A 55,649-nucleotide genomic window follows, 5' to 3' on the forward strand; every position below is an offset into this window, starting at 1 on the left:
GGGCTGAAACCTACGGCTCTCCAGCGGTTCAGCATCGACATGACCGGCTTCTCACCCGAAATCGCCGAGGAAATCGGCGACCGCGACTATCTGGATCCGAACCGGGTCAACCGGCGCTTCATCATCCTGACACCGGCGCAGGCGGAGCTGCCGGTCGTGCATACGAGCTTCTCCAACACTGCGGCACTGATGCACGAATTCTTCAACGCCAATGGCCGCGCGATCAACGCGATCACCATCAAGGATGCGCTCTACGGCGAGATCGAGGATTCGGTCTCGGTCGTCGAGGACATTGACGATCTGCTTTCCATCAACGAAGTCCGCTTCCGGGTGCTTTCGGCCGAGGACATGCTCGGCAAGGCGACCGAACTGCGCGAGCTCGTGGACCGGCTGAAAAAGGTGCCGAACGCCTGGGCGGACGACGCGATGCTCGATCGGATGGTCGAACTCGCCAGGACGACCGGCGACATAAGGCAGAACGTGCTCGTGCCGGACGAACTCGTCTTCCGCCATGAGGCCTTCTGGGCCAATCACTTCGGCGGCGTCTACGTCTTCCTCGACGAGAAGACGACGACTGTCATCTGCGACCCCTCGGTGCCCGGTTTCCGCCGGTCGCGGCCCTGGCAGGTCAGCTACATGGCCATAACCGACCACGCCCGCATCTATGACTTTCTGGCGACGACCAACCGGCTGCAATTGCCGCAGGCATCCTGGGTGCAGGAGTCCGGCCTCTTCCAGCATCGCGCGGACATGGTGATCCGCGGGCTCGTCGACGCCGCCGACCCGAATGCGGACCTGATGAATGTCGACCGGATCTGGCTGCAGACCTGGATCCACCGCAATGCGGCGCTCGTGGCGCGCGACGGGATTTACCCCTTCCTTCAGGAAATGGCGCGGGCGATCGCTGCGACGGGCACGGTCAGGATGCAGGACGTCGCCCCGGAGAACCGGTTCCTGCTCGTCCGGGCCGCCCCGCAGCATCCGGATCAATGGCTCGTCAACCGCCTGATCTCCGAACTCGTCCCGCGCGATTTCGTCTCGCGCTTCGTGTTCGACAAGCAAGGCTTCTACAAAGCCTATGAGGGCTACAGCGAAAAGTTCCGCGAATATGTTGTTGCGACACTGACCGGCACATATCTCAAGGACAAGGCCGCCTTCCGTCACAAGCTTTACGGTCTCAAAGAGGAATAAAACATGTTCGATCCGATCGTTGCGTTCTTCCAGCGTGTATTCACCGCGATCGGCCGTGGCATCGGATTGGCGGTGGCGTGGCTTCTCTGGCCGTTCGTCGCGCTCGGCAACTGGTATCGGGGACGAAGCTGGATCATCAAGGGGCCGATCGGCCTGATCCTCCTCTGCCTCGTGCTCTTCTACGCCTACTTTGTCTGGCAGACGCAAGCCTGGACGAATTTCGACCCGGACTATGTCGACCGATACAAGCTCGCCGACCGCAGGACGCCGGCCGGTTCACCCGTCAGCGGTCCGGGGGCAACAACGGGACAGTCAGGCTCGGCGGCTGACGCAAACCAGGCCGCCGCGGTCGCTCCTTCCGGTGCGGACAGTACGACCGAAGCCCTTGCCGTGGCCCAGCTTCCGGCCGGGACGGTCTGCCAGACTTCGGCCATCGTCGACGTGGCGGCCGACCTCATCGACCTCAATGTCAATCAGAATGCCTGGATATCGTCGATGCTCGGCTACAAGCTCGGCTTTTTCGGGATTGACTGGGACGACACGCCCTGGCTCGACAACAAGGCGTCCTTCCAGCGCGGCGTCAACCAGGCGGTGCGCCGCACGTCGGTGGAACTCGTCGATTCGCTTGGGCGCGTCCGTGGCACGTCGGGGGTCAACAACGAGCTCCAGAACGCGCGCGGAAGCATCCAGTTCGACGAGGAAACCTGGTATTTCGGCCTGAACCCCTTCGGCCCCAAAACCCCGACCCCGAGCTTCTACCGCTCGGCTATGCGCGATCTCAGGAAGTTCAACGTCTCGCTCGGCAAGTGCGAAGCGATCTTCGACGGCCGATCCGACAACATGGTCGAGTTCCTCGACCGGGTCGCGAACGATCTCGGCAATACCTCGGCGATCATCCGCGAACGTTCGGAGTTCCACAATGGCGGCTGGTTCGACACGCGGGCGGACGACCGCTTCTGGTTCGCCTTCGGCCAGCTCTACGGCTATTACGGCATTCTCTCGGCCGCCGGCGCCGATTTCGAGAATGTCGTCACCCAACGTGGCCTGGCGCCGATCTATACCGAAACGATGAAGCAGCTTCGCGCGGCACTCAGGATCCAGCCGCTCATCATCTCGAACGGGCGCGAGGACGGCTGGATCATGCCGACGCACCTCGCGACGATGGGCTTCTACATCCTCCGGGTTCGATCGAACCTCGTGGAGATGCGCGATATTCTTGCCCGTTGACGGGCGGCATGTCAGCGTAAGCGATAGGAAACGGAACTTGCGCATTTTCGCGGAGGAGGCGGGATGCGCGAGGCAAACTGGGGGGAAGCCGTGGGAGAGGTAAAGTCCGACATCGAGATCGCGCGCGCCGCGCGCAAGCAGCCGATCATGGAGGTCGGCGCGAAGCTCGGCATTCCGCCGGAGCATCTGCTTCCCTACGGCCATGACAAGGCCAAGGTCAGCGCCGAATTCATCGCGGCGCAAAACGAGAAAAGGAACGGCCGGCTCATTCTGGTGACGGCGATCAACCCGACGCCGGCGGGCGAGGGCAAGACGACGACGACCGTCGGCCTCGGCGACGGCTTGAACCGCATCGGCAAGAAGGCGATCGTCTGCATCCGCGAGGCGTCGCTCGGTCCCTGCTTCGGTATCAAGGGCGGGGCGGCGGGCGGCGGTTACGCCCAGGTTGTGCCGATGGAGGACATCAATCTCCATTTCACCGGCGATTTCCATGCGATCACGTCGGCGCATAATCTGCTCTCCGCCTTGATCGACAACCATATCTATTGGGGCAACGAGCAGGCGATCGACATTCGCCGCATCGCCTGGCGGCGGGTCATGGACATGAACGACCGGGCGCTTCGCCAGATCGTCGGCTCCCTCGGCGGCGTCGCCAACGGCTATCCAAGAGAGACCGGCTTCGACATCACCGTCGCCTCGGAAGTCATGGCGATCCTGTGCCTGGCTATGGACATCAAGGATCTCGAAAAGCGGCTCGGCAACATCATTATCGGGTACCGTCGTGACAAGAGCCCGGTCTTCGCCCGGGACATCAAGGCGGATGGGGCAATGGCGGTACTGCTCAAGGACGCGATGCAGCCGAACCTGGTGCAGACGCTCGAGAACAACCCCGCCTTCGTCCATGGCGGCCCCTTCGCCAATATCGCGCATGGCTGCAATTCGGTCGTGGCCACCACGACGGCGTTGAAGCTTGCCGACTATGTGGTAACCGAGGCCGGCTTCGGTGCCGATCTCGGCGCCGAGAAATTCTTCGACATCAAGTGCCGCAAGGCAGGGCTCACGCCCGATGCCGCCGTAATCGTCGCGACTGTCCGCGCGATCAAGATGAACGGCGGAGTGAAGAGGGAAGACCTCGGGAGAGAGAGCGTCGAGGCGGTCAGGAAGGGGTGCGCCAATCTCGGCCGCCACATCCAGAACGTCAAGAAGTTCGGCGTACCGGTGCTCGTCGCGATCAACCATTTCACCTCCGATACCGAGGCCGAGGTCCGGGCGATCAAGGATTATGTCAGAACGCTCGGTTCCGAAGCGGTTCTCTGCAAGCACTGGGCCGAGGGTTCGGCGGGCATCGAGGAGCTCGCTTACAAGGTCGTGGACCTCGCCAATGCCGGCCATTCGCAATTTTCGCCGCTCTACCCCGACGAGATGCCGCTCTTCCAGAAGATCGAGACGATCGCAAAGGACATCTATCACGCAAGCGAGGTGATTGCCGACAAGCTGGTGCGCGAACAACTCCGGACCTGGGAAGACCAGGGCTATGGCGATCTGCCGATCTGCATGGCGAAGACCCAATATTCCTTCTCCACCGACCCGAACCTGCGCGGAGCACCGACGGGCCACGCCGTGCCGATACGCGAGGTTCGGCTGGCCGCCGGGGCCGGCTTCATCGTCGTGATAACCGGCGAGATCATGACGATGCCCGGCCTGCCGAAGGTGCCTTCTTCGGAGCGGATCCGGCTGAACGAGCAGGGGTACATTGAAGGGTTGTTCTGAGGTGATTAGAGCTGGGCTGCCCCTCACCCAGGCTGCCCCTCACCCTAGCCCTCTCCCCGCAGGCGGGGAGAGGGGACGAAGGAGGCGCCGCTTGTGTCCTTCTCCCCATGAAAACGGGGAGAAGATGGCCGGCAGGCCGGATGAGGGGCGGCCGTACCCCTCAACGGCAATAGCGGTACCCGTTTTTCCGCTCGATGACATCCAGATGCAAGTGGTCTTCATGCGCCGCATCGCTCCCCGGATCGAGCACGGTCGTGAAATAAAGGCAGGCCGACGCCGTGACCGCCCGCTGGAATGCGCCGGTAAGGGTTCCGTCCTCGTCGCGGGGCTGGATCTCGACGGTCTTGCCGTCGCTGAGAGTGAACGAGGCGATATCGACCGCGTTGCCGCGCGCATGTTCGGAGATCTTGCCGGCGTCTGCATTGTTCCTCAGGCGGCAGACATAGGTCGAGGCCTGGTTCAAGGCGGTAATGCGGGTCTCGGGGCTGAAGGCGCTGCTCGTGGCCGGGGCCGCCGTCTCCTTGGTCCAGCGGGCCAGCGCCAGCGCGGCTTCGCAGCGCATCACTCCCTCGGGCTTCAGGGTCACGCCCGGCAGGATCGCGCGGACCTCAATCGGCTTGTCGATGCCGCACCCCTTGCCGTCGTCGATGCGGTCTACTTCGGAAAAGCTGCTCCCGAGCGATTTGAGTTCGGAGAGACAGGACGCATATTCCTGCGGGTTTTCCTTTTCGATCACCAGGACCGGCACGGCGTCGAGGGCGTCGTCCTTCCAGCCCGGGGGTAGATCCCTGTCGGCGCGAGCATCATTCCCCGCCCTACCATTGGACTTTTCCTCTGCATCGGCACCATTCGCCCGCGGCGTGGCGGGCTTGGGCGTCGGCGTCGGCCGATCATCGCCGCTCGAGGGTCGCGCCAAAGGCATCGGACCCCGTTCGGGCAGCGTTGCTCCCGAAACGAGAAACGCGACGATCAAAATTATCCCGGCGTGGCGCATGCAGGTCCTCTCCATCTCTCTGCGGCCCCAGTCGGCGAAACGCACGAAGGAACGATCCTGTTTCAAATTGTGCTGAAACTGAGGACGAGGGCGGTTCGCAGGCGATGGAGATGGAGATCGGACCCCTAGATTTATATTGACAATCACACTCATGTTTTCTTATGTGACGAAAATAAGGCGCAAATAGATCGCCTTGCCCAATTCCGCACTGCCCAGCCAGCCCTTGAGTTCGCCGCTCAACAGCAAGCCCGGCCAACACTTTCAAAGGACTGGTCCATGCTCAACCGGCATCATCGCCTGGCGCTTTTGGCTTGCACGGCAGCAATATTCGCGCTCCCGATCCCCCCGGTTCTGGCGCAGAGCGCGCCAACCGAAACGGCGGCGGAAGGAAATGCCAACACGACCGTGCTGAAGAAGATCGTCGCGAAAGGCGACCGCCTGGCAGGTGCGCAGCGTGGCGGCATCGCGGATACGCCGCTTGCGACCGAGATCGACGCAAAGACCCTGGAGGAGAAGCAGGTCACGGATCTCGACGATCTCGGCCGCAGCGTCGACGCAGGGATAAATGCATCGCGTGCCGACTTCGGTATCAATCTTCGCGGTCTTTCCGGTCCTCGTATCGTGACCACGATCGACGGCGTTCCGATCCCCTATATCTCGAACAGCGCCCGTCAGGGTGCCTTTGCCTCGATCAATGCGAACGGCGGCGGGGACATGTTCGATTTCAATTCGCTCTCCGTGGTCGACATAGTGCGCGGGGCGGATTCGAGCCGTGGCGGTTCCGGCATGCTCGGGGGCGCCGTGGTGCTGCGCACGCTCGAGCCCGAGGATGTCATATCCGACGGAAAGGATTGGGGCGCGATCTTCAGGTCCATCTATGACAGCGAAGACGACAGCATTGCGGGCTCGGTTGCTGGAGCCCACAGATTCGGCCAGACCTCCGTTCTCTTTCAGGGCAGCTACCGCAAGGGGAATGAACGGGATAACGAGGGGACGGTCGGTGGCTACGGATCCGCCCGCACGGAGCCCAACCCTACCGATTTCGACCAGAACAACTTGCTCTTCAAGTTTCGGCATGAACTCGAAGGCGGTCACAGAATCGGCCTGACGGCGGAAAGCTTCCGCCGCGACGCCGACAATGATCTCAGAGCGGAACAGGGGCGCCGGTACAAGATCGGCGACTATACCGGTTTTGAAGACCGCGACCGCAAGCGCGTCTCGCTGGACTATGATTTCGAGGCCGCCTCGTCGGACGACTTCTTCAGCTTCGCCAGGGCATCGCTCTACTGGCAGGATCTGGAACGCTCCTCCGGCTCGAATGGCCGGACGATCGCCGATGTGCCCTACGGGCGCGACAATTCGATCAGCAACGAGAGCGTGGGTTTCAACGGACGCGCAGGCAAGGATTTCGAAACCGGCGGTTTCGATCATTCGCTAACCTTCGGCCTCGATGTCGCCCGTTCCGAGTGGAGCCAGTATACCTCGGCGGTTTGCCCGACGCCGGCGACATGCCCGGCGCTCAACAACCAGTCCGAAGTCCCCGACGTGAGGAGCATGACGGTCGGCGCCATATTGGAAGACCGCATTTCGGTCGGCGACAGCGCGTTTGCGCTCACGCCGGGGTTGCGCTTCGACTGGTTCCAATATGACCCTCAGCTCAATGCAGGCTTCGAGTCGAATACAGGATCGGGAATCTTCGGGGATCTGAAGGCCAGGGATGGGGTTCGCCTGTCGCCGAAGCTCCTCGCGACCTATGACGTTACGCCGGATGTCGAGCTGTTCGCACAATGGTCGATGGCCTTCCGGGCGCCGACCGTGGACGAGCTTTATAGCCGCTTCTACAACCCGTTCGGAAACTATGCCCAGCTCGGCAATCCGGATCTCAAGCCGGAAACCGGCAAAGGATTCGAGATCGGTGCCAATTTCGACACCGGTGAGCTGAGCGGCCGGGTCGCGGCGTTCCACAATATCTATGACAATTTCATTGAAACCGGCGATTCCATCAACAGCGACACCGGGATCAGGGAATTCAAATATGCCAACGTCAACAAGGCCCGAATCTCGGGTATCGAGTTGAGTGCGTTGAAAACCTTCGACAACGGCTTCAACCTCCATGCGTCGCTTGCCTACTCCTATGGCAAGAACGAGGACGAGGGCACGCGGCTGCGGACGGTCGCGCCATTCAAGGCGATCATCGGCGGCGGCTACAGCCAGGAAACCTTCGGTGTCGATGTCTCGACGACGGTCTCGGCAGCCATGCCGGACGATAACGACAGCGAAACCTTCGATGCCCCCGGCTACGGTCTCGTGGATATGACCGGGTGGTGGACGCCCGAAAGCTTCAAGGGATTGAGGGTAGAGGCCGGGGTCTATAACATCTTCGACAAGAAGTATTTCAACGCGCTCGGCGTACGTGGCGTCGACCTCGCCTCATCGTCCGCTCAGCCGCGCGACTTCTATTCCGAACCGGGACGCACGTTCAAAGTCTCGTTGACGCAACGCTTCTGATCATTCAGCAAGTTCCGACGGTCTAAAGGCGGCTCGTGTTAGCCGCCTTTTCTCACTCTCTTCCTCTTTTTTCCCGCTTGCGCGCCATCGCAAGCCGCGCTAACACTTCCGCCCATGGCAAACACGCAGAACATTTCGATCTGGTGGTGGGCTCGCTGAGGCGGCCTTGACCAGTCATGCGTGATTGAGAGATGGAGCCGCCCGGAGATTTCGAGGCGGCTTTTTTCGTATTCGGGCCGCGTGGAAAGACCGGGCTTTTACGGAGCGAGACGAATGGCAGCGGTAATTCTGGAAGACGGCGCGGAGAGTTATACCACGAAGGGTGGCATCGTCGTCACCCGCAGGCGGCGTGAGGCATCCTACAGCGACGCGATCGCCGGTTATGTCGACCGGCTGGACGAACGCCGCGGCGCGGTCTTTTCCTCGAACTACGAATATCCCGGCCGCTATACCCGCTGGGACACTGCGGTGGTCGACCCGCCGCTTGCCATCTCCTCCTTCGGTCGCTCGCTCTGGATCGAAGCCTATAACGAACGCGGCGAAGTGCTGCTGGCGCTGATCGCCGAGGATCTGAAGTCCGTTGCCGACATCACGCTCGGCTCACTTGCCGCCCGCCGCCTCGACCTCACCATCAACGAGCCCGATCGTGTCTTCACCGAGGAAGAGCGGTCGAAGATGCCGACGGTCTTTACGGTTCTTCGCGCGGTGACGAACCTCTTCCACTCGGAGGAGGACTCGAACCTCGGCCTCTATGGCGCCTTCGGCTACGACCTCGCCTTCCAGTTCGATGCGATCGAACTGAAGCTTTCGCGTCCGGACGACCAGCGCGACATGGTTCTCTTTCTGCCGGACGAGATCCTTGTGGTCGATCACTATGCGGCCAAGGCCTGGATCGACCGCTACGATTTCGCCAGGGAGAACCTTTCGACCGAGGGCAAGGCAGCGGACATTGCTCCCGAGCCGTTCCGCAGCGTCGACAGCATCCCGCCGCACGGGGATCACCGCCCGGGCGAATATGCCGAGCTCGTCGTCAAGGCGAAGGAAAGCTTCCGTCGCGGCGATCTTTTCGAAGTGGTGCCGGGGCAGAAATTCTACGAGCGCTGCGAAAGCCGCCCGTCCGAGATTTCCAACCGGCTGAAGGCGATCAATCCGTCGCCCTATTCCTTCTTCATCAATCTCGGCAACCAGGAATATCTCGTCGGTGCTTCGCCGGAGATGTTCGTGCGCGTTTCCGGCCGGCGCATCGAGACCTGCCCGATCTCCGGTACGATCAAGCGCGGCGACGATCCGATCGCCGACAGCGAGCAGATCCTGAAGCTCTTGAACTCGAAGAAGGACGAGTCCGAGCTCACCATGTGCTCGGACGTCGACCGCAACGACAAGAGCCGGGTCTGCGTGCCGGGCTCGGTCAAGGTGATCGGCCGGCGTCAGATCGAGATGTATTCGCGGCTGATCCACACGGTCGATCACATCGAGGGGCGCCTGCGCGACGATATGGACGCCTTCGACGGGTTCCTCAGCCACGCCTGGGCGGTGACCGTTACCGGCGCGCCAAAGCTCTGGGCCATGCGCTTCATCGAGAGCCACGAGAAGAGCCCGCGTGCCTGGTATGGCGGCGCGATCGGCATGGTCGGCTTCAACGGCGACATGAATACCGGGCTGACCTTGCGTACCATCCGCATCAAGGACGGGATCGCCGAGGTGAGGGCGGGTGCGACGCTCCTCTATGATTCCAATCCGGAAGAAGAAGAAGCCGAAACCGAACTGAAGGCCTCTGCCATGATTGCAGCCATCCGCGACGCGAAATCCGCAAACAGCGCCAAATCCGCGCGCGATGTCGCCGCCGTCGGCGCCGGAGTCAGCATCCTGCTCGTCGATCACGAGGACAGCTTCGTCCATACCCTCGCGAACTACTTCCGCCAGACCGGCGCGTCCGTCACCACCGTGCGCACGCCGGTGGCCGAGGAAATCTTCGACCGGGTCAAGCCGGACCTCGTCGTGCTTTCGCCCGGTCCCGGCACCCCGAAGGACTTCGACTGCAAGGCGACGATCAAGAAGGCGCGGGCGCGGGACCTGCCGATCTTCGGCGTCTGCCTGGGGCTGCAGGCGCTCGCGGAGGCCTATGGCGGCGACCTTCGTCAACTGGCGATCCCGATGCATGGGAAGCCCTCGCGCATCCGCGTGCTCGAACCCGGCATCGTCTTCTCCGGCCTCGGCAAGGAGGTGACGGTCGGGCGCTATCATTCGATTTTCGCCGATCCGTCCAACCTGCCGCGCGAATTCGTGATCACGGCCGAAAGCGAAGATGGTACGATCATGGGCATCGAACACAGCAAGGAGCCGGTGGCGGCCGTGCAGTTCCATCCGGAATCGATCATGACGCTGGGCGGCGACGCCGGCATGCGGATGATCGAGAACGTGGTTGCCCATCTCGCCAAGCGGGCGAAGACCAAGGCAGCCTGACCTCCTGCGCGTCGGCTGGACCGGCTCGAGGCATTCGACCGTTTGACAAGCGGCCCGTGATCGCCCATATGGCGCCCATGATCCGCCTGCGCGAAAACCCGCGCGGGCGGTTTTGCATTTGAATGGCCTTGCATCTGCAACTCGTTTGCATCTGCAGGAGGAATGAAGATGACCGGAACCGACAATAGAACCATCCTGCGACTCGCCTTCTGGGGCATCCCCCTGTCGCTGGGCGTGATGGGCCTTAAGATGCTCGCCTGGTGGGTGACGGGCTCGGTGGCGCTCCTGTCCGACGGGCTGGAATCTTCCGTCAACGTGGTCGCCGCGGTGATCGCCTATGCGATGATCGGCTATGCGGCAAAGCCGGCCGATGCCGACCACCCCTTCGGGCATCACAAGGCGGAATACTTCTCCGCAGTCATCGAAGGCGTGCTGATCGTCCTGGCGGCGTTGCTGATCATCTGGGAGGCCATTCCCGAAATGATGGCACCGGTACTTCTGAATGCACCGACGCTCGGCCTCGCCATCAATTTTGCTGCCGGCGTCGTCAATGCGATCTGGGCCTATGTGCTCATCCGCGCGGGCAGCCGCCATCGCTCGCCGGCACTGAGTGCGGACGGCCAACACATTCTCTCGGATGTCGTGACCTCCGCGGGCGTGCTCGTCGGCCTTCTTCTTGCCATCGCCACGGGCTACGCGATCCTCGATCCGCTGCTCGCCGTAATTGTCGCGGGCAATATCCTGTTCCAGGGCTGGAAAGTGATTTCGCGCTCCGTCGACGGGCTGATGGACAAGGCGGTGCCGGCGGACGAGGAGGAGGCGATCAAGGCGGCGATCGCGGCCAATGCCGGCGGCTCTCTCGGCGTCCATGACCTGAAGACGCGTCAGGCGGGCCCGGCGATCTTCGTGGATTTTCACATGGTCGTGCCGGAGGCGATGGCGGTCGGTGACGCGCACGACATCTGCGACCGGATCGAGGATGCGATTCGCGTCGTGCATCCGGGTGCGGGGATCGCCATTCACGTCGAACCGGAAGGCGAAAAGGCGCACGGGGTGCGCGTCAAAGTTAGTGGAGCATCACGGAAATGACCAAGACTGATGTATCGGGACTTTCACAACTGGGGGCAAAGGTCGATCTGCCCCAAAGCCCGGAAGAGGCGGTGCTCGAAAGAGTGCCGAGCGGGCATGGCGGCACGGATTTCGTCGTCCGCTTTACGGCGCCCGAGTTCACCTCGCTTTGCCCGATGACCGGGCAGCCCGACTTCGCGCATATCGTCATCGACTATGTGCCTGACGGCTGGCTGGTGGAGTCGAAATCGCTCAAGCTGTTCCTGCATTCGTTCCGCAACCACGGCGCTTTCCACGAGGATTGCACGATCGAGATCGCCAAGCGCCTGGTTTCGCTGCTTTCTCCGAAGTGGCTCCGGATCGGGGCCTACTGGTATCCCCGCGGCGGCATCCCGATCGACGTTTTCTGGCAGACGGGAAACCCGCCGGAGGGCGTCTGGCTGCCGGATCAGGGCGTGCCGACCTATCGCGGACGGGGATGATGGCGTCTGCGCATTTGCAATGGCGGGCTTCATGAGCAGGCGCCACGCCGGTGACGAAATTCTGCTTCCGAAACTGCCCACGGGTCGGGAATGGACGCCGGTTCGTCACGGCGAATCCGGTGACCGCGTCTATCGTCGCAGCGACGGCGGCGCCTATGCGAAGATTGCGAGCGGCAAGGCCGCAGCACTGCTCGAGGGGGAGCGCGATCGTGTCGCTTGGCTGGCGCCGTTCCGCCTGGGCTCGCCCTCCGTCTGCGAGTGGATCGCGGCAGATGAAGCATGCCTCGTCATCAGCGCGCTGCCGGGTGTGCCGGCAAGCGAGCTCTCCGCCGTCGACCTCAAGAAAGCCTGGCCGTCGATCCTGCGGCAATTGAAGCTGCTGCATGAATTGCCGACGGAAGCCTGCCCTTTCGGGCGGCGGCTCGCGTCGATGTTCGACCGGGCCGCGGATGTCGTCCGGCGCGATGCCGTCAATCCGGATTTCCTGGCCCCGGAGGATCAGAACACTCCGCCGGGCGAACTGCTCGACGCTCTGCGGGCCGAACTGCCGAGGCACCTGATCGACGAGCCTTCCGATCTCGTAATCTGTCATGGCGACGCATGCCTGCCGAACTTCATGGTCGATCCGGATACACACCGCTGCACGGGCGTGATCGACCTGGGCCGGCTCGGAACGGCGGAACCTGGCGTTCGTGTAGGTGTAGGCAAGCGTTACCGGAACCTCGAAGCCGTTACTATCGATACTGCCAAATGTGCGGCCAACGGTCAATTCGATGCCTTTGACGCTGACCTCGCCGCCCTCGAACTGATCACCAATGGTGCAATTGCCTCCGGTGGATGCGGTGCAGGTTCCAAGCAGGTTCGAATAGCTGTTGATGAAGCCTATGGCACCGGCGCGCCAGCCGTCGGAATCATACTTCACGCCGGATTCGTAGTTCCATGAAGTCTCGGGATCCACGTCCGATCCCGGAGCGGGGCTGGCAAAGCCGCGATGGACACCGGCCACCAGCAGAACCTCGTCGGTGGCGCTCCAGGTTGCCGACAGGCCGGGGATGAACACATCGACATAGGACTGTTTTGCAGTGGTCGGCCCGTTGCGGCCGGGGTCGGCGCTCCCCCAGTTCGTCTGGTCCAGATTGATCGATTCATAGCGCAGGCCGGGAACGAAGGTGAACGGTCCGGCTTCGATCGTGTCGCGCGCGAAGAAAGCCCATGCCTTGGCTTCATTCAGGCGGTTGGACTGGCTGCCCGGCGCGCCCGCGGAGGTCAGGATCATGCGCCCATTGACCATCTGGTAGCGATCGTCCTGCTGGAAGCGGTCTTCCTCGTCCTGATGATAGCGCGCGGACAATTCGAGTTCGTGGCTGAGTTCGCCGGTATCGAAATTCGTGGTCAGCACGCTTTGAATGCCGGTCGCCTGATAGGCGCGGGCGTTGTTGCGCACACGCAATGCCCCCGCTCGGCCGGTATATCCGTCCGCACCGACGATATCGGCCATCTGCGTCGAATACGTATCGGGGTCCGCCAGGATGTTGCTGAGGGATACCCAGCCAGTATCGGAGTCGTTACGGACATCGTTGAGCTTGTACCAGGCCCGCGTGGTATCGGTACGGTAGACGGTCGTCGTCAGGTTGATGTCGGGTGTGATCTCGTAACTGTGGCTGAATTGATAGATATTATGCGCGGCGTCGATCACGTCCTTCTGACTGGCGTTATAGCGCCTGAAAGGCGTGTCCTTGAAATCGTCCAGGGTCAGGCCGAGATAGGTCTCATTGCTGGTTTCATCGTAGTTTTGATACTTGAACTCGAAATTCTGCGTTCCATCGGCCGTGCGAAAGCCCAGCTTGCCGCCCCAATCGGTGAGATCGAATCCGGTATCGCCGCCGCGATCGATATCCTTGAAGCCATCCGATTTATCGTAAAGCCCTTCGATAAGTCCGCCGATCTCGAACGCGTCGCCCAGCGGCGCCCAACCTCCGGTCCAGGCGTGGACACGTCGGCCGCCATAGCTGCCACCGAGAATGTCCGCCTTTCCGGTCAGCGTTCCGATATCGGAATCGGGAATAGGGGTCGAGAAAAGATTGATCGCGCCGCCAACGGTCATCGGACCGTATTTTATTGCTGCCGGTCCCTTGGCCACCTCTACCCCCGACATGCGCGCCATCTTGGGAAAATAATAGGCCGCAGGCGCCGCATAGGGGGCCGGCGCGATCAGGATGCCGTCTTCCATGACCGTTATGCGGGCATTGCGGTCTGTACCCGAACCACGGATGCCTATGTTGGGCCTAAGGCCGAACCCCTCTTCCTCTTGAAGATAAACACCCGGAATCTGCCGCAATACCCGATTGGGGTCGCTATAGGAAAAGCGCTCCATATCCGTCAGGTCCAGCCGCTGGACCGAACCGCCGATCGCGAATGCGTCGGATTTGTCCGCGGTGACGACAATAGGAGCGAGCAAAGTTCTGTTTTCTTTGGGAGCTTCTTGCGCCTGAACAAGTATAGGCATGCTCCAAAAGCCGGCACCAACTACAATTGCGAGGCGACTCGCGCTTGATCTCCATAGAATCATTCTAAATGTCCCCTCTGCCCCAGAGTTGCCAGTTCCGAAACTTCTAATATGAAATTATTCTATACCTAACAAGTCAAGATTTTACGTAGATCGTGCGAATTATCGCGTGACAAAACCAAAATGATATGCGTTAGTGATTCTAGATAGAAGGTTATGTCCATATAAGTTCACAATAGTACTGATAAAATTCTAAACAACTACTGTATAATACTATAAACATTACTAAATATTGGAATATAATTTCAAATATAAATTATAATAATTCCATCTAAAGATGCGAATTCCTGGATTCGGGTTGTTGGAGATCAGGCGAGCCGTTGCAACGTATCGTCACGGCGCGGCGGTGGTTCGCATTGTTTTCGCCGTCGAGTCGCATTATCTGGTTGGAAGACATTTCATGAGGAGTCCGAAGAATGCGGAACGACGACGACCAGGAAGAAAAGAAGACCGAATTGCCGCTCGGCAAGGAGACGGAGGCGAACCTTTTCAAGTCGCGTTCGATTTTCATTTACGGAACGATCACCCAGGAATTGGCGCAGAAGGTCTGCTCGCAGCTCGTGGCGCTCGCCGCGGCCAGCGACGACGATATCCGCCTATTCGTCAACTCGCCGGGCGGCCATGTCGAATCCGGCGACAGCATCCACGACATGATCAAGTTCGTGAAGCCGAAGGTCTGGACCATCGGCACAGGCTGGGTCGCGTCCGCCGGCGCGCTCATCTATGTCGCCGCGCCGAAGGAGCAGCGCCTGTGCCTGCCGAACACCCGCTTCCTGTTGCACCAACCCTCGGGCGGCACGCGCGGCATGGCTTCCGACATCGAGATCCAGGCGCGCGAGATCATCAAGATGAACGAGCGTCTGAACCGGATCTTCTCCGAAGCGACCGGACAGCCGGTCGACAAGATCGCCAAGGACACGGATCGCGATTACTGGCTCGGTGCGGAAGAGGCGAAGGCCTACGGTCTCGTTTCGCGCATCGTCACCTCCATCGCGGAGATTTAGTCCGGGCGGCAAGGGGCGGCCGCTCATCCGCCTGCCTGCACCTTCTCCCCGCAAGCGGGGCGAGGGGAGCGGCGGCGCCGCCTCAGTCCCCTTTCCCCGCGCGGGGAAAGGGGCTAGTCCTCGGTTCAAACCCGAGGAGAGGGCACTCTTGCTCCGCTTTACCAAGCCGTGTATAGGCTTTTCCATGACTCAGGCTGACGCACACAAGATCGCAGCGATCTCTTCCGGACACGATGCCAATCGTGCTCCTGCGCGCGCCACCGCATCCCTTCTTCTTCTCGGCCTTATCCGCGGTTGCCGGGTTCGCTGAGGAGCGCCCGGCGGCCGAAAAGCCTTGCCGGCACCTGCTCCTCGAAATCCAGAAAAGCTGAACCAAATCGCGCGGCCCCCGCGGCATCGCCATCGCAATGTCCCGAATGATCGGCTATTGCATGCGGCAGGCTACGCTCAAGTGACGAAGAGAAGCTGCACATGATTTTGAAATCACATTCCATCAAGACCGGCATGCCCGAGGCGGCTGTGAAATATCAGCCCTATCCGCAGATCGTGCTGCCGGATCGCACGTGGCCGTCAAAGGCGATCACCGAGGCGCCTATCTGGTGTTCCGTGGATCTGCGCGACGGCAACCAGGCGCTCGTCGATCCGATGGGTCACGACCGGAAGGCGCGCATGTTCCACCTCCTCCTGGACATGGGCTTCAAGGAGATCGAGATCGGCTTCCCGTCCGCGTCGCAGACGGATTACGATTTCGCCCGCTGGTGCGTCGAGGAAGGCAACGTTTCCGAAGACGTGTCCCTGCAGGTGCTGGTCCAGTGCCGGCCGGAATTGATCGCGCGGACCTTCGAGGCGCTTGAAGGTGCGCACCGGCCGATCGTACATTTCTACAATTCGACGAGCGAGCTGCAGCGCCGCGTCGTCTTCGGCAAGGACGTGGCCGGCATCAAGCAGATCGCGACTGACGCCGCCAAGATGATCACCGACATGGCCGCGAAAGCGGGCGGCGGTTATCGCTTCGAATACTCGCCGGAAAGCTTCACCGGCACCGAACTCGAAGTGGCATTGGAGATTTGCAACGCCGTGATCGAGATCGTACGGCCGACGGCGGACAACAAGCTCATCATCAACCTGCCCTCGACCGTGGAGATGGCGACGCCGAACATCTATGCCGACCAGATCGAATGGATGTGCCGCAATCTCGATAATCGCGAGAACCTGATCGTCTCGCTGCATCCGCACAACGATCGCGGCACCGGCATTGCCGCCACCGAGCTGGGGCTGATGGCGGGCGCCGACCGTGTCGAGGGGACGCTCTTCGGCAATGGCGAGCGCACCGGCAACGTCGATGTGGTGACGCTGGCGCTCAACATGTTCACGCAGGGCGTCGATCCCAAGCTCGACTGCTCGGACATCGAGCGGATCAAGGAAGTCTACGAATATTCCAACCAGATGGTCATTCCGGAACGCCACCCCTATGTAGGCGAACTGGTCTACACGGCCTTCTCCGGCTCGCATCAGGATGCCATCAACAAGGGCATGAAGGCGATCAAACAGGCGAACAAGCCGACCTGGGAGGTACCCTATCTGCCGATCGATCCGCGCGATGTCGGACGCAGCTACGAAGCGATCATCCGCATCAACTCGCAATCGGGCAAGGGCGGCATCGCCTATATCCTGCAGGAGGACTACGGTATCAATCTGCCGCGCAATCTGCAGATCGAGTTCCGTGAGGAAGTCCAGCGCATTACCGACGAGGAAGGCAAGGAGCTGCCCTCGAAGCGCATCCATCAGCGCTTCATCGAAAGCTATGTCGAGCAGCCGGGCGCGCGCATCAAGTTCGTCGACCATCACACCTACCCGGCAGGCGAGCACAAGGGCCTGCGCGTCGTTGCCGCCGAAATCACGGATGGCGGCGAGACCAGGCAGATCGAGGGCAAGGGCACGGGCCCGATCGACGGCTTCATCAATGCGCTGTCGATCTATCTCGGCATCGAACTCTCGGTGGCGGATTACTCCGAGCATTCGCTGCAGCATGGTTCGAACGCCGCTGCGATCGCCTATGTCGAGGTCGAGTATCCGGGCGGCAAGCTCTTCGGCGTCGGTATCAACACCAATATCGTGGCCGCCTCACTGGAGGCGATCGTCTCGGCTGCCAACCGCGTGCTGGACGTGGTGGGGAAGTGACGCACTTGTCCTCGTGATGGCCCCTTGCCCTGACCCTCTCTCCGCGTGCGGGGAGAGGGGGAACGCCCATTGAACTTGATTTCTATAGGTGGGCTATCCGTTTCGGTATATAAGGATATCCGCGAAAGGATATCCTTATGGCTCTCTACATCAAAGATCCCACCGTGGACCGAATGGCGGAAAAACTTCAAGAACGCCTAGGTGTCCGCACCAAGACAGATGCTGTCCGCATTGCTCTGCAACACGAACTGGATCGTGTGGAAGACGAAATTCCGCTGCGCGAAAAGCTGGCCGCCTTGCGGCAACAGGCGCGCGACCGGCTAGGCCCGCCTGTTCACGGGATCGATATGAAAAAGCTTATGGATGAGCTTTGGGAGGAGGGCGAGTGAGCTTCGTCGACGCCTCCGTCATCGTTGCGATATTGAACGAGGAACCCGGCTTTGAGGAATTGGAAAAGCGCCTGAGCGACGCGGACGGGAAGCTCTGCGTTTCGCCGCTCGTGCGTTTCGAGGCGGTCGCCGCACTCACGAGACTGCGCATCATCGCCACGAAGGGCAAAGCAGATCGCAGCGATTTGATTGGCGAAGCCCGTGAGTTGGTCGACAGCTTCATTCAGGCACTCAGTGCGAGCGAGGTCACGATCGATTCCCACACGGGCGTTCGCGCCCTCGATGCGATGGCCCGCTACGGGAAAGTCGCGGGCCACCCGGCGGCCCTAAATCTCGGTGATTGTTTCGCCTATGCGGCCGCGAAGGAGTCTGGGCTGACCCTGATCTACAAGGGGAATGATTTCTCGCAAACCGACCTGGGTTAGAGCACTTGCGCCTTTCTCCGAAAAGCGGAAATGCTTCCAACATTGACTCATATGCGATAGCCCTGCCTCCTATGGGCAGAAGGTCGCGGCGGCTCGGGGCAGTTCCTCGGTGTTGATCAGTCTCAAATATTCGCCGCCACCGTTTCGGCAAGGTCCTGCAGAGCGGGATCGGATGACGGTCCGATCATCACGAATGAGACGCCTTCCCGTTCCCAGGAGACCAAGCCGAGGTCGCCGCGGATGGTCTCGCTGAATTCGTCGGATTGCTGTCCATCGCCTTGCTTGAGAAAGCAGATGGTGAAAACTTCTGCCTCGCGGTCACGATAGACGAGCTGGGCGACCGGTCTTCCGTTGGCGGCGAGGAGCCTCGCGCCTTCGAAGGACAATCCCTTGCGGTCGAGGTTGGGGACAGTGAAGCTCACGCCGACGCTTGCGGCAAGCCAGGTCTCGATCTCTGCCGCCTGCGTTCCCGGCACCTCGACCAGATACTCCTTCTGGCGCGAAAAGATGCGGTGAGATCCGACGATATCGTCGATCCAGGGGCGGTCATCGGCCTGGTTCATCGGCTCGGCGAAATCCGTGGCGCTGCCGAGAATGAAGCCGGCGGCTCCGCCGAGCAGGAAAAGGGCGGTGGAAGCGGCGAGGATGCGCGGCCAGATGCGGGCGCTTCGCCTTGGAAGACTGGCCGTCGTTACCCGCTCCGACTTCGGGTTGATGCCGGGGCCTTGCTTTATCTGGCGTACCAGCGCCAGCGGCACCGGATCATGGAGGAAGTTTTCGAAAGCCCCGTTGCCGAAGGCGCTGCCCGACTTGAGCTTTTCGAGCAATGCCCTTGCCTCGTCGTCGCGTGCGAGAAGAGCGTCAAGTTCGGATTTTTCGCTTTCTGCGAGTTCGCCGTCGATATAGGCGGACAACCGCACCTCGAGCGCTAGCCCCTTCGTTTGCAGCAACGGTCAGGCCCTCCTTTCCGTATTTTCGGACAACATGGCTGCGAGCCTGAGCCGCGCCGTCGACAGTCTGCTCATGACCGTACCGACCGGGATGCCGAGGATCTCCGCCGTTTCCCGATAGCTGTGGCCTTCGACATTGACGAGGAGGAAGACGCTTGCCAGTCCCTCCGACATGGACAGGATCATCTTCTGCACCTGATTGGCATAGGCGGCCTTTTCGGCCGTTGCTTCGACGTGCGGTTCGTCCCGCTCGAAAACGTCGACCGCACCGGCGCTGCGCACCTTGCGCTTGCGGATTTCGTCCACCCAGAGATTGCGGGTCATCGCATAGACCCAGCTTTCCAGCCGGCCCTCGCCGTTCCAAAGGTGACTGCGCGCGATTGCCCGCTCGCAAACTTCCTGGACAAGATCGTCGGCGTCATTGGCATTGCGGGCCAGCGTGATCGCGAAGCGGCGCAGTTTGGGCAGCAGGCTGACCAAATCCCGTCTGAAATCCTTCATTTCTGCCGCTGGGCGCATTGCTCTTCCAGTGAAACGTGCCGGATCGCGCGTCCATTCGCCATCCGGACGCACCATCAATGATATGGAACATTTGGTCCTAAGTCTGCAAGGGAAGAGCCGGAACGGAAAGAGGTTTTTGCGCCCCGGCAACGGTTTTCCCCACGGCGCCGCGCGTCCTTGAATCGGCCGGGATCGAAAGGCTTCCGGCGCTTCAGAAATACGTCGTTTCGGCGAGCACCACGCCGGTCGCGTCCGGGTTGATCGCGTAGCGCTCCCGGGTCAACCGCCAGTCTCCGGGCTCGCCGTCGACGGAAAAGAGATTATAGGCGGCGACGGGCTTGCTGCCGCCGGGACCCTGCGAGGCGGATGCGATGCCGACGACCGGCACCGGCCCCGTATGCCCCTTGAGCCAGTGGAGCGTATTGAGATGCGTGTGGCCGTGCAGAACCAGCTCGGCCCCGCCCGCGGAGATGGTGGCAGCGAAACGGCGGATGCCGATCATGCGCTTGTGCATCGAGGTCGCGCCGCGGATCGGCGGGTGATGGATCATGACGATGCGGAACAATCCGGCTTCGCCGGCCTGGCGAAGGAGGTTGACCGTCGCGCGTGCCTGTCGCGGCCCGAAATAGCCGCTGGCGGCGAAAGGGGGAGTGGCCACAGCCGTCGAGCAGCCGATCAGCGCCACCTTGCCGCGCACCCGCATATAGGGAAAGCAGGCATGCTTCTTCATCCAGCCGCTGGGGCCGTCATCGCCACGCATGAAGGGATACCATGCATGCGTGATCTTCTCGTATGCGCCGGGCACATAGGCGTCGTGGTTGCCCGGCACGACCGAGATTTCATTGGGGTCGCCCGCTTCCGCAAGCCATTCGGTAACCGCCTCGATCTCCAGGGAAGAGGCGAGATTGACGAGATCTCCGGTAATCGCCAGGTGATCCGGATTGCGCACCTCGATGTCCTTCATCAGGCAGTCGAGCGTCCCGGGAAAGAGGTGGCGCACCCTGTTCCTGTGCCAGTTGACGAATCCGGTGATCCGCTTGGAGGCGAGTTCGCGGAGGGAGAGATCGGGCAACGGCCCCAGGTGGACATCGGATATATGCGCAAGTTTGAACATTGATCCCGTCTAGCGCATATTCCCGTGAAGGGGAATCAGTAATGGACTATTCCCGGACACCGCGAATGTGAGGAGAAGGCGTATGGACGAGAGCCGCGGGCCGGAGATGCCCTCCTGGCGGCTCCGCTTTCTGACGCGGTTTGCCCATGTTTATTTCGCCCTGGCGCGCGGCATGACGCTCGGCGTGCGGGCTGCCTGTTTCGACGATGAGGGGCGGGTCTTTCTCGTAAGGCATTCCTATCTGCCGGGCTGGCATCTTCCCGGCGGCGGACTCGACCGCAACGAGACGGCGGTGGAGGGCCTTGCCCGCGAGCTGAGGGAGGAGGGCAACCTCGTGCTGACGACGGCACCGCTGCTCTTTCAGGTCTACTACAACCGGCGCACCAGCAAACGCGATCACGTCATCTTCTTCCGCTGCGATAATGTCCGCCAGGAGCGGCCGAAGCGTGCGGATCTCGAAATCGCCGCGGCGGGCTTCTTTCCGCTCGAGGACCTTCCGGCGGACACGACCCCTGCGACCCGGCGCCGGCTGGCGGAGCTTGCAGGAGACGTAGTGCCGGACAGGTTCTGGTAACGGCCGCATATCCCCTGACGAGGAATGTCGCCGGCTTCAGCGCAAGCTTGAGCAGGCGGCGGGTGTGGAAACCGCCGGCTGTTGGAGTGACTTCCGGTTTGTAAATGGATTACCGCAGATGCCATCAGCGTTCGGCGTTTGGGAAGTCCGACCGAGCAGTGACCGTGATCTTCTCGTCGTGTGGCAATCTTTCGGGCAGGTCCGCGCGATCGGCCACGACGATCCCGTGATCGGTCAGGAGACTGGCAAAGCGATCGTCCTGGCGGAGAACCCGGCCAGTGATGTCTTCGCCGGCGCGGGCAGTGCGGACATGATGGTGTAGAGGCTCTTCGCCGCTCTCCCGCAAGTCGTCGAATGCGGATCGGATGGCCTCACGGCGGCCCGGCTTCATCGCGTCCTCGATCGCGTGCTTCATCAGGGGACTGGACGGGTCGTTCGTGGTTTCGATCGACGCCTCGATCATGCGCGGCATGGTGATGAGGGAAAAATCGATCGCGTGCCCGTAGTGGCGGCCCAACTCGGAAATAAAAGCCTCTTGAGCACGGCCGTTGCCCTCTCTGAATGGATGCACGTAGTTCGGTTCCGAAAGGACCTTTGCGGCCCGCTCGGCAAATTGCTCCGGCGTTGCCTTGCTAAGGGCCGGCGGATCTGCGATCGGCCTCAGCGCCTCGTTCAGACCCATTTCTATGCGTGAGCCGGGCAGGAAGGATGTGCCGCCCTGGAAGAGTCCGCCGACAGGCTCGACCCTCTGGCCGTCGACAACGGGACTCTCGTTGCGCGTATGCCCGGCCCATTCGTAAACGTCCTGAAAAATGTACCTGTGAATCGCCTTCAGGTGGGCCGTGTCGAAATTGCCGCTCGGTCCACTTCCCTGGTTTATCTCGACCAGCCGGATGTTGGTCAGTGCATACTCGGCCGGTCGAAGTTCGGAATGTGCCGTCAGGTTCAGTTTGTTGCGCAAGACGCCCGTGCGATCTGGATCATCGGTAACGGCAGGGTAGGTGTAAGAGCCCTTCGGCTGTCCGCTTGCCATCGATTCCTCATGAAAAAGCCGCCCGGGAATGCAGGCGGCTTGTACAACTCATCGATCGACGATTAGGCGCGCTTGAAGCGCGTCAGCATCTCTTCGCGAAACTCTTCCGTGGTAATGTCGCCGGCGATAAAGCGGGCGTTGGCCGCCTCGAGCACCGGATCGTGAACATAACCCTGCCGGATATTGGCAGCCCGCGCCTGCTCGGTGGCCTTGCGGCGCTTCTCGATGGCTTCCGGAGAACGGTCCCGACGGCGGGAATGAACGTTCATCGGCAAATCTCCAGTTGCATGCTACCTTAACAGGGAAAATGCTGCAAATCCAGCATTTCGCCCCATTTTCCGATGTTTCGAAGGCGGGTTCGACCGTAACGAAACGGCGATGGAAGGCCGTGTCCGAATTCGGTGGGGAGGACGGACGCGTGCTGACCGCGCCGCCTACAGCCGGTCCCGCCCGTGCGGCGCTTCAAGGTCGAGCGCCGGCCCCACCGGCACGATGCCCGTGGGATTGATCGTCGTATGGCTGCGGTAATAATGCGCCTTGATGTGGTGCATATTCACCGTCTCGGCGACGCCCGGCACCTGGTAGAGCTCGCGCAGATAGCCGTATAGGTTCGGATAGTCCGCAATGCGGCGGATGTTGCATTTGAAATGGCCGACATAGACCGGATCGAAACGGACGAGAGTCGTGAACAGCCGCCAATCGGCTTCGGTCAGGCGGTCTCCCGTGAGATAGCGCTTGGACGCGAGGCGGTTCTCCAGTTCGTCCAGCATGGCGAAGAGGGCGGTGACGCTCTCCTCATATGCCGCCTGGCTGGTTGCGAAGCCGGCCTTGTAGACCCCGTTGTTGACCGCGTCGTAGATGCGCGCGTTGAGCGCGTCGATTTCCGGCCGCAGTTCCTGCGGGCAGAAGTCTTCCGTCGAGCCTGTCAGACGATCGAAGGCCGAGTTGAACATGCGGATGATTTCGGCGGACTCGTTCGAGACGATCGTGTTCTTCCGCTTGTCCCAGAGGACCGGCACCGTCACCCGGCCGGAATAGACCGGGTCGGCGCGCAGATAGACTTCCCAGAGCATGCGCGAGCCGAAGAGGTGATCGGCGGTGCCGCCGTTCTCGCCCTCACCGTCCTCTCCCTTGAATTCCCAGCCGTTGGCCAGCATCAGCGGGTCGACGACGGAAAGCGAGACGAGGTCTTCGAGCTTCTTGAGCTTGCGGAAGATCAGCGTGCGGTGCGCCCAGGGGCAGGCAAGGGACACATAGAGATGATAGCGGCCCGCTTCGGCCTCGAAGCCGCCTTCGCCGGAAGGGCCGGGCGATCCATCTGCCGTGATCCAGTTGCGGAACTGCGATTCGCTGCGCTTGAAGTGACCGTTCGTTGCACGCGTGTCGTACCAGACATCCTGCCAGACGCCATTCACCAGCCTACCCATGGGCCAACTCCTTTCGATCGTTTGCTGACGCCATAATTAGTGCTGAGAACCGCGGCCGATAGATGTGAAATTCCGAACAGTGCGTTTTACCCTTTGACTGGCGGCGTTTTTCTGCTATCGGCGAAAAGGTAGCTCTTTCATCTGGGAAACGATCACCACCATGATCCTGTCGGGAAGCCTGCGACGACGCTGATGCTGCAAACGCCCATTCGGGGCGAGCCATCCTCCATGTCCGTTCGCATGCCGGTTCTCGACACATGAAAAAGCACGATCTCGTCTATCTGACCGAAGACGCATCCCACGACGCAGCCATCGAAATCATCAATGAAGAGGCCTTCGGGCCGGGTCGCTTCACCCGCGCCGCTGCGCGGATTCGCGAGCAGGGACCCCATGACCGGGCGCTCTCCTTCATCTGCGCCGATAATGGCGAAACGATCGCATCGGTCCGGATGACGCCGGTGACCGCCGGCTCGGTGAAAGGACATCTGCTCGGCCCACTTGCCGTCCGGCCCTCGCACAAGAACCAGGGCATCGGCCGGGAACTCGTCCGCATTGCAGTCGAAGCGGCGCGCCGGAAGGGCTCCGAAGCGGTTATCCTCGTCGGCGATCCGCCCTATTACCAGCCGCTCGGCTTCGAGAAGGTGCGCCATGGCGCGCTCCAATTCCCGGGTCCCGTCGATCCGGCGAGGGTTCTCGTCGTGCCGGTCGCGCTGGACGTTCACGCGCGGCTTGAAGGCATGATCGCTTGGCGGGATGACGGCGCCACCTGCCTCACCGCGCGCGCGGAGGCGCAAGGGGCGGCTGCCTGATACCTCGCCGGCGTTTACCGGCCCTCGCGGTACCAGGTAGCCGAGATGAGGAAGAGCAGTGCCGCCAGGCCGAAGAGCCCCGCGAAAAGCGAAAGAGAATCGATGCCTTTCAGCACCGTCTCGTCGGTCATGCGCAGCGACAGGCGTTGATCGTCGGCGACGCGGACGGCGCCGCGAACGGGGAGGATAGACGGGAGGTCGACCGGTCCGTCGGCGCTCGCCAGACGGCGGACCAGGCCCTTCGTCTTCTCCGCCCAGGGTTCGATCTTCTCTTCCGTGGAAATCGCCGCCTTGAATTCGGGCGCGTCGACATTGCCGACATGGACGAGCGTCGTCAGTTCGTCGTTGGCAACTTCGAAGAGGCCGATTTCATTGGTCTCGACCTCAGCCTTGTAGAGCCCCGGCTCGCCTTCCGTGAGCGTGACTTCCTGGGTCCGGCCGGAAGGATAGGTGAGGGTCGCCTGGCCGGGATCTCCTTCGATCGTCTGGCGCGTGATCTCGAGCGTCCGGCCCATCGCGCGAGCGGTAAGCGCCTCCTCTTCGAGCGCCGGTTCCTGCATCAGCCAATGCGCCGTGCGGCGATAGAGCGAGACATGCGGCCCACCCCCTTCGAAGCCGCGCGCCCACAGCCAACCCTGGTCGGAGAGCAGCATGGCGACACGCCCCTTGCCGACGCGGTTGAGGACCAGCAGCGGCTTGCCGTCTGCCGCTTCCATCACCGTCTGGCCGAGCGGCCTGTCCACATCGACGGTACGGAACCAGCGGCCCCAGGCCGGCGGTTCGTCCGCTGCCCCTTCGAGCCCGCGGGTGACCGGATGCTTCTTTCCTTCCTCCGAGAGCCGGGGGAAGAACGCCTTCTCGTTCATGACGCCGGTCGGCGTTGCCGGCAGCACCGCCGCAAGCGGGGTCGCAGCGATCGAATCGTCGCCGGCGTGCTCCGGCCCGGCGGCGATCAGCAACGCTCCACCGTTCTGCACGTATTGGGCGATGTTGTCGTAATAGAGGATCGGCAGCACGCCACGATGCTGGTAGCGATCGAAGATGATGAGGTCGAATTCGCTTATCTTGTCGACGAAAAGCTCCCGCGTCGGGAAGGCGATGAGCGAGAGTTCGTTGATCGGCGTGCCGTCCTGTTTCTCCGGCGGCCGCAGAATGGTGAAATGGACGAGATCGACCGCGGCATCGGATTTTAGGAGGTTGCGCCAGGCGCGCTCGCCCGCATGCGGCTCTCCGGAAACGAGGAGCACGCGAAGATTTTCGCGGATGCCGTCGAGCACATGGACGGCGCGGTTGTTCGTCTCCGTCACTTCGCCGGCAACCGGATTGACGGCGAATTCCAGGATGTTGTTGCCGCCGCGCGGTACGGTAAAGGTGAACGGAACGTCCGTGCCGGGCTCCGCCTGCTCCGTGGCGATCTCGTTGCCGTTCAGGCGGATCGTCACCTCGGCGCTGCCGCCGGGAGCCGCGCCGTCGTCCACGACCCGAAAGGTCATTCTCTGCTGTTCGCCGACGATGCCGAAGCGGGGCGCGCTGACGATTTCGATGCGCCGGTCGAACTCGTCCGGCTTGCCGCTGATCAGGGCGTGGACGGGCGCATCGAAGCCGAGCTTCTGGTTGACATCCGGCACGTCGTGGATCTGGCCGTCGGTAATGAAGATGGCGCCGCCGACACGGGCGGGCGGCACGTCTGCAAGCGCCGTTGTCAGGGCGCCGAAGAGCCTGGTCGAGGGCGCCTCGGTTTCCTCGCCGTCGGCGGCTTCGACGATGCGCGCCTCGATCTGGGGGAAACGGGAAAGGCGTTCCTTGAGACCTTCGAGCGCCTGGTCCGTCTGCGCGCGGCGGTCACCGTTCTCCTGGCTCTGGCTGCGGTCGACAACGACGGCGACAATGGTAAAGAGGGGTTCGCGCTCCTCCTGGAAGAGGACGGGATTTGCAAGCGCAAGGCAGAATGCAGCAAGCGCCGCCGCCCTGATCCAGGCTCCGCGAACGCCGCGCCAGATGCCGAGTGCCGCCAGAACGGCTGCGACAAGCGTCAGTGCCGCGAGATAGGGCCAGGCGAGAAGCGGCGAGAAATCGATTGTCATCGCCGGGTCCTCATTGTCCGAGCCGCTCGAGCAGGGCGGGCACGTGCACCTGGTCGGCCTTGTAGTTGCCGGTCAGCATGTACATCATGATGTTGACACCGGAGCGAAAGGCGTATTCGCGCTGCATTTCGTCCGGCGGCACGGTCGGCAGCAGTGCGACTCCGTTCGAATCCACTGCCCATGCACCGGCAAAGTCGTTGCCGGTGATGATGATCGGCGTCACCCCGTCGCCCGGTCGCGCCGGCCGGTTGCTCGGTTCCTCGCGACTATCGAGCTGGGATTCGATCCAGAGGGGGCTGCCGGTATAGCGGCCGGGAAAATTCGTCAGCAGATAGAAGGCCTTGGTCAGGACATGGTCGGCCGGAACCGGCTCCAGCGGCGGTATGTCGAGATTGCCGAGGATCGCCTGGAGACGTTCGGTGTTCGCGCTCGTTCCGGTCGATGAAGAGCCGAGCGAGGAAAACTGATCACGCGTGTCGAACAGCACCGTGCCGCCCGCTCGCATATAGGCATCGATTCGGCTGACGGCTTGCGGGCTCGGCATGGGCGCGCTGGCGGAAATCGGCCAGTAGATGATGGGGTAGAGGCTCAATTCGTCCTTGGAGATGTCGAGACCGACGGGCGCGCCGGGCTCGAGCGTGGTGCGATAGGTCAGGAAGTCGGTGAGGCCTCTCAGCCCGTCTTCGGAAAGGCGGTCCACCTCTTCCTCGCCGGTGACCACATAGGCGAGGTGCGTGGTGTCCAGCCGCTCGAGGATGCGCTGGTCGTCCGGGCGCGCGTCGTCGGCAAAGGCCTGCGGCGGGGCGAGGAAGAAGGTTCCGGCGAGGACCATGATGATTGCCGAAGTGGCCCTTGCCATCCGAGCGCGTGAAAAGACGCCACCCATGAAGAGAACGATCAGGGCGTCCGCGAGCAGCAGCAGGAGGGCGAGCGTCATCAGCGCCGGCTTCAGCGACCAGCTTTCCGCACCGGCCAGCCGCTCGGAGGTATGGGGGCCGGCGGTGGTCATGTCGATCCGCTTGAGCTCGGCGTCGCGCGGTAAGAGATTGAGCGCCGTGAAGCCGTCCTCGGAGCCGTAGAGCCCCGGAGGATTGTCGGCTGTCGCGACCGGTGCCTTGCCGGGCACGATGTCGAGGGGACGGGCATTGCCCGTTTCGGCGACGAGCACGCCATCGGCGTTCAGAAGCCGGTAGGGCGGCAAGGTCTGCGCCTTCACGGCCTTGCCGTCGCTGGCGATACCGCCGCCGCGCGAAAGCTGGACACTGCGGCGGAGCATCTCAACGAAATGGCCCGAGATCGGCAGGTTCGACCATGTGGCCTCGGCGCTGACGTGAAAGAGCACGATGCGGCCGGCCCCGCGTGTCGCAGTCGTGACCAGCGGTGTGCCGTCGGCGAGGTTTGCCCATGTGCGCTCCGCCAGATCGGCTGTCGGTTCGGCCAGAACCTGCCGCTTGACGAGAATGTCAGTGGGGCGGGCCATGCCGGCGAAGGGGCTGTTGCCGGGATAATCGGCGAGCGGCTGCGGTTCGGACCAGGAGAGCGCGCCGCCGAGCGCCCGTTCGCCCTGGCGAAGGGTGACCGGGACGAGCGGATCGTCGGCAGGTGCGGCTGCCAGCCGGGGGCCGGCGAAGCGGATCAGCGTGCCGCCGTTGTCGATCCATTTCGCAAGCAGGGGATAGGTCTCCTCCGGCAGCCGGCCGATGTCGGCCATGATCAGAACCGAGGGACGCTGCTCCAGAAGCTCCGGAATCGCAACGGCAAGATCGCTCTGGCGGGGCTCGACGAGATCGGCATAGGGGGCGAGCGCCCGATTGATATAGTAGAGCGGCGAGAGCAGCGGCTGCGACAGGTCACGTGCCTCGCCGCTCAACAGAGCCACGCGACGGCGGCGGAAGCCGTCGTCGAGGAGATGCTGGGCGCCGGCAGTCGCGGCTCCTTCGATGCCGATGCGGGCGAAGTCGTTGCGCAGTTCGAACGGGGCCTCAATCATCCCCTTGGCGGTCGCTGCGCCGGGTGCGAAATCGATCGTACCACTGGCGATCGCACGGCCGCGGGTATCGAAGGCAACGATGGGCAAGGAACGGCCGTCGTCGGTCTTCAGCCGGCTCGCCGTCACCGACATGCCGCCGGACTCGTTGCTCGTCGCAGTGAGTGCCACGGCCTCGCTGCCGTCCGCTTCGATCACCTTGAGACCGGCCGCGCCGATCCCGGCCAGTGCCTCCATCGTCTTGCCGTCGCCCCCTTCGATGCCGTCGGTGAGGAAGGCGACCGTTCCGGGAGGCGCGTCTTCGAAGGCCGCCTGCAAGGCCGCGATTGCGGAACCACGGTCGGCAGGCAGCGGTTCGGGCCTCGCTGCCGCCAGCCGGTTGCGCGCAGTGCTCGCCGAGCCTGGCGTCGCGTCGTGCTGGCGCTCTCCGGTGAAGACGATCGAAACCGCAACATCCTTCGCCTCGGCGTCGTCGATCAGCGCCGAGGCGGCTTCGACACGCCGCTCCCAGTCGGGCGCCGTTGCCCAACTGTTGTCGATCAGCAGCGCCAGCGGCCCGGAGGTCGCGAGCGTATTGCTGCGCGGGTTGAAGACGGGGTCGGCGATCGCGAAGATGACGGCGGCGGCCATCAGCATCCTGAGAAGGGTCAGCCACCAGGGGCTTTTCGAGGGTGTCTCCTCGCGCTTCATCACCGAGGCCAGGATGCGCAGCGGCGGGAAGATTTCGGCCGCAGGTCTCGGGGGCGTCATGCGCAGCAGCCACCAGATCACCGGCAGTGCCACGAGTGCTGCCAGAATGGCGGGGTTGGCAAAAATGAAGGAGAGGCCGCCGATCATGAGAGCCCCCCATGGGCGGCTCGGCCCGGCATGCCTGAAAGATGCATATGCACCGCGACCAGGGCTTCCGAGGCCGCCCGGTCGGTTCTGTGCGGAATGAAGGTCCAGCCGAGATGGCGCAGGCTCGTGCCGAGGCTGTCGCGGCGGGCGCGATAGGCACGCTGGTAATCCTCACGCAGGATCTCGGCGCGCCCCGCGGTCAGCTTCTCGCCGGTTTCGGGGTCGGTGAACTCGGTTCTGCCGGCATAGGGGAAGACTTCCTCCGCCGGATCGGCGATCTCCACGACATGGCCTCGCAGGCCCCGGCGGGCGAGCGGTCCAAGTCGTTCCATCACCCGGTCGGCCGGGTCGAGAAAATCGCCGATCAGAACCAGGTCGCTGGCGCCGCGTATCATCCCGGTATCGGGCAGGCCCTCCGAAAGCGGACTATGCATGATTGCGGTTGCCAGCCGCTCGGCGGCATTGCGTGCCGAAACCGGCTCCATCACGCCGGGGCAGCCGATCCGCTCGCCGGAACGGGCGAGAATTTCGGCAAGCGCCAGCATCAGCACCAGAGCGCGGCTTTCCTTCGAAACGGCGCCGAGCGTCGATTTGTACATCATCGAGGGCGAGAGATCGGCCCAGAGCCAGATCGTGTGCGCTGCCTCCCATTCGCGGTCGCGAACATAGGTGTGGTCGTCCTTGGCGGAGCGGCGCCAGTCGATGCGCGAAAGGCTCTCGCCGTCGCTGTAAGGGCGGAACTGCCAGAAGTTCTCGCCGATGCCGCGCTTGCGCCGGCCGTGCCAGCCGGTGATTACCGTGTTGGCGATCCTGCGCGCTTCGACGAGACAGTCTGGCACGAGCATCGCGCGCTGCTGCGCGCGCGACAGGACCTCACCGGACGGGGTACGCGCGACAATGTGCCCGATCGAGGCCATGCGTCAGCCCTTGGCCCGCTTCACCAGGTCGGCGATGACGTCGCGCACCGACATGCCCTCGGCGCGGGCGGCGAAGGTCAGCGCCATGCGGTGCTGGAGAACCGGCTCGGCGAGCGCAAGGACGTCGTCGATCGAAGGGGCAAGCCGCCCGTCGTAGAGCGCGCGGGCGCGGGCGCAGAGCATGAGCGCCTGTCCGGCGCGCGGACCCGGTCCCCAGGCAACATTCTTGTCGGTGTCGGCATTGCCGTTGCCGGGGCGTGCGGAACGTACCAGCGCCAGAATGGCGTCGACCACCTTCTCGCCGACAGGCATCTGACGGATCAGCCCCTGGACCTGCTGCAGGCGGCCTGCGTCGATCACCGGCCGCGCCTCGGTTTCTGCGAGGCCGGTCGTCTCCAGCAGGATCTGTCTTTCGGCAGCAAGCTCGGGGTAGCCGACATCGACCTGCATCAGGAAACGGTCGAGCTGGGCTTCGGGCAGCGGATAGGTGCCCTCCTGCTCCAGCGGGTTCTGGGTTGCGAGCACGTGGAACGGCTGTGGCAGGTCCTTGCGGTCGCCCGCGATGGTGATGTGATACTCCTGCATCGCCTGCAGCAGGGCCGACTGCGTGCGCGGCGAGGCGCGGTTGATCTCGTCGGCCATCAGGAGCTGCGTGAAGATCGGGCCAGGAATGAAGCGGAAGGAGCGATGACCGGCCGCGTCCTGGTCCATCACCTCCGAACCCAGGATATCGGAAGGCATAAGGTCGGGCGTGAACTGAATGCGGCTGTTGTCGAGCCCGAGAACGGTGCCGAGCGTGGCGACGAGCTTGGTCTTGGCGAGCCCCGGAACGCCGACAAGCAGCGCGTGTCCGCCGGAAAGTACCGCGAGCAGCGTCTGTTCCACGACGCTCTCCTGACCGAAAATGACCTTGCCGATCTCGGCGCGGACCAGCGCGATCTCTCCGAGCGCCGCCTCGGCTGCGGCGACGATCGCCTTTTCGTCGGCCAGTTCGGTCGCGCCTCTCATTACACTCATTGCAAGTCTCCCGGTCGTCCGCTTCTGGATCGATCGCCGATGCCGGCTGTCCAGTTCCTGTTTTTCAATTTAGACCCCGCGGGGCGGCTGACAAGCCGCCGCCGTCGCACTATCTCGTGAGCTTGACACCAAAGCCTGAAACATTGCGTTCCAGGCGCGAATGCGGACATATGCGCCGAAGCGAGCTTGTGGTGCATACCCGACGCTACAGCGCCGCGTCTTATCAGACGCGCAAGGCTTGCTGTAGCATTTTTAACTGCTGCATGCTTTGTCCTCGATCGGCTGTGATCAAGGGAACATGCAGCAGGCAACGGCGTCATGCTTCGGACGCAAGATCGAGACCAAACGGGACGGAACGATGGCAGAAGCCAAGATTCAGCAAACGGGCGATGCGGCCGGCCTGGCGGCGCTGATCGCACGCGCTGCCGGGCAGACGGGCGGCGAGGCGAGAGGGTTGCCGCCGGTCGACCGCTGGAATCCGCCGTTCTGCGGCGACATCGACATGGAAATCCGGGGCGATGGAACCTGGTTCTACATGGGCACGCCGATCGGCCGCCAGCCGCTGGTGAGGCTGTTCTCGACCGTGCTTCGCAAGGACGACGACGGCAAGACCTACCTCGTCACGCCTGTGGAAAAGGTCGGCATCCGGGTCGCCGACGCGCCGTTCATCGCCGTCGAGATGAGCGTGACCGAGAAGGACGGCGACAGGGTGCTGACCTTCCGCACGAATGTCGGCGACGTGGTGGAGGCGGGGCCGGAGCATCCCTTGCGCTTCGTCATCCACGGCGACAATCGCGAACTCAAACCCTATCTCCATGTGCGCGGGCGGCTGGAAGCGCTCGTCTCGCGACCGGTGATGTACGACATCGTCGAGCTCGGCGAGACCATCGCGGTGGAAGGGGTGGAGATGTTCTGCGTCAGATCGGCCGGAGCGATCTTCCCGATCATGCCCGCGGCCGAGCTGGAAGCTTTGTCCCGATGAGCAGTCACCCATACTCCGCCGACGAATTCCGTCGCCGCGCGCTGCAGCAGGCGGGGGGGCCGATCGAGACTTCCTGGCGCGATCACGGCGACTTCCTGCTGAACCCGGGCATCGTATCCTATCTCGAGTCCCTGCATCTGAAGGACGCCGCAGTCCTCGTCCCCGTCGTCGACGACGGCGAAGACGCCAGCGTCATCTTCACCCAGCGCACCTCGAATTTGCGCAAGCATTCCGGTCAGGTCGCCTTTCCGGGCGGTGCGGTGGATCCGGAAGACCACTCCATCGAAGTCGCAGCACTCCGCGAGGCCGAGGAGGAGATCGGGCTCGATCCGCGTTTCGTCGAGACGGTCGCGCGGCTGCCGCATTACATGGCCATGTCCGGCTTCCGCATCACGCCGGTGCTTGCGGTGGTTCAGCCCGGCTTCGTGCTCGAGCCCAATCCGGAGGAAGTGGAGAGCGTGTTCGAGGTGCCGTTGTCGTTCCTGATGAATCCGCGAAATCATGGACGAGGAAGCAGTCACTGGCAGGGCGCCGAGCGCCATTTCTATCGCATGCCCTATGGCGAAAGGAACATCTGGGGGATCACCGCGGGGATCGTCCGCATGCTCTATGAAAGGCTCTATGCATGACTTCCATTGTCGCCGAGCGCTGGTTTCAGGCTCCTCATCTGCGCCGCATCTTCGACCTGTTGAACGCCGATGGCGGTGAGGTTCGGGTCGTCGGAGGCGCGATCCGCAACAGCCTCATGGGTTTACCGGCCGGTGATGTCGACCTGGCAACCACCTGGCGTCCCGAGGAGGTGACCGAGCGGGCGGGGGGCGCCGGCATCAAGGCGGTGCCGACGGGAATCGACCATGGCACCGTGACGCTCGTCATCGAAGGTGTTCCCTATGAGATAACGACCCTGCGCCGCGACGTCGCGACCGACGGGCGTCGCGCCGAAGTGGCTTTCGGGACCGACTGGAAAGCGGATGCGGAACGCCGCGACTTCACCATCAACGCACTCTATGCCGGTGTGGACGGCGAGATCATCGACCATGTCGGGGGCCTCGGGGACATCGAGACGCGGACGGTGCGTTTCATCGGCAGCGCGGCCGAACGCGTGGCGGAGGATTATCTCCGTATTCTTCGCTTCTTCCGTTTCTTTGCGCATTACGGCAGCGGCCGTCCGGACGCCGAGGGCCTGAGGGCCTGCGCCCAGGCCCGCGCGAAGCTCGCCACGCTTTCCGCCGAACGCGTGTGGACGGAGACGAAGAAGCTGCTTTCGGCCGACGACCCGGGCCGCGCGCTCCTGTGGATGCGGCAGGCGGGTGTCCTGAGCGAGATCCTGCCCGAGACCGAGAAATGGGGCATCGACGCCATCCCGGCGCTGATCGCGGCGGAGAAGAGTTTCTCCTGGAGGGCGGACCCGCTCCTGAGGCTTGCGGCGATCGTCCCGCCGGACGCCGCCCGGCTCGAGGCCATGACCAAACGTCTGCGGCTGTCGAAGGCGGAGAGCGCTTACCTCGACCGGTTCGCCGAAGCGCCGGAAATCGCCGCTACTCTTGCGGATGCGGCGCTCGAACGCCAGCTCTATCGCCATGGCACAGAAGGCATCGTCGTCCGGCTGAGGCTTGCACTTGCCTCGGCGCGCCGCAAGGCCGAAACCGATCCGGCATTCCTTGCCGACAGCGCGTCCTTTCATCGGCTCCTTGCACGGGCGGAGAAATGGCAGCGGCCCGTCTTCCCGTTGAACGGTGCCGATGTCCTCAAACTGGGGATTCCCGCCGGTCCTAAGGTGGGGGAGGTGCTGGCAGAGCTCGAAGCCTTCTGGGTCGAGCGCAACTTCAGCGTCGAGCGGGCGACCCTCGTCGCCCGGCTCGAGTCGATGGTGCGGTCGGGTTGAAACCGGTTCGGGCCGCGGTCAGGCGACCTTGGTTTCGTCGACGATGCGGGCCTTGATGTTGTCGACCATGTTTTCGCGGATGACCGTCTCGCCATGAGTCTCGCGCATGTGCTCGACGACCCGGCGCACGATCTCCGCATCATTGTCAGCGCGGGTGTGCCAAGCGCAACCCGGGACGAGCGAACCGCATTCGAATAGGCGCATGGTGTTCCTCCTTCCTACAATCGGCAAAGCCTCCCCTAGAAAAGCCTAGCATCAACCCGCGCTCTCGCCAAATTGTTCCGGCCCGGACCCCGAGCGAAGAAAATCCTGTAAACGGGCACTTTGTTGGTGCTATGCCTGTGGCAATAGAGGATCCAGCAAAGGCCGCATTCACACATGACCGCTGTTCAATCGGAACTGATTTCCGCTATCAGAAGCATTCCGGACTATCCGAAGCCCGGCGTCATGTTCCGTGACATCACGACCCTGCTCGGCAACCCGCGGGCATTCCGCCGGGCGATAGACGAGCTCGTCCATCCCTATGCCGGTACCAAGGTCGACAAGGTCGCCGGCATCGAGGCGCGCGGCTTTATCCTGGGCGGCGCGATCGCGCACCAGCTTTCGGCCGGCTTCATACCCATTCGCAAGAAGGGAAAGTTGCCGCACGACACGGTGCGGATCGCCTACAGTCTGGAATACGGCGTGGACGAGATGGAAATGCACAGGGACGCGGTCGCTCCCGGCGACAAGGTGATCCTCGTCGACGACCTGATCGCCACCGGCGGCACCGCCGAAGGCGCCGCCAAGCTCCTGAAGCAGATGGGTGCGGACATCGTCGCAGCCTGCTTCATCATCGATCTGCCTGAGCTCGGCGGACGCAAGAAGCTCGAAGCGCTCGGCGTCAATGTGCGCACGCTCATCGAATTCGAGGGGCATTGAGCCCTCCGGTTCATAGGCTAGGACCAAACAGCTGGCCCCGGCCCTTCAAGCGAATTCGATGACCTTGCTCTCGAAGCGGATGACCGGCTCGCCGTGCTGGTTCTCGCCCTCGCAGAGGATCGTGTTGATCCGCCAGCCGGGTCGCGAGGCGACGATCCGGGCCTCCAGTAGAGTGACCGCATAGGTGATCGTGTCGCCGGCATAGACCGGCTTCAACCACCTGAGTTCCTTGAACCCGGGCGAGGGGCCGAGCTTCGGCGCGTGCAATCCCTCGGCTGCAAGGCGGCGGATCTCCTCCTTCCAGAACCGCAGGAAGCACTGCATCCAGCCGGCGCTGGTATGCCAGCCGGAGGCGCAAAGGCCGCCGAAAAGCGACTGTCTCGCCTGCTCCTCATCGACGTGGAAGGGTTGCGGGTCGAAATCGCGGGCGAAGCGGACGATGTCCTCCGCGGTGAATGTCAGGCTGCCGGTGACGACCTTGCGCCCGGCCTGGTAGAGCTCCTCCAGCGTCATCATGCGCGCGCCTCCCCATTGCGGCGCCTGAACATGACGGAGCATTCCGAAACCGCCACGGCTTCGCCGCTCTGGTTCTCGATCTCGTTGCGAAACTTGACGAGGCCGATCGCGGGCTTGGTTTTCGACGGGCGCGCCTCCAGGACCAGGCTGAAGCCTGAAAGGATATCTCCGGCAAGGACCGGCTTCTTCCACTCCATGAAGTCGATGCCCGGTGACCCTTGCGAGGATGAATTGCCGAGAAAAGCCTCGATCATCATCCGCATGCCGACCGCGCTCGTGTGCCAACCGGAAGCGGCGAGGCCGCCGAGAATGCTGCTCTTGCCGACCTCTTCGTCCAGATGCATAGGCTGCGGATCGAACTCACTGGCGAAGGCGATCATGTCGTTGGCCTGCATCAGGACCGGGCTGTAGTCGAAACGCCGGCCCTGAGTGAAATCCTCGAAATACAGCATGCCTCATTCTCTCCTTCACGCCGCCGCGCGTCCTGACACCCTAACAAAGGCCCGCCCTTACGTGGCTTCAGCCTGGCCGATTTTCCAGGTTGCGCATGTCGATTGTTCATTGGATCACCTCACTGAAAGTCGTGCGTGGCAACTTTTCCGGCAAGGATCCGCCCATGACAGATTTGAACAAGGCCCTGGCGGCAGCCGCCGAAAAGGGACTCATATCAGCCGATCGTGTCAATGATCTTGATGCTTTTATTTCGGCGCGGGAGTGATTGCCGGATCGGCAAAGGCCGTAGCAAGGCGGCCATGACGAGACACTTTGGGCATGCCGTCCGGCGTTCGCCGCCCATGCAGATTCTGCAGCTGGATCACGATGATTTTAGGCCGGGCCGACCTGGAATCATGAACGTGATCGGTTCTGACAAGTTGAGACGCGGGACGCGGGAGGAAAACCGCACACAGGTTTTCCTCATCCGCTCTACGTATTGAACCGGAAATGGATGACGTCGCCGTCCTGGACGACGTATTCCTTGCCTTCGTCGCGAGCCTTGCCGGCCTCCTTCGCGCCGTTTTCGCCGCCATAGCCGATATAGTCGTCATAGGCGATCGTGTTGGCGCGGATGAAGCCGCGTTCGAAATCCGAGTGGATGACGCCGGCGGCCTGCGGCGCCTTGGTGCCGCGCGGGATCGTCCAGGCGCGCGTCTCCTTCGGTCCAACCGTGAAATAGGTGATGAGATCGAGGAGCTTGTAGCCGGCGCGGATCAGCCGGTCGAGGCCGGCTTCCTCGAGACCGAGCGCCGCGAGGAATTCCTTCGCTTCCTCTTCCGGCAGCTGCGCCACTTCGGACTCGATCGCCGCCGAAATGACGACCGTTTCGGCGCCCTGCTCCCTGGCCATCTTCTCGACGGCGCGGGTGTGCTCGTTGCCGGTCGCGGCGTCGCTTTCGGCGACGTTGCAGACGTAGAGAACCGGGTGCGAGGTGAGCAGGTTGAGGCTCTGGAGAATGCGCAGCTCATCGGCGTCGAGCTTGGAAAGCAGGGTGCGCACGGGCTTGCCTTCCTGCAGCAGCTTCAACGATGCTTCCATGATGGGAAGCTGCGCCATCGACTCCTTGTCCTTGCCGGTCGCACGCTTGCGCGTCTGTTCGGCACGCCGTTCGAGGCTGTCGAGATCCGCGAGCATCAGCTCGGTCTCGATGGTGTCGGCGTCTTCGACCGGATGGATACGGCCTTCGACATGGGTGATGTCGTCGTCCTCGAAACAGCGCAACACGTGCACAACGGCATCCACCTCGCGGATGTTGGCGAGGAACTGGTTGCCGAGGCCCTCGCCCTTGGACGCGCCGCGCACCAGCCCGGCGATGTCTACGAAGGAGATGCGCGTCGGGATGATCTCCTTCGACTTGGCGATGTCGGCGAGCTTGCGCATGCGCGGATCGGGCACGGCGACTTCGCCGGTGTTGGGCTCGATCGTGCAGAACGGATAGTTCGCCGCCTGCGCCGCCGCCGTCTTTGTCAGCGCGTTGAAGAGTGTGGACTTGCCGACATTCGGCAGCCCGACGATACCGCATTTGAAGCCCATGGCTGAAACCCGTCGTTCCTGATTGCTTGGCCGTGGCTATGGGATAAAGGAGAGGGACGGTCAAGCTTTTCGCGCATTTCCGATTGCCTCCGGAGGCGAGTTTCACTTGAATGCGCGGGATCGGAGGGCGATATTGGCAATACTGGACGCGGAAAACGCAGCGCGGTTTGCCACCCCGCAGCCGGCGCGGCCGCCAACGCTTTTCTCATGTCATCGACGGCGGATTATCGATGAGCGACAATGATGTAGCCGCAAAGCGCCTGACCAAGCCGAAGCTCGAGCGGCCGAAGCTCTACAAGGTCCTGCTCGTCAATGACGACTTCACGCCGCGGGAATTCGTGGTCATGGTGCTCAAGGCCGTTTTCCGCATGAGCGAGGAGGCGGGCTACCGCGTGATGATGACGGCCCACAAGATGGGCACTTCGGTCGTGGTGGTGTGCGCGAAGGATGTCGCGGAGACCAAGGCCAAGGAGGCAACCGACCTCGGCAAGGAGGCGGGCTTTCCGCTGTTGTTCACGGCAGAGCCGGAGGAGTGAGGCAGCGGCCTGCGCGGTTGGAGCGGGTGCGGGCGGAAAACCGCTCCCACTTTTCCTAATCCCCTTTCGGCCCGAACATCTTCTTCAGCATGTCGGCCATAGGGCCCGTCACCGGCAGCTTTTTCGGCTGGGCGGTGGCACGCGCCTGATGGATATGGGATTGCGCCGCCTGCTTCTTCACAGCGACGGGCTTCTCCGTCTCGGGCTTGCCCCCGGTCGCCAGCGCGATCTTGTTCATGAGCTGCGAGTCCTCGCCCTTCACCAGCATCGCGGCATTGTCGGCGATGGCCTCGAGCAGGAGCGAAAGCCAGGCCTGGTCGGCCTTGGCGAAATCGCCGAGCACATGCGCGTGGACCAGATCCTTGACCCCCGGATGGCCGATACCGAGCCGCAAACGGCGGTATTCCTTGCCGCAATGGGCGTCGATGGACTTGATGCCGTTGTGCCCGCCGTGGCCGCCGCCGGTCTTGATCCGGGCCTTGCCGGCGGGAAGGTCCAGTTCGTCATAGATGACGACGATGTCCTTTGGCGCGAGCTTGTAGAAGCGCATCGCGTCGCCGAGGGCTTCGCCGGAGAGGTTCATGAAGGTCTGCGGCTTCATCAGCAGGACGCGTTCGCCGTCGATCTCGCCTTCGGAGACCTCCGACTTGAATTTCCTCGACCAGGCGGAAAAGCCCTGGCGCCGCTGAATGGCGTCGACGGCCATGAAGCCGATATTGTGGCGGTTGCCGGCATATTTCGGGCCGGGATTGCCAAGTCCCGCGATGATCAGCATGCGGCTAAACTCCTGATGCTCCGCCTCTGGGCAGTGGCGATGCAGAGCGGTTGCGGGCACGCCTGCCCCTCATCCCGCTGCCGCGACCTTCTCCCCGTTCTGACGGGGAGAAGGGGTATGCCGCGCCCTCTCAGGTCCCCTCTCCCCGCAGGCGGGGAGAGGGTTAGGGTGAGGGGCGAACCTTGCCCCGTCAAGTCATGCAGCCACCCCAAATCACCGACATCGAGGCGAGTCAATGCCAATCTCGCCGCCAGCTGAGGGTGCACCGTTTCAAAAGAAAACCCGCCCCACGAAAATGGGACGGGATTCTTTCACTCGGGGCGCGGCACGGCCCGGATCGGGCGACCGCTTGAAGCAGAGATCAAGCCTCTTCTTCGCCGCCCTCGGCTTCTTCAGTCGGTTCGGCTTCCTGCGTGCGGCCGGTGATCGTGGCGACCGTGAAGTCGCGATCGGCGATGACCGGGGTCGCGCCTGCGGGGAGCTTGACGTTCGAAATGTGGACGGTGTCGCCGATCTTAAGGCCGGTGAGGTCGACCGTCAGGGATTCCGGAATGTTGTCCGCGGAAACGTTCAGCTCGACTTCGTGACGAACGATATTCAGTGCGCCGCCCTGCTTGAGGCCCGGGGACTTCTCTTCGTTTTCGAAGTGAACAGGAACCTGAACGGAGACCTGGCTGCCCTTCGAAACGCGAAGGAAATCGACGTGCATGGTGAAGTCGCGGACCGGATCGAGCTGATAGTCCTTCGGCAGGACGCGGATCTTCTCGCCGTTGACGTCGATCGTCGCAACGGTGGTCATGAAACCGCCGGCATGGATCTTCATCGTCACGTCCTTGGTGGACAGCGCGATGGAAAGCGGGGGCTGCTTGTCACCATAGATGACAGCCGGAATAAGACCGTTGCGGCGAAGTTCACGGGAGGACCCCTTACCAACCCGATCGCGCGTCTCGGCCTTGAGCTCGTAAGTTTCGCTCATAGGTAGACCTTTCTGTGTTATTTGGAGAGTTCGTCCGTCAAAGGCGGAAAAACCTGAAGCCGCCGGGCGGCTTCATCCGCGTTGCCTCCAAGGGTGTCTGCGCGGACGCGGGGTCCATAGCCGAGAACGGGCTTAAATGCAAGGCGCGGCGTTAGGCCGAGCACACATCACCCCTTACCCTTGGCGAAGCGCGCCAGAGCCAGCATCAGGCCGCCCGCGACAAGGCCCCAAAAGGCCCCGGACACGCCGGCGAAGCCCACGCCCGAGGCAGTGACGAGAAAAGTGATGGCGGCTGCTTCGCGCGTCTCGGCATTCGTGAAGGCGGCAACTGCGGAGCTCGAGAAGGCGCCGATCAGCGCGAGGCCGGCAACCGCCTCGATCAGCACCGATGGCGCGAGGCTGACGAAGGTCGTGACGGCTCCGGCCAGGAGGCCGAAGACGACGTAGGCGATGCCGGCATTGATCGACGACCAGTAGCGGCGGGCGCGGTCGGGATGGGAATCGGAGCCGGCGCACATCGCCGCGGTGATCGCCGCAAGATTGACCGCATGTCCGCCGAAAGGTGCGCTCAGCAGCGTGAAGAGCCCGGTCGTGGCGAAGAGGGGACCCGGATCGGGGTGGTAGTCATTCACCTTCAGGACCGCGATGCCGGGAATGTTCTGCGAGGCCATCGTGACGATGAAAAGCGGAAGAGCGATGCTGATCAGGGCGGAGGCGCTGAAGGAAGGCGAAACGAACTCGGCCTGCGGTACGAGCGCGGCGGAGAGCCCGGCCAAGGCGCCCTCCGGCATGTCTATCCCAAGCGCGACGACAAGAACGAAGGCGATGAGCGCGGCCGGAACGGCATAGAGCCTGCTGACGCTGCCGACGACCGCCCAGGCAAGAACGATCGGCAGGCCGAAGAGGGGATTGAAGGCGATCGCCTTCACCGGCGCGAAGCAGAGACTGAGGAGCACGCCCGCAAGCATCGCATTCGCCAGCGCCGGCGGAATGGCGGACACGATCCTGCCGAGCGGCTTCCACAGGCCGGCGATGATGATCAGCAATCCGCAGACGAGAAAGGCGCCCACGGCGGCGTTGAATCCGCCCTCCACCACGCCGGAACTCGCGAGCAGGGCCGCGCCCGGCGTCGACCAGGCGATGCTGACGGGAAGCCGCGTGACGGTGCTGACGAGGATGGCGCAGACACCCATCGAGATCGACAAGGCCATCAGGCCGGAGGCCGCCTGCGCCTCGTTCGCGCCGACGCCGGTAAGGCCGTGCAGAACGACCGCAAAGGAGCTGGCAAAGCCCACGAATGCAATCAGCACGCCCATGAACAGGCTTTGGACGGAGAAATCACGAAGCATGGCTGACAACCGGATGTTGCGACGAGTCGGGAATATCGTTTCGAGTAGCACATCATCCGGCCTGTCGATACCGCCTGTCGGTACAGCCCTGCCGAGTGCCCTTGGTGCGGGGAGAAAGACTTTAGTCAGGGTGGACCTGCCGCTGGATCGATGTCTATAGTTAGAAAGGGGGAATATGCCGTTGCAGAGTTCGGCGCCCGTTTGCGCCGCAGAACGCTGTCCAAGCGGAGGAGGAAGCGTGGATTCTTTCCGCGCGCTTCGCTTGTGAGCGTCGATCAGCCACGGGTCGGTTGGCCCGGTCGCCGCGATCCAGGGAGGGAGCGAATGCCTTCAATCAGGGACCACTCCGAGCGGGTCTACCGCATCGCACATCAGTCTTCCGCTGCGGTGACTTCGCCGGTCGCTGCATCGTGGCGCCGTTGCATGACGCTGCACGGCCTGGCGCCGGAGGATGCGCGTTCGCCCTGGCGTCTTTCGGAGATCGAGTTCCGGCAGGCGCGCGAAAGCTCCGGCGCCCTCATCGCAGAGGCGGCCGGCGAGCTCGACCGGCTGTTCGCCACTGTCGGCAAGGCCGGGTGCTGCCTGCTGCTTACCGACGGAAAGGGCGTTGCACTGGAACGACGCGGGGCCGGCGGCGACGATGCGGACTTTCGCGGGATCGGGTTGTGGTCGGGAACCGTGTGGAGCGAGGCGAGCGTCGGGACCAATGGCATCGGTACGGCGATCGCGGACGAGCGTCCGGTCCTCATCCAGCGCGACCAGCACTTCCTCAGCCGCAATATCGGCCTGAGCTGCGCCACGGCGCCGATCCGTGACGAGAGCGGCAAGCTCGCCGCGGCGATAGACATCTCCACCTGCCGTGACGACGCATCCGAGGCGACGCTTTCGATCCTCTCGCAGGCGGTGCGCGATGCCGCAGCGCGAATCGAGGCCAATCTTTTCCGCCGCGCTTTCGTCGGCGCCCGCATCGTTCTCGTACCCGTCGACCGGGCGGGACCTGCACTGCTTGCGGTCGACCGTGACGATCTCGTTCTCGGCGCGACGCGGGCTGCCCGGCTGTGGCTCGGGCTCGACGACGAGCGTATCGCCGCCGGCGTCCCGGCTTCCGACCTGCTTCAGGAAGACCTCCCGGGCGAGGGCGGCGAATTGCCGGACGCGGAACGTGCGGCGCTGCGCCGCGCGCTCTCCCGGGCGAAGGGCAACGTATCCATGGCGGCCGATCTCCTCGGCATCAGCCGCGCGACCCTCTACCGCAAGATGAAGCGATTGGCCCTGAACTGACAGCATCGCGATGGGCGAGGGGACTTCGCGGGGTGCGGCTTGTCCCTTCGCCCCGCTTGCGGGAAGAAGGTGCCGGCAGGCGGATGAACGGCAGGTCCCAGCGGACGATGCTGCGGCGCAGCAGCGCAGCAGGCGCCCACCTGTCGCAATTCTGAAACAGTCGGTGCCATCAACCGCGGCGCCGCCCTACCGGAAATGCGCATTCGGCCTCACTCTTCCTTCCACAGCAACCGCACCGCTGTCTATTCCAAGGGAGGAAGTCCATGCTGCATCAGAAGATCGTCGAGAACCCCTACAAGCAGAAATACGGGAACTTCATCGGCGGCGAATGGCGCGAACCCGTTGCAGGCCGCTATTTCGACAACACGACGCCGATCACCGGCGGCACGCTTTGCGAGGTCGCGCGTTCGGACGCCGCCGACATCGAGATCGCCCTCGACGCGGCGCACGCCGCAAGGGAGAAATGGGGCCGGACCTCGACGACGGAGCGGTCGAACATTCTGATGAAGATCGCCGCCCGCATGGAGGACAATCTGGAGCTTCTGGCACGGGCGGAAACCTGGGACAACGGCAAGCCGATCCGCGAGACGATGGCCGCCGACATTCCGCTGGCGATCGATCATTTCCGCTATTTCGCGGCCTGCATCCGTGCACAGGAAGGCTCGATCGGCGAGATCGACCACGACACCGTCGCCTACCATTTCCACGAGCCGCTCGGCGTCGTCGGCCAGATCATTCCCTGGAACTTCCCGATCCTGATGGCCGCCTGGAAGCTTGCGCCGGCGCTTGCCGCCGGAAACTGCGTCGTGCTGAAGCCGGCCGAGCAGACGCCGGGCTCGATCCTCGTCTGGGCGGAACTCATCGGTGACCTCCTGCCGCCGGGTGTCCTCAACATCGTCAACGGCTTCGGCCTCGAAGCGGGCAAGCCGCTCGCCACCAGCCCGCGCATCGCCAAGATCGCTTTTACCGGCGAGACGACGACCGGGCGGCTGATCATGCAATATGCCAGCCAGAACCTCATCCCGGTCACGCTGGAGCTCGGCGGAAAGTCGCCGAACATCTTCTTCGCGGACGTCGCCAGCGAGGACGACGACTTCTTCGACAAGGCGCTGGAAGGCTTCGCCATGTTCGCGCTGAACCAGGGCGAGGTCTGCACCTGCCCGAGCCGGGCACTGGTACAGGAGAGCATCTACGACCGCTTCATGGAGCGGGCGGTAAAGAGGGTCGAGGCGATCCGGCAGGGCAATCCGCTCGATGAAGCAACCATGATCGGCGCCCAGGCTTCGAGCGAACAGCTCGAGAAAATCCTCGCCTATATCGAAATCGGCAAGGAGGAAGGTGCCGAGGTGCTGACCGGCGGCGGGCGCAACGTGCTCGAAGGCGATCTTTCCGGCGGCTACTACGTCAAGCCGACCGTATTCCACGGCCACAACAGGATGCGCATCTTTCAGGAGGAGATTTTCGGGCCGGTCGTGTCGGTCACGACCTTCAAGACGGAAGCCGAGGCGCTGGAAATCGCCAACGACACGCTCTACGGGCTTGGCGCCGGCGTGTGGAGCCGCGATGCCAACCGCTGCTACCGCTTCGGCCGCGCGATCGAAGCCGGCCGGGTCTGGACCAATTGCTACCACGCCTATCCGGCGCACGCCGCCTTCGGCGGTTACAAGCAGTCCGGCATCGGGCGCGAGACGCACAAGATGATGCTGGATCACTATCAGCAGACGAAGAACATGCTGGTCAGCTACAGCCCGAAGGCTCTCGGCTTCTTCTGATCCGGCCGCTGTATCTTCCCTGTATGCGGGCGGGGCCGTGCAATCGTCCTCGTCCCGCGCCAGCCTGATCCCTCCCGGCGGGCTCCCGATGCTTCATCGGGGGCCTTCCGGCTTCTGCGAATGAGGAGATGCAAATTGAGCGACGGTGCAACGGAGCCGCGCGTGCTTGCGACGGATGCGGCGATCGACCTCATCCGCGAAATCCGGCGCGATCATCCGGATATACTCTTTCATCAGTCGGGCGGCTGCTGCGACGGCTCCTCGCCCATGTGCTACCCGGCGGACGATTACATCGTCGGCGACAACGACGTGAAGCTCGGCGAGATCGACGGCGTGCCCGTCTATATCAGCTCGAGCCAGTACGAGGTCTGGAAACACACGCAGCTGATCATCGACGTCGTGCCCGGCAGGGGCGGCATGTTTTCGCTGGATAACGGCCGGGAGAAGCGCTTCCTCACCCGCTCGCGCCTGTTCGGTGGCGGCGAGGTTTGCCTGGTGCAGCCCCGCGGCTGACCACGGGAAATTTGTTCGCTTTTTGTTCGTTTCATGTTATCGCTGGTCATCTTCAAACGGCGGATGACGGGGCATGGAAAAGCAGCAAGACAAGCATCTGAAATTCCGCGCCTTGCACGATCGCGAGGGCGCTTTCGTAATTCCCAATCCCTGGGATGCAGGTTCTGCGCGCATTCTCGCGGCGGTCGGCTTCGAGGCGCTGGCGACGACGAGCGCCGGGCTTGCCTTTTCCATCGGCCGGAGGGATTCGGCGGCGGCTCTTGCGCGCGACGTCATATTGCAGAATGCCCGCGATATCGTCGAGGCGACCGAACTGCCTGTGTCCGCGGATCTGGAGGACGGCTTCGGTAAGGATCCCCTGTGCTGCGCCGAAACGATTTCGCTGGCGGCAGGCGTCGGGCTCGTCGGTGGCTCGATCGAAGACGCAACCGGTGATGCCGCCGATCCGGTTTTCGAGTTCGGCCTGGCCGTGGAACGTGTTGCCGCCGCCGCGGAGGAAGCCCGCAAGCACCCCTTTATCCTGACCGCGCGGGCCGAGAACTTCCTGTGCGGGCGGGCCGATCTCGACGATACGATCCGGCGCCTCGTCGCATTCGAGGAGGCCGGTGCGGATGTCCTCTATGCGCCGGGGCTTCCTGACATCGAAGCGATTCGCACGGTCTGCTCTGCCGTCAAACGCCCGGTCAATGTGGTCATGGGGCTCGCCGGGCAGGTCTACACAGTGGAACAACTGCAGGAGGCGGGCGTGAAGCGCATCAGTGTCGGCGGCTCTTTTGCAAGGGCGGCCCTTGCGGCACTCATGAGCGCGGCACGAGAGGTCAAGGAGCACGGCACTTTCACCTATGCGAAAAGTGCCATGCCCGCCCGTGAGGCAGCATCATATATGCTGGACGTCAAAAGGTGATGCCGGCCGCGTCTTGACGAGACGCTCGGCGTCGTAAACGTCAATCGAACAGGCTCGATACCGATTCTTCCTGGCTCGTGCGGCTGATCGCCTCGCCGAGCAGTGCGGCGGTCGAGATCACACGGATATTGTGCGCCGACTGCACTGCCGTCGTCGGCTGGATCGAATCGGTGATCACCAGTTCTTTCAGCATCGAGGACGTGACGCGCGCGACGGCGCCGCCGGAGAGGACGCCGTGGGTGATATAGGCGGTGACGCTGGTCGCACCGTTCTTCAGCAGTGCCTCGGCGGCGTTGCAGAGCGTACCGCCGGAATCGACGATATCGTCGATGAGGAGGCAGTCCTTGCCGTTGACTTCGCCGATGACGTTCATGACTTCCGATTCACCGGGGCGGTCGCGACGCTTGTCGACGATCGCCAGCAGACAGTCCAGCCGCTTGGCGAGGGCCCGGGCACGCACGACGCCGCCGACATCCGGCGAAACGACCATGACGTTCTTGAGATTGTAGTTCTCCTTGACGTCTCGCGCCAGGATCGGAATGGCGTAGAGGTTGTCGGTCGGGATATCGAAGAAGCCCTGGATCTGGCCGGCGTGCAGGTCGAGGGTCAGAACGCGGTCGGCACCGGCTTCGGTAATGAGATTGGCGACCAGCTTGGCGGAGATCGGCGTGCGAGGACCGGGTTTTCGGTCCTGCCGGGCATAGCCGAAATAGGGGAGCACGGCGGTGATGCGGCGAGCTGAGGAGCGACGAACCGCGTCGATCATGATGAGAAGTTCCATCAGATGATCGTTCGTGGGGAAGGATGTCGACTGGACGATGAAGACGTCCTCGCCGCGCACGTTCTCGCCGATCTCGACGAAGATTTCCTGATCGGCGAAGCGCCTTACTGTGGCTTTGCCGAGCGGCAGGTTGAGATAGTTGCAGATCGCTTCGGCCAGCAGCCGGTTCGAATTGCCTGCGAAAACCTTCATTGACGGTCCGCCTTGAGCTGGCGCGGCCACGTCCGGTCGTCCGGGGGGTGGGTTCTCCGCGCAGATTCCGTGAGCCATTCCGATTGCGGGCAATCACTGCGGACGGCCGCTGTCAGAGCTGATCGGCCGCTTTTTAGCGTCCTTGAAGGTGAATGCAAGGGGATTGCTGCGGCGCAGCGCTCAATATCCGAAAAACTTTGCGTCAGCCGGCTAGGATGACGGCGATTCCGGGCCGGTTGGCCGAAAATCGGAGAACGCGGGCAAGCGGAGCCCGAGCGGAGGCGCTATCCCGCGGTCGACCGACGCCATTCGACATAGGCGTCGATCGTCTGGCTGGCGATCGCCTCCATCGTTTCTGCCGGGACGGCGCTCCAGGGGTCGGCCGCGGTCTTTGCAACGGAGTCCTGTCCCTGGATGCGGTGCAGGCGATTGCCGCTGCCGTCGAGTATGTCCCAGACATAGACGACCGTCGTCTTGCCGCCGTCGTTGAGCGCTGAAAAATATCCCTTGAGGATATGGTCGCTGGTTTTGTCGGTGGAGCTTTTGATCGCGAGCCCCTGGCTGCGCGCCGAGGCGCCGAGCTGCTTCGAGAGCGGCGTGACTGCCTGGACCGGCGCGCCGATGATCGGCAGAAAACGGATTCCGCCCGAGCCCGTCGTAGCTGCTGCAGGCGATGCGGCGGCTTGCTGCGTTTGCGCGGGCGCCTGCGTTGTTTCGACCGGTGTGGGCTGCTCGCCGCCATTCTCTTGCGTCGCTTCTTCCACAGGCGGTGCCTCATGCCGAGCGATCTGGGTCGGCGCCGCCTGAGGCTGCATCGTCTGTACCGGTGCTTCACCGCCGGCGAGACGGTTAGCCTGGCCTTCCAGCGTGCCGGCCGGGTCGGTGTAGTCGCTATAGCCGACATTGCCGCTCGCGTGCTGCGGAGGCGGGCCTGAAATGTTCGGCTGCGCCGCGAAGGCGGCCGAGCGGCCCGGCGGCACGCTTTCCACCGGCATCACCGCGGTCTGCGCCGACATGGCGTCGAGATCCGACTGGGTCACCGGAGGGGAGCGGAAACTGCCTTCGCCCACGTCCACCTGCGGGATCAGGGCGTCTGTCGTGTTGCAGCCGGCCAAGGCTGCGGCAAGGCCAAGGCTTGCGATCGGATTGATCTGCTTGCGCATCGTTCCCACCGTCTCCGCTCGAACATCCCGGCGCCGGATGCGGCGGCTGCAGCGCCGGCGCGCCCTATTGGACGCGCAAAGGTCGCTGCAGCAGGATCAGCCGCCGGCGCGTTCTTCACTTCCGACGGAAATCATAGGGCGATTTCCTTACGCAGATATGAAGTCCAGTCCGTAGCGCGAGAGCGGGCGGGGGGTGTCGGCCGTGGTGAGATAGGTCTGGCCGAGCGTCATGGCGGTGCCGCTGTCCGAGTCCATGATGATCATGTGGACGAAGAGGGACATGTCCGGCTCGATCTCCTGCGGATTGCCGATATGGAACATCTGGTGCTCCATCCAGGAGGGCGAGAAGCGTGCGCCGAGCGAATAGCCGCAGGCGTTCAGACGGTGCCGGGCAAGGCCGCGCTCGTCCATGATCTTGGCATGCACGTCGAAGACGGTCCCGAAGGTATTGCCGGGTCGAAGCACCATTTCGATAGCCTGGATCGTTTCCCGGCAGGCGCTGTAGAGCTCGCGGTGACGGTTGGTGGGCTCGCCGATCACGACCGTGCGCATCATCGCCGCATGGTAATGGGCGCTGACACCGGCCCATTCGAGCGTGAGCTGATCATTGGCGTCGAGGTTGCGCCGGCCCGCCTTGTAGCGGCAGAGCAGTGCGTCGGCCCCGGAACCGATGATGAACTCATTGGCCGGATAGTCGCCGCCGCCGGCGAAAACGGCGCCCTGCATGGCCGCGAGGATATCCGCCTCGCTGCCGCCCGGGCGGATGAGTGGCAGCGCCGCGTCGAGCGCGTCGTCGGCAAGGCTCGCCGCCTTCTCGACATGAGCGATCTCCGCCGGGCTCTTGATCAGACGCAGGCGGCTGACGAGCAGCGACGCGTCGACCAGTTCCCCGAAAGTGGAGAGCTGGTGGTCGACGAGGCGCGCCGTTCTTCCGGTCATGCCGTGCGTGTCGTATTCGACGCCGATGCGGCGGCCGAGGAGATCGAGTTCGCTGAGCAGGTTCTTGAGGTCCATGGCCGGATCGGCATTGACCCGATCCACCCATATTTCGATTCGCTCGATGTTCGACGTATGACGCGCCTGGCGCAGGTCGGCCGAACGGGTGAGCAGGACCATCGAACCATCCCGCTTGACCACGAGCGACTGGAAGAAGCAATAGCCGAAGGTGTCGTAGCCGGTCAGCCAGTACATGCTCTCCTGCGCGAAGAGCAGTATCGCGTCGAGCTTTTCTTCCTGCATCTTGGCTGTGAGCCGCGCCAGGCGGGCCGCATATTCTTCTTCGGCGAAATGAAGCGCCATCTCAAACCTCCCGTATGGAAATCGCTGATATCTGCCGCCCGTAATCAGGCTCCTGCCTGTGCGTCGTTCGGCGATAGGAGAAGAAGCGGTCTTCGTCCGCATAGGTGCAGATGCCGAGGTTTTCCGCAGTCACGCCGGCCTCGGCCAGCCGCCGGACCGTCAATCCGGGAAGGTCGAACATGGCATGGCCGTCGCGGCCCGACGGCGTGAAAAACGACGCATAGCTTGCCTCAGTGGCGACGAAGCGGGCTACGAATTCGGGGCCGACCTCGTAGTGGCTCCGGCTGATCGACGGTCCGAGGCAGGCGATGATGCGCTCGCGGCGGGCACCGAGCGAGATCATAGCCTCGATGGTGCTTTCGAGCACGCCACCCAGCGCGCCCTTCCATCCGGCATGGGCGGCACCGATCACGCCTGCTTCCGGATCGGCGAAAAGGACCGGGCCGCAATCGGCGGAGAGAACGCCGAGGACGATGCCGGGCGTTGCCGTCACCAGCGCATCGGCATCCGGCCGCGCGCCGTCGTAACCGGCGTCGACGATGATCGCGTCCGGCGAATGCACCTGGTGCACCGTGGCAAGCCGTCGTGGCTCTGCGCCGAACCAGCGGGCGACCCGGGCTCGGTTCTCGCCGACCCGTTCCCGCTCGTCGTTCGAGCCGAGACCGACATTCAAACCGCGGTAGATGCCCTCGGAAACGCCTCCCTGGCGCGTGAAATAACCATGTGCGATTGCCGGGCCTGCCTTTGCGCCGAAGAGCGGGCTCTGCACAGGGGATAGCGAGGCATCATCCTGCATTCGGTGTTTTCGCCCTCGTGATTTTCTAAGCTTCGTTGGAATTGAGGGCGCGTTGCGGCCCGTCGACTTGCAGCTGATTTGCCGGCGCGATGTTGACCCGGCAGGCGGGGACTGTCAATCGCCCTGCCGGGGCGAGGGACCCGAGGCGGCCCACGGCCGGCGCTAAGGCGCCTTCTTCCGGAAGGGCGCCAAGGCGACTTCCGGACTGCTTACCACCAGCACCTTGAACAGCTCTCCCATCTTTCCCGCGCCGGAGCCCGCAAGCCGCTCGACATCGTCGCGGATGCTTTCCTGAGTCGTCTCGTCCTTGTCCCGGCCGAGGGTCGAGGCGCGTTCCAGGAGGCCGAGGCCGACCAGGAAATCACCCTGACGGGCAAGTCCGTTGATCTGCACGCCCTCCGCTTTCGCACGGCTCGCCAATTGCTCGAAATCGACGTGGCTGGTCAGGTCGGCGAGACCGGGATTGGCAAGCGGCGGATCATATTCGTGATTGCGGACGGCCTGCAGCGTGTCGCCGTAGCCGGTCGCCAGATGGCCGTAGTCGATAATGATCGCCGTGCCGCCGCCGGCGCGGAGGCGCTCGCAGAGCGCGGCCATCACCGCGTCGCGGGCGGGGGAGATCTCGAAGATCGTGCCTTCCGCGACGGCTGGCGCGGGAGAGGGCAGCAATGCGGGATCAATGCCGGCAATGCCTGCAGCAAAGGTCAATCGGCCCTCCGCATCGAGGCCGACCATGCGCTCACGGAACCCTTGTGCGGTCCGCACGAACTGACGGATCGGAATTGCGTCGAAAAGTTCGTTCGCAGCCAGGAGCAGGAATCCGGAGGGGAGGCTGTCGAAGCTCTCATGCCAGCGGACCTTGCCTTCGTGTTCGGCCAAGGTCTCGGCCTGCAGCCTGCGAAGCCGGTCGCTGGTTTCGACGAGATGAACGGTCGCTGTCCGGTACAGTGCCGGCGCCAGCCGCCGGATGACGCGGAGCATGTCGGACATCATCGTGCCGCGGCCCGGACCGATCTCGGCGATAATCGCGTCCCCAGGCGTGCCGTGCTGCTGCCATGCATGCACGAGGAATATACCGATCATCTCGCCGAAGAGCTGGCTGATTTCCGGTGCGGTGGTGAAGTCGCCCGCCCGTCCGAACGGTTCGCGGACGCGATAATAGCCGTGCTGCGGATCGGCAAGGCAGAGGGAGAAATAGTCGGTCACGCTGATCGGCCCATTGGTCCGGATCAGCGCCTCGATCTTGTCGGCGAGAGGATTCGTCATGACTTGTCCAGTCAAGCGGCGGCAGCCGCGCTGCGCGCCCGCGCAATGGCCCAGATACCGACCAGTGCCATCGGCAGTGAAAGCACCATGCCCATGGTAAGCCAGTCTCCGGCAAGATAGCCGATCTGTGCGTCCGGTTCGCGGAAGAACTCCACGAAAATGCGGCTCGCAGCATAGCCGCAGACGAAGATGCCGGTGACGAGGCCGGGCATTTTCAGGGCTCTGCGGCGATAGACGAACCAGGCGAGCACGACGAGAAGCACAATGCCCTCCAGGGCCGCCTCGTAAAGCTGACTCGGATGACGGGCGAAGGGGCCTCCCGTCGGGAAGACGACCGCCCAGGGCATCGAGGACAGGCGGCCCCAGAGTTCTCCATTGATGAAATTGGCGATGCGCCCGAAGAAGAGCCCGATCGGCACCACTGCTGCCACGACGTCGAACAGGCTCCAGAGGGGGATCGCGTTCCTTCGCGCAAAGATGATTATCGCCAGGGTCGTGCCGAGAAGGCCCCCATGGAAGGACATGCCGCCGTTCCATATCTGGATCGCGCGGACGGGATTCTCGAGGATGGAGCCGAGATCGTAGAAGAGGATGTAGCCGATGCGCCCGCCAAGCACGATGCCGCCGGCCGCCCAGAGCAGGAAGTCGTCGAGCTGTGCCAGGTTGAAGGGGGCGGTGCCGTTGCGCCAGAGCGAAGCGTTCTGGATTATGCGGCGCGCATAGAGCCATCCGAGCAGTATACCCGCGACATAGGCCAGCCCGTACCAGCGCACGGCGAGCGGCCCTATCGTGAAGATGACGGGGTCGATTTCGGGGAAGGGTAGGATGGCGAGGCGGGTCGCGATTGTTTCCAAGGTCTTCTCTCGTGCCGGACCGATGATTTCGGCGGAACATGACGAGCGAATCCGGCGCGGTCAAGCACCCGCTGCCGCCACGCAACGACGCTCCAGCCTCTTTCGAACGTAGAAAGGTAGCCGCAGCGCGCTATACTGCCCCATTGCCTCATCGCAAATTCAAGGGTCCCGGAGAACGATGAGCGGCGTCGCGGACGTCATTTTCCTTGCATCCTCACTCCGGGGACCCTACCTGAAATCATGAGCTCCGCCGCATGTGGCGGGATGGAAATGGAGACCGGAAAGATGAGCACAGGCGCCAACCGTATTCTCGATGATCTCGCCCGGCTGATGACGGATGCGGCGGGCGCGGCCCAAGGGGTGCGGCGCGAGGTCGAGGCGGCATTCCGGGCGCAAACCGAAAACTGGTTGAATTCGCTCGATGTCGTGAAGCGCGAGGAGTTCGAGGCGGTCAAGGAAATGGCCGCGCGGGCACGGGACGAAAACGACGCTCTCCTTGCTCGCATCGAAGCGCTGGAAGCACGTTTGGCCGCGACCGGCCCGGCGGCCGCCGACATCACGACGGGCAAGTAAAAGAACCTGCCTCACGCCGGCCTTCGGTCGTCGTCGACCATCGAACCGCGTGCCTTTGCGGTTCTCACGGAGGCGGATGCGGCGCGGGGCCAAATCGGCCACCCCGCCGTCGCCCGACGCATTTCACTTCGCTGGCGTCACGGTTAACAAAAACTGAAAAGTTTTCCACCTGTGGACACTGGCAAAAAACCTTTATCGCAGAGTCGTTTAAGCAGCCGCGCTGAATCAGAATCATAGCGCGGGGCGCTATTCTTCCCGGCAATTTTTAGGCTCAGGGGCTGGCACGCTGACTCTGCCGTTATACACTGATTTTAAATGATGATTCGACACGGACCATGCAAGCTCCGGGCAGGGTAAGTAAGCCAGGATAGTCGCAGGTCCAGCAATCATAGTGTGTTCGTATCCGGTACTAGGTTTGCAGTGTTGCGTCCTGTGAGCGTGACTTTGCGCGCCTTAGCCGCGCCTTTAGGGTGATGCATGAGCCTTTTGGAAATGGAAGCCGAGCGCCAGTCCAACCCGGTCGATATGATCGAGTTCGTTGCCGCGAACAATGACTGGTCCTTCGAGCGATCCGGCGAAGACGAGATCGCCATGACCGTCGAAGGCAGGTGGGCGGACTACCATGTTTCCTTTTCCTGGATGGAGGAGTTCGAGGCGCTGCATCTGGCGTGCGCCTTCGACATCAAGGTGCCGGACAGCCGCGCAAACGAGGTGATCCGGCTTCTGTCCCACATCAACGGTCAGGTGCTGATGGGTCATTTCGATCTTTGGCGCCAAGAAGAAGTCATCATCTTCCGGCAATCTCTGTTGCTCGCCGGTGGAGCGGAACCGACGAACCAGCAGGTCGAGGTGCTCCTTTCGAACGCGCTCGACGCCTGCGAGTCCTATTTCCAGGCGTTCCAGTTCGTCGTTTGGTCGGGCATGGATGCGCAGCGCGCGGTCGACGCGGTATTGTTCGAGACCGTTGGGGAGGCATGAAGTGAGCATTGCCGTTTCGGGTCCGATCGTGCTCGTCGGCGCCGGCAATATGGGCGGCGCCATGCTCGCGGGCTGGCTGAAAAGCGGAGTCCGTGGCAGCGACGTTCTCGTCATCGATCCGGGCCCGTCACCGGCGATGGCAAAGCTCCTGGCGGATAGCGGTGTGCAACATGCGACCTCCGCTCCGGCGGGCGGTAAGGCGGGCGCGATCTTCCTCGCGGTCAAGCCGCAGGTGATGGAAACGGTGCTGCCACCCCTGAAAGGGCTCGTCGGTCCGCAAACCGTGATCGTTTCAGTGGCCGCCGGCAAGACGCTGGGTTTCATCGAGCGGCACCTGGGTGAGGCGGCGACGGTGCGCGCCATGCCGAATACGCCGGCCATGATCGGACGCGGTGTGACCGGCGCCTTCGCGAATGCTCGCGTCAGCGAGGCCCAGCGCGCGCTGGTGCATGATCTGCTGAAGGTCAGCGGCCCGGTCGAATGGGTCGGGAGCGAAGCGGATATCGATGCCGTGACCGCCGTCTCCGGCAGCGGCCCGGCCTATGTCTTCTATCTCGTCGAGTGCATGGCGGAGGCCGGGCGCAAGGCCGGACTCGAGGCGGACCTAGCCATGCGTCTTGCTCGGGAAACCGTCGCGGGGGCTGGTGAACTCCTCCATCAGTCCCCCGACGATGCAGCGCGCCTGCGGCAGAACGTCACTTCGCCCGGCGGTACCACGGCGGCTGCGCTGGCGGTATTGATGGCGGATGACGGCATGCAGCCGCTCTTCGACCGGGCCATTGCGGCGGCGCGCAAGCGCGCGGAAGAGCTGGCCGGGTAATTCCTGGCGAGACAGCGTGTCCCGCAATTCACTCTGAAGTTGTCGCAATCGTTCACGCTTTTGGTCGTATGTCGAATCGGCCCATCGACGTGATCCGGGGAACATTCATGACCGAAATCATTTCCTATGCCGATTTCGAGCGCGTCGACATTCGTGTCGGTACAATCGTAGAGGCGGAGCCCTTTCCCGAGGCACGCAAGCCGGCAATCAAGCTCAAGATCGATTTCGGCCCTGACATCGGCATCAAGAAATCCTCCGCGCAAATCACGGTGCACTACAGGCCCGAGGAACTCGTCGGCAGGCAGGTTCTGGGTGTCGTCAATTTTCCGCCGCGCCAGATCGGCCCCGTTCGTTCCGAGGTGCTCACGCTCGGCTTCGAAGACGAGGCCGGCGCGATCGTGCTCGCATCCACCGACAAGCCGGTGCCGAACGGCAAGAAGTTGATGTGATCTTCCCCGTATTTACGTCGGCACACGCACCGTCGCTCGCAGGCCGCCGAGGGGGCTGTCTGCGAGCGTGACATTGCCGCCATGGCTGCGGGCGATGTCGCGGGCAACGGCGAGGCCGAGGCCGGTGCCGGAACTGTCGAGATTGCGGGCCTCATCCAGGCGGAAGAACGGTTTGAACACGTCTTCGCGTGACCGTTCGGGAATGCCCGGTCCGTCGTCATCGACGGTGATGGTCAACCATTTCGCGCTCTGGCGCGCCTCGATGTGCACGGTGTTCGCATAGCGATAGGCGTTGGACGCGAGGTTGGAGACGAGCCGCGTGAAGGCGTTCGGCCTCACGTGAATTTCGTTCTCGCCCTGGATCGCGGTTGTCAGCGTCTTGCCATACAGCTCCGCCTCCGCCGCAAGCCTGGCCATCAGATCGCTGAGTTTCAGCCGGCCGACATCCTCTTCCGCGTCTCCTCGGGCGAAGGCGAGATAGCCTTCCAGCATGTTCTGCATATCCTCAACGTCCTGGTTGAG

General features: G+C 63.1%; 53 protein-coding genes and 2 pseudogenes (2 of these 55 running past the window's edge). 29 read left to right on the forward strand and 26 right to left on the reverse strand.

Features of this window, described 5'->3' with window-relative positions; translation table 11 throughout:
- From JOH52_RS11315 to JOH52_RS11325, 3 genes are all read left to right on the forward strand, one after another.
- On the forward strand, window positions 1–1,191 hold the 3' portion of the coding sequence (locus JOH52_RS11315) for a DUF6638 family protein (protein WP_010969905.1). 99 nt of this gene lie to the left of the window's left edge; only the last 1,191 of its 1,290 coding nucleotides appear in the window; the start codon falls outside the window, past its left edge; the stop codon is at window positions 1,189–1,191.
- Between the two features lie 3 nt (window positions 1,192–1,194).
- Entirely contained in the window at window positions 1,195–2,418 is a 1,224-nt protein-coding gene (locus JOH52_RS11320) for a DUF2333 family protein (protein WP_010969904.1), read from the forward strand.
- Between the two features lie 63 nt (window positions 2,419–2,481).
- Window positions 2,482–4,188: a formate--tetrahydrofolate ligase gene (locus tag JOH52_RS11325; RefSeq protein ID WP_013844754.1), complete on the forward strand. Its 1,707-nt coding sequence runs from the start codon at window positions 2,482–2,484 to the stop codon at window positions 4,186–4,188.
- A 160-nt stretch (window positions 4,189–4,348) separates the two neighbouring features.
- Here the strand turns inward: JOH52_RS11325 and JOH52_RS11330 are convergent, their stop codons facing one another.
- Window positions 4,349–5,182 (reverse strand): extensin-like domain-containing protein, encoded by an 834-nt coding sequence (locus JOH52_RS11330; protein ID WP_017272446.1) that lies wholly within the window; start codon window positions 5,180–5,182, stop codon window positions 4,349–4,351.
- Window positions 5,183–5,458: 276 nt separating this feature from the next.
- Between JOH52_RS11330 and JOH52_RS11335 the strand changes: the two genes are divergently transcribed.
- The 6 genes and pseudogenes from JOH52_RS11335 to JOH52_RS11360 form a co-directional block, all read left to right on the forward strand.
- Window positions 5,459–7,690: a TonB-dependent hemoglobin/transferrin/lactoferrin family receptor gene (locus tag JOH52_RS11335; protein ID WP_010969901.1), complete on the forward strand. Its 2,232-nt coding sequence runs from the start codon at window positions 5,459–5,461 to the stop codon at window positions 7,688–7,690.
- A 114-nt stretch (window positions 7,691–7,804) separates the two neighbouring features.
- Window positions 7,805–7,849: a trpE operon leader peptide TrpLE gene (gene trpLE / locus JOH52_RS11340; protein WP_178385068.1), complete on the forward strand. Its 45-nt coding sequence runs from the start codon at window positions 7,805–7,807 to the stop codon at window positions 7,847–7,849.
- A 114-nt stretch (window positions 7,850–7,963) separates the two neighbouring features.
- Entirely contained in the window at window positions 7,964–10,153 is a 2,190-nt protein-coding gene (locus JOH52_RS11345; RefSeq protein ID WP_010969900.1) for an anthranilate synthase, read from the forward strand.
- Window positions 10,154–10,321: 168 nt separating this feature from the next.
- Window positions 10,322–11,242, forward strand: a complete 921-nt coding sequence (locus JOH52_RS11350) for a cation diffusion facilitator family transporter (protein WP_010969899.1) — start codon at window positions 10,322–10,324, stop codon at window positions 11,240–11,242.
- The gene (queF, locus tag JOH52_RS11355; RefSeq protein ID WP_010969898.1) at window positions 11,239–11,703 is read left to right on the forward strand and encodes a preQ(1) synthase; all 465 of its coding nucleotides are present in this window, start codon (window positions 11,239–11,241) and stop codon (window positions 11,701–11,703) included. The genes JOH52_RS11350 and queF overlap by 4 nt, the downstream gene beginning before the upstream one ends.
- 31 nt (window positions 11,704–11,734) lie before the next feature.
- A pseudogene (locus JOH52_RS11360) lies at window positions 11,735–12,343 on the forward strand (phosphotransferase); the annotation flags it as partial.
- Between the two features lie 96 nt (window positions 12,344–12,439).
- Here JOH52_RS11360 and JOH52_RS35010 read toward each other — a convergent pair.
- Window positions 12,440–14,272 (reverse strand): annotated as a pseudogene (locus JOH52_RS35010) (TonB-dependent receptor family protein); the annotation flags it as partial.
- Window positions 14,273–14,685: 413 nt separating this feature from the next.
- On the opposite strand from JOH52_RS35010, the gene JOH52_RS11365 reads away from it, so the two are divergent.
- From JOH52_RS11365 to JOH52_RS11380, 4 genes are all read left to right on the forward strand, one after another.
- Complete coding sequence (locus JOH52_RS11365) at window positions 14,686–15,273, forward strand: ATP-dependent Clp protease proteolytic subunit (RefSeq protein WP_003534438.1); 588 nt, start codon at window positions 14,686–14,688, stop codon at window positions 15,271–15,273.
- A gap of 471 nt (window positions 15,274–15,744) precedes the next feature.
- Window positions 15,745–17,454, forward strand: a complete 1,710-nt coding sequence (gene leuA / locus JOH52_RS11370) for a 2-isopropylmalate synthase (protein WP_010969894.1) — start codon at window positions 15,745–15,747, stop codon at window positions 17,452–17,454.
- Window positions 17,455–17,591: 137 nt separating this feature from the next.
- Window positions 17,592–17,843: a type II toxin-antitoxin system VapB family antitoxin gene (locus tag JOH52_RS11375; RefSeq protein WP_010969893.1), complete on the forward strand. Its 252-nt coding sequence runs from the start codon at window positions 17,592–17,594 to the stop codon at window positions 17,841–17,843.
- Window positions 17,840–18,268, forward strand: coding sequence for a type II toxin-antitoxin system VapC family toxin (locus JOH52_RS11380; protein ID WP_003534446.1), 429 nt, complete (start codon window positions 17,840–17,842; stop codon window positions 18,266–18,268). The genes JOH52_RS11375 and JOH52_RS11380 overlap by 4 nt, the downstream gene beginning before the upstream one ends.
- A 122-nt stretch (window positions 18,269–18,390) precedes the next feature.
- Here JOH52_RS11380 and JOH52_RS11385 read toward each other — a convergent pair whose 3' ends face one another.
- The 3 genes from JOH52_RS11385 to JOH52_RS11395 all read right to left on the reverse strand — a co-directional run bounded on the left by JOH52_RS11385 (window position 18,391) and on the right by JOH52_RS11395 (window position 20,833).
- Window positions 18,391–19,218, reverse strand: coding sequence for an anti-sigma factor family protein (locus JOH52_RS11385; RefSeq protein WP_014529148.1), 828 nt, complete (start codon window positions 19,216–19,218; stop codon window positions 18,391–18,393).
- 3 nt (window positions 19,219–19,221) lie between these two features.
- Window positions 19,222–19,737, reverse strand: coding sequence for an RNA polymerase sigma factor (locus JOH52_RS11390; RefSeq protein WP_010969891.1), 516 nt, complete (start codon window positions 19,735–19,737; stop codon window positions 19,222–19,224).
- Between the two features lie 193 nt (window positions 19,738–19,930).
- Window positions 19,931–20,833 (reverse strand): metallophosphoesterase family protein, encoded by a 903-nt coding sequence (locus JOH52_RS11395; RefSeq protein WP_003534453.1) that lies wholly within the window; start codon window positions 20,831–20,833, stop codon window positions 19,931–19,933.
- 82 nt (window positions 20,834–20,915) lie between these two features.
- Here JOH52_RS11395 and JOH52_RS11400 point away from each other — a divergent pair, with 82 nt between their 5' ends.
- The gene (locus JOH52_RS11400; RefSeq protein WP_010969890.1) at window positions 20,916–21,407 is read left to right on the forward strand and encodes an NUDIX domain-containing protein; all 492 of its coding nucleotides are present in this window, start codon (window positions 20,916–20,918) and stop codon (window positions 21,405–21,407) included.
- 124 nt (window positions 21,408–21,531) lie between these two features.
- On the opposite strand, the gene JOH52_RS11405 is transcribed toward JOH52_RS11400, so the two are convergent.
- From JOH52_RS11405 to JOH52_RS11415, 3 genes are all read right to left on the reverse strand, one after another.
- Window positions 21,532–22,440 carry a Fic/DOC family protein gene (locus JOH52_RS11405; protein WP_010969889.1) on the reverse strand — a complete coding sequence of 303 codons (909 nt, stop codon included), beginning with the start codon at window positions 22,438–22,440 and terminating at the stop codon, window positions 21,532–21,534.
- Between the two features lie 62 nt (window positions 22,441–22,502).
- Window positions 22,503–22,709, reverse strand: a complete 207-nt coding sequence (locus JOH52_RS11410) for an antitoxin VbhA family protein (protein ID WP_010969888.1) — start codon at window positions 22,707–22,709, stop codon at window positions 22,503–22,505.
- A 165-nt stretch (window positions 22,710–22,874) separates the two neighbouring features.
- The gene (locus JOH52_RS11415; RefSeq protein ID WP_010969887.1) at window positions 22,875–23,867 is read right to left on the reverse strand and encodes a glutathione S-transferase family protein; all 993 of its coding nucleotides are present in this window, start codon (window positions 23,865–23,867) and stop codon (window positions 22,875–22,877) included.
- 257 nt (window positions 23,868–24,124) lie between these two features.
- Here JOH52_RS11415 and JOH52_RS11420 point away from each other — a divergent pair, with 257 nt between their 5' ends.
- Window positions 24,125–24,676 carry a GNAT family N-acetyltransferase gene (locus JOH52_RS11420; protein WP_010969886.1) on the forward strand — a complete coding sequence of 184 codons (552 nt, stop codon included), beginning with the start codon at window positions 24,125–24,127 and terminating at the stop codon, window positions 24,674–24,676.
- Window positions 24,677–24,690: 14 nt separating this feature from the next.
- Here the strand turns inward: JOH52_RS11420 and JOH52_RS11425 are convergent, their stop codons facing one another.
- Genes JOH52_RS11425 through JOH52_RS11440 form a run of 4 tightly spaced genes read right to left on the reverse strand, consistent with a single transcriptional unit; the run spans window position 24,691 to window position 31,518 of the window.
- Complete coding sequence (locus JOH52_RS11425) at window positions 24,691–26,760, reverse strand: hypothetical protein (protein ID WP_107010523.1); 2,070 nt, start codon at window positions 26,758–26,760, stop codon at window positions 24,691–24,693.
- Window positions 26,761–26,770: 10 nt separating this feature from the next.
- Window positions 26,771–29,584: a DUF4159 domain-containing protein gene (locus JOH52_RS11430; RefSeq protein ID WP_010969884.1), complete on the reverse strand. Its 2,814-nt coding sequence runs from the start codon at window positions 29,582–29,584 to the stop codon at window positions 26,771–26,773.
- Window positions 29,581–30,501: a DUF58 domain-containing protein gene (locus JOH52_RS11435; protein ID WP_010969883.1), complete on the reverse strand. Its 921-nt coding sequence runs from the start codon at window positions 30,499–30,501 to the stop codon at window positions 29,581–29,583. The genes JOH52_RS11430 and JOH52_RS11435 overlap by 4 nt, the downstream gene beginning before the upstream one ends.
- A 3-nt stretch (window positions 30,502–30,504) precedes the next feature.
- Window positions 30,505–31,518, reverse strand: a complete 1,014-nt coding sequence (locus tag JOH52_RS11440; RefSeq protein ID WP_013844747.1) for an AAA family ATPase — start codon at window positions 31,516–31,518, stop codon at window positions 30,505–30,507.
- Window positions 31,519–31,876: 358 nt separating this feature from the next.
- On the opposite strand from JOH52_RS11440, the gene JOH52_RS11445 reads away from it, so the two are divergent.
- From JOH52_RS11445 to JOH52_RS11455, 3 genes are read left to right on the forward strand one after another with little or no spacing between them, the layout of a single operon-like run.
- The gene (locus JOH52_RS11445; RefSeq protein WP_003534495.1) at window positions 31,877–32,500 is read left to right on the forward strand and encodes a DUF1285 domain-containing protein; all 624 of its coding nucleotides are present in this window, start codon (window positions 31,877–31,879) and stop codon (window positions 32,498–32,500) included.
- On the forward strand, window positions 32,497–33,129 hold the full coding sequence (locus JOH52_RS11450) for a CoA pyrophosphatase (protein ID WP_010969880.1): 633 nt from the start codon (window positions 32,497–32,499) through the stop codon (window positions 33,127–33,129). Before JOH52_RS11445 ends, JOH52_RS11450 begins: the two co-directional genes overlap by 4 nt.
- Entirely contained in the window at window positions 33,126–34,385 is a 1,260-nt protein-coding gene (locus JOH52_RS11455; RefSeq protein WP_010969879.1) for a CCA tRNA nucleotidyltransferase, read from the forward strand. Before JOH52_RS11450 ends, JOH52_RS11455 begins: the two co-directional genes overlap by 4 nt.
- An 18-nt stretch (window positions 34,386–34,403) precedes the next feature.
- Here JOH52_RS11455 and JOH52_RS11460 read toward each other — a convergent pair whose 3' ends face one another.
- Window positions 34,404–34,589 (reverse strand): DUF1059 domain-containing protein, encoded by a 186-nt coding sequence (locus JOH52_RS11460; RefSeq protein WP_010969878.1) that lies wholly within the window; start codon window positions 34,587–34,589, stop codon window positions 34,404–34,406.
- A 174-nt stretch (window positions 34,590–34,763) separates the two neighbouring features.
- On the opposite strand from JOH52_RS11460, the gene JOH52_RS11465 reads away from it, so the two are divergent.
- Window positions 34,764–35,306: an adenine phosphoribosyltransferase gene (locus tag JOH52_RS11465; RefSeq protein ID WP_003534501.1), complete on the forward strand. Its 543-nt coding sequence runs from the start codon at window positions 34,764–34,766 to the stop codon at window positions 35,304–35,306.
- 45 nt (window positions 35,307–35,351) lie between these two features.
- Here JOH52_RS11465 and JOH52_RS11470 read toward each other — a convergent pair whose 3' ends face one another.
- On the reverse strand, window positions 35,352–35,822 hold the full coding sequence (locus tag JOH52_RS11470) for a MaoC family dehydratase (RefSeq protein ID WP_010969877.1): 471 nt from the start codon (window positions 35,820–35,822) through the stop codon (window positions 35,352–35,354).
- Complete coding sequence (locus JOH52_RS11475; protein ID WP_003534506.1) at window positions 35,819–36,274, reverse strand: MaoC family dehydratase; 456 nt, start codon at window positions 36,272–36,274, stop codon at window positions 35,819–35,821. Before JOH52_RS11475 ends, JOH52_RS11470 begins: the two co-directional genes overlap by 4 nt.
- Window positions 36,275–36,369: 95 nt before the next feature.
- Between JOH52_RS11475 and JOH52_RS11480 the strand changes: the two genes are divergently transcribed.
- On the forward strand, window positions 36,370–36,540 hold the full coding sequence (locus JOH52_RS11480; RefSeq protein WP_013844745.1) for a hypothetical protein: 171 nt from the start codon (window positions 36,370–36,372) through the stop codon (window positions 36,538–36,540).
- A 206-nt stretch (window positions 36,541–36,746) separates the two neighbouring features.
- On the opposite strand, the gene ychF is transcribed toward JOH52_RS11480, so the two are convergent.
- Window positions 36,747–37,850, reverse strand: coding sequence for a redox-regulated ATPase YchF (gene ychF / locus JOH52_RS11485; protein ID WP_010969876.1), 1,104 nt, complete (start codon window positions 37,848–37,850; stop codon window positions 36,747–36,749).
- A 230-nt stretch (window positions 37,851–38,080) separates the two neighbouring features.
- Between ychF and clpS the strand changes: the two genes are divergently transcribed.
- On the forward strand, window positions 38,081–38,386 hold the full coding sequence (gene clpS, locus JOH52_RS11490) for an ATP-dependent Clp protease adapter ClpS (RefSeq protein WP_003534512.1): 306 nt from the start codon (window positions 38,081–38,083) through the stop codon (window positions 38,384–38,386).
- A gap of 55 nt (window positions 38,387–38,441) precedes the next feature.
- On the opposite strand, the gene pth is transcribed toward clpS, so the two are convergent.
- From pth to JOH52_RS11505, 3 genes are all read right to left on the reverse strand, one after another.
- On the reverse strand, window positions 38,442–39,161 hold the full coding sequence (gene pth, locus JOH52_RS11495; RefSeq protein ID WP_010969874.1) for an aminoacyl-tRNA hydrolase: 720 nt from the start codon (window positions 39,159–39,161) through the stop codon (window positions 38,442–38,444).
- A 361-nt stretch (window positions 39,162–39,522) separates the two neighbouring features.
- Window positions 39,523–40,137, reverse strand: a complete 615-nt coding sequence (locus tag JOH52_RS11500) for a 50S ribosomal protein L25/general stress protein Ctc (protein WP_003532863.1) — start codon at window positions 40,135–40,137, stop codon at window positions 39,523–39,525.
- Window positions 40,138–40,304: 167 nt separating this feature from the next.
- On the reverse strand, window positions 40,305–41,486 hold the full coding sequence (locus JOH52_RS11505; protein WP_013844744.1) for a benzoate/H(+) symporter BenE family transporter: 1,182 nt from the start codon (window positions 41,484–41,486) through the stop codon (window positions 40,305–40,307).
- A 324-nt stretch (window positions 41,487–41,810) separates the two neighbouring features.
- On the opposite strand from JOH52_RS11505, the gene JOH52_RS11510 reads away from it, so the two are divergent.
- The 4 genes from JOH52_RS11510 to JOH52_RS11525 all read left to right on the forward strand — a co-directional run bounded on the left by JOH52_RS11510 (window position 41,811) and on the right by JOH52_RS11525 (window position 45,956).
- Complete coding sequence (locus JOH52_RS11510; RefSeq protein WP_010969872.1) at window positions 41,811–42,767, forward strand: helix-turn-helix domain-containing protein; 957 nt, start codon at window positions 41,811–41,813, stop codon at window positions 42,765–42,767.
- Between the two features lie 263 nt (window positions 42,768–43,030).
- Window positions 43,031–44,539 (forward strand): aldehyde dehydrogenase, encoded by a 1,509-nt coding sequence (adh, locus tag JOH52_RS11515; RefSeq protein ID WP_010969871.1) that lies wholly within the window; start codon window positions 43,031–43,033, stop codon window positions 44,537–44,539.
- 135 nt (window positions 44,540–44,674) lie between these two features.
- The gene (locus JOH52_RS11520) at window positions 44,675–45,052 is read left to right on the forward strand and encodes a DUF779 domain-containing protein (protein ID WP_003532871.1); all 378 of its coding nucleotides are present in this window, start codon (window positions 44,675–44,677) and stop codon (window positions 45,050–45,052) included.
- A gap of 73 nt (window positions 45,053–45,125) precedes the next feature.
- The gene (locus JOH52_RS11525) at window positions 45,126–45,956 is read left to right on the forward strand and encodes an isocitrate lyase/PEP mutase family protein (RefSeq protein WP_003532873.1); all 831 of its coding nucleotides are present in this window, start codon (window positions 45,126–45,128) and stop codon (window positions 45,954–45,956) included.
- Between the two features lie 40 nt (window positions 45,957–45,996).
- Here JOH52_RS11525 and JOH52_RS11530 read toward each other — a convergent pair whose 3' ends face one another.
- The 6 genes from JOH52_RS11530 to lgt form a co-directional block, all read right to left on the reverse strand.
- Entirely contained in the window at window positions 45,997–46,929 is a 933-nt protein-coding gene (locus tag JOH52_RS11530; RefSeq protein WP_003532875.1) for a ribose-phosphate pyrophosphokinase, read from the reverse strand.
- A gap of 284 nt (window positions 46,930–47,213) precedes the next feature.
- Window positions 47,214–48,092 carry a hypothetical protein gene (locus JOH52_RS11535; protein WP_003532877.1) on the reverse strand — a complete coding sequence of 293 codons (879 nt, stop codon included), beginning with the start codon at window positions 48,090–48,092 and terminating at the stop codon, window positions 47,214–47,216.
- 147 nt (window positions 48,093–48,239) lie between these two features.
- Window positions 48,240–49,391, reverse strand: a complete 1,152-nt coding sequence (locus tag JOH52_RS11540) for a M24 family metallopeptidase (protein ID WP_003532879.1) — start codon at window positions 49,389–49,391, stop codon at window positions 48,240–48,242.
- A 1-nt stretch (window position 49,392) separates the two neighbouring features.
- On the reverse strand, window positions 49,393–50,187 hold the full coding sequence (gene pgeF / locus JOH52_RS11545) for a peptidoglycan editing factor PgeF (protein WP_010969870.1): 795 nt from the start codon (window positions 50,185–50,187) through the stop codon (window positions 49,393–49,395).
- A 162-nt stretch (window positions 50,188–50,349) separates the two neighbouring features.
- On the reverse strand, window positions 50,350–51,453 hold the full coding sequence (locus tag JOH52_RS11550; protein ID WP_013844743.1) for a class I SAM-dependent methyltransferase: 1,104 nt from the start codon (window positions 51,451–51,453) through the stop codon (window positions 50,350–50,352).
- An 11-nt stretch (window positions 51,454–51,464) separates the two neighbouring features.
- Window positions 51,465–52,307 carry a prolipoprotein diacylglyceryl transferase gene (gene lgt / locus JOH52_RS11555; protein WP_010969868.1) on the reverse strand — a complete coding sequence of 281 codons (843 nt, stop codon included), beginning with the start codon at window positions 52,305–52,307 and terminating at the stop codon, window positions 51,465–51,467.
- A 285-nt stretch (window positions 52,308–52,592) separates the two neighbouring features.
- Here lgt and JOH52_RS11560 point away from each other — a divergent pair, with 285 nt between their 5' ends.
- From JOH52_RS11560 to JOH52_RS11575, 4 genes are all read left to right on the forward strand, one after another.
- Complete coding sequence (locus JOH52_RS11560) at window positions 52,593–52,880, forward strand: accessory factor UbiK family protein (RefSeq protein WP_010969867.1); 288 nt, start codon at window positions 52,593–52,595, stop codon at window positions 52,878–52,880.
- Between the two features lie 477 nt (window positions 52,881–53,357).
- Window positions 53,358–53,858 (forward strand): type III secretion system chaperone family protein, encoded by a 501-nt coding sequence (locus JOH52_RS11565; protein ID WP_003532890.1) that lies wholly within the window; start codon window positions 53,358–53,360, stop codon window positions 53,856–53,858.
- 1 nt (window position 53,859) lies between these two features.
- Window positions 53,860–54,678 carry a pyrroline-5-carboxylate reductase gene (gene proC / locus JOH52_RS11570; RefSeq protein WP_010969866.1) on the forward strand — a complete coding sequence of 273 codons (819 nt, stop codon included), beginning with the start codon at window positions 53,860–53,862 and terminating at the stop codon, window positions 54,676–54,678.
- 107 nt (window positions 54,679–54,785) lie between these two features.
- The gene (locus tag JOH52_RS11575) at window positions 54,786–55,127 is read left to right on the forward strand and encodes a tRNA-binding protein (RefSeq protein WP_010969865.1); all 342 of its coding nucleotides are present in this window, start codon (window positions 54,786–54,788) and stop codon (window positions 55,125–55,127) included.
- Window positions 55,128–55,139: 12 nt separating this feature from the next.
- Here the strand turns inward: JOH52_RS11575 and JOH52_RS11580 are convergent, their stop codons facing one another.
- Window positions 55,140–55,649: the 3' end of an ATP-binding protein gene (locus JOH52_RS11580; RefSeq protein WP_003532899.1), read on the reverse strand. Its footprint extends 873 nt past the window's final position; the window shows 510 of its 1,383 coding nt (coding positions 874–1,383); its start codon lies beyond the right edge, outside the window; the stop codon is at window positions 55,140–55,142.

The organism is Sinorhizobium meliloti, from assembly GCF_017876815.1.
GTDB lineage: Bacteria > Pseudomonadota > Alphaproteobacteria > Rhizobiales > Rhizobiaceae > Sinorhizobium > Sinorhizobium meliloti.

Bases quoted from the DNA above. Each gene is read 5' to 3' on its own strand.
- JOH52_RS11320 (WP_010969904.1), top strand. From the start codon at position 1,195: ATGTTCGATCCGATCGTTGCGTTCTTCCAGCGTGTATTCACCGCGATC.
- JOH52_RS11325 (WP_013844754.1), top strand. From the start codon at position 2,482: ATGCGCGAGGCAAACTGGGGGGAAGCCGTGGGAGAGGTAAAGTCCGAC.
- JOH52_RS11330 (WP_017272446.1), bottom strand. From the start codon at position 5,182: ATGCGCCACGCCGGGATAATTTTGATCGTCGCGTTTCTCGTTTCGGGA.
- JOH52_RS11335 (WP_010969901.1), top strand. From the start codon at position 5,459: ATGCTCAACCGGCATCATCGCCTGGCGCTTTTGGCTTGCACGGCAGCA.
- JOH52_RS11345 (WP_010969900.1), top strand. From the start codon at position 7,964: ATGGCAGCGGTAATTCTGGAAGACGGCGCGGAGAGTTATACCACGAAG.
- JOH52_RS11350 (WP_010969899.1), top strand. From the start codon at position 10,322: ATGACCGGAACCGACAATAGAACCATCCTGCGACTCGCCTTCTGGGGC.
- queF (WP_010969898.1), top strand. From the start codon at position 11,239: ATGACCAAGACTGATGTATCGGGACTTTCACAACTGGGGGCAAAGGTC.
- JOH52_RS11365 (WP_003534438.1), top strand. From the start codon at position 14,686: ATGCGGAACGACGACGACCAGGAAGAAAAGAAGACCGAATTGCCGCTC.
- leuA (WP_010969894.1), top strand. From the start codon at position 15,745: ATGATTTTGAAATCACATTCCATCAAGACCGGCATGCCCGAGGCGGCT.
- JOH52_RS11375 (WP_010969893.1), top strand. From the start codon at position 17,592: ATGGCTCTCTACATCAAAGATCCCACCGTGGACCGAATGGCGGAAAAA.
- JOH52_RS11390 (WP_010969891.1), bottom strand. From the start codon at position 19,737: ATGCGCCCAGCGGCAGAAATGAAGGATTTCAGACGGGATTTGGTCAGC.
- JOH52_RS11395 (WP_003534453.1), bottom strand. From the start codon at position 20,833: ATGTTCAAACTTGCGCATATATCCGATGTCCACCTGGGGCCGTTGCCC.
- JOH52_RS11400 (WP_010969890.1), top strand. From the start codon at position 20,916: ATGGACGAGAGCCGCGGGCCGGAGATGCCCTCCTGGCGGCTCCGCTTT.
- JOH52_RS11405 (WP_010969889.1), bottom strand. From the start codon at position 22,440: ATGGCAAGCGGACAGCCGAAGGGCTCTTACACCTACCCTGCCGTTACC.
- JOH52_RS11410 (WP_010969888.1), bottom strand. From the start codon at position 22,709: ATGAACGTTCATTCCCGCCGTCGGGACCGTTCTCCGGAAGCCATCGAG.
- JOH52_RS11415 (WP_010969887.1), bottom strand. From the start codon at position 23,867: ATGGGTAGGCTGGTGAATGGCGTCTGGCAGGATGTCTGGTACGACACG.
- JOH52_RS11420 (WP_010969886.1), top strand. From the start codon at position 24,125: ATGAAAAAGCACGATCTCGTCTATCTGACCGAAGACGCATCCCACGAC.
- JOH52_RS11425 (WP_107010523.1), bottom strand. From the start codon at position 26,760: ATGACAATCGATTTCTCGCCGCTTCTCGCCTGGCCCTATCTCGCGGCA.
- JOH52_RS11430 (WP_010969884.1), bottom strand. From the start codon at position 29,584: ATGATCGGCGGCCTCTCCTTCATTTTTGCCAACCCCGCCATTCTGGCA.
- JOH52_RS11435 (WP_010969883.1), bottom strand. From the start codon at position 30,501: ATGGCCTCGATCGGGCACATTGTCGCGCGTACCCCGTCCGGTGAGGTC.
- JOH52_RS11440 (WP_013844747.1), bottom strand. From the start codon at position 31,518: ATGAGTGTAATGAGAGGCGCGACCGAACTGGCCGACGAAAAGGCGATC.
- JOH52_RS11445 (WP_003534495.1), top strand. From the start codon at position 31,877: ATGGCAGAAGCCAAGATTCAGCAAACGGGCGATGCGGCCGGCCTGGCG.
- JOH52_RS11450 (WP_010969880.1), top strand. From the start codon at position 32,497: ATGAGCAGTCACCCATACTCCGCCGACGAATTCCGTCGCCGCGCGCTG.
- JOH52_RS11455 (WP_010969879.1), top strand. From the start codon at position 33,126: ATGACTTCCATTGTCGCCGAGCGCTGGTTTCAGGCTCCTCATCTGCGC.
- JOH52_RS11460 (WP_010969878.1), bottom strand. From the start codon at position 34,589: ATGCGCCTATTCGAATGCGGTTCGCTCGTCCCGGGTTGCGCTTGGCAC.
- JOH52_RS11465 (WP_003534501.1), top strand. From the start codon at position 34,764: ATGACCGCTGTTCAATCGGAACTGATTTCCGCTATCAGAAGCATTCCG.
- JOH52_RS11470 (WP_010969877.1), bottom strand. From the start codon at position 35,822: ATGATGACGCTGGAGGAGCTCTACCAGGCCGGGCGCAAGGTCGTCACC.
- JOH52_RS11475 (WP_003534506.1), bottom strand. From the start codon at position 36,274: ATGCTGTATTTCGAGGATTTCACTCAGGGCCGGCGTTTCGACTACAGC.
- JOH52_RS11480 (WP_013844745.1), top strand. From the start codon at position 36,370: ATGTCGATTGTTCATTGGATCACCTCACTGAAAGTCGTGCGTGGCAAC.
- ychF (WP_010969876.1), bottom strand. From the start codon at position 37,850: ATGGGCTTCAAATGCGGTATCGTCGGGCTGCCGAATGTCGGCAAGTCC.
- clpS (WP_003534512.1), top strand. From the start codon at position 38,081: ATGAGCGACAATGATGTAGCCGCAAAGCGCCTGACCAAGCCGAAGCTC.
- pth (WP_010969874.1), bottom strand. From the start codon at position 39,161: ATGCTGATCATCGCGGGACTTGGCAATCCCGGCCCGAAATATGCCGGC.
- JOH52_RS11500 (WP_003532863.1), bottom strand. From the start codon at position 40,137: ATGAGCGAAACTTACGAGCTCAAGGCCGAGACGCGCGATCGGGTTGGT.
- JOH52_RS11505 (WP_013844744.1), bottom strand. From the start codon at position 41,486: ATGCTTCGTGATTTCTCCGTCCAAAGCCTGTTCATGGGCGTGCTGATT.
- JOH52_RS11510 (WP_010969872.1), top strand. From the start codon at position 41,811: ATGCCTTCAATCAGGGACCACTCCGAGCGGGTCTACCGCATCGCACAT.
- adh (WP_010969871.1), top strand. From the start codon at position 43,031: ATGCTGCATCAGAAGATCGTCGAGAACCCCTACAAGCAGAAATACGGG.
- JOH52_RS11525 (WP_003532873.1), top strand. From the start codon at position 45,126: ATGGAAAAGCAGCAAGACAAGCATCTGAAATTCCGCGCCTTGCACGAT.
- JOH52_RS11530 (WP_003532875.1), bottom strand. From the start codon at position 46,929: ATGAAGGTTTTCGCAGGCAATTCGAACCGGCTGCTGGCCGAAGCGATC.
- JOH52_RS11535 (WP_003532877.1), bottom strand. From the start codon at position 48,092: ATGCGCAAGCAGATCAATCCGATCGCAAGCCTTGGCCTTGCCGCAGCC.
- JOH52_RS11540 (WP_003532879.1), bottom strand. From the start codon at position 49,391: ATGGCGCTTCATTTCGCCGAAGAAGAATATGCGGCCCGCCTGGCGCGG.
- pgeF (WP_010969870.1), bottom strand. From the start codon at position 50,187: ATGCAGGATGATGCCTCGCTATCCCCTGTGCAGAGCCCGCTCTTCGGC.
- JOH52_RS11550 (WP_013844743.1), bottom strand. From the start codon at position 51,453: ATGACGAATCCTCTCGCCGACAAGATCGAGGCGCTGATCCGGACCAAT.
- JOH52_RS11560 (WP_010969867.1), top strand. From the start codon at position 52,593: ATGAGCACAGGCGCCAACCGTATTCTCGATGATCTCGCCCGGCTGATG.
- JOH52_RS11565 (WP_003532890.1), top strand. From the start codon at position 53,358: ATGAGCCTTTTGGAAATGGAAGCCGAGCGCCAGTCCAACCCGGTCGAT.
- JOH52_RS11575 (WP_010969865.1), top strand. From the start codon at position 54,786: ATGACCGAAATCATTTCCTATGCCGATTTCGAGCGCGTCGACATTCGT.